The organism is Frankia sp. KB5 (assembly GCF_002099325.1).
Classification (GTDB): Bacteria; Actinomycetota; Actinomycetes; order Frankiales; family Frankiaceae; genus Frankia; species Frankia casuarinae.
Window position 1 is genome coordinate 1 of sequence record NZ_MRUJ01000067.1, and the last position, 52,950, is coordinate 52,950.

The 52,950-nt window shown below is 70.2% G+C and carries 50 protein-coding genes, 1 tRNA gene and 3 pseudogenes; 24 read left to right on the top strand and 30 right to left on the bottom strand.

Annotated features, from left to right (window positions below; translation table 11 throughout):
* Positions 1-276 precede the first annotated feature (276 nt).
* The 5 genes and pseudogenes from KBI5_RS07665 to KBI5_RS07685 form a co-directional block, all read right to left on the bottom strand.
* Positions 277-720, bottom strand: a pseudogene (locus KBI5_RS07665) (class I SAM-dependent methyltransferase); the annotation flags it as partial.
* Between the two features lie 82 nt (positions 721-802).
* The gene (locus KBI5_RS07670; RefSeq protein WP_023839825.1) at positions 803-1,813 is read right to left on the bottom strand and encodes a sugar phosphate isomerase/epimerase; all 1,011 of its coding nucleotides are present in this window, start codon (positions 1,811-1,813) and stop codon (positions 803-805) included.
* Positions 1,814-2,000: 187 nt separating this feature from the next.
* Positions 2,001-3,101 (bottom strand): Ppx/GppA phosphatase family protein, encoded by a 1,101-nt coding sequence (locus tag KBI5_RS07675; protein ID WP_347272477.1) that lies wholly within the window; start codon positions 3,099-3,101, stop codon positions 2,001-2,003.
* Complete coding sequence (locus tag KBI5_RS07680; protein ID WP_116289868.1) at positions 3,098-3,769, bottom strand: response regulator transcription factor; 672 nt, start codon at positions 3,767-3,769, stop codon at positions 3,098-3,100. The genes KBI5_RS07675 and KBI5_RS07680 overlap by 4 nt, the downstream gene beginning before the upstream one ends.
* A 126-nt stretch (positions 3,770-3,895) precedes the next feature.
* On the bottom strand, positions 3,896-5,095 hold the full coding sequence (locus KBI5_RS07685) for an ATP-binding protein (RefSeq protein WP_241882734.1): 1,200 nt from the start codon (positions 5,093-5,095) through the stop codon (positions 3,896-3,898).
* Between the two features lie 407 nt (positions 5,096-5,502).
* On the opposite strand from KBI5_RS07685, the gene phoU reads away from it, so the two are divergent.
* Positions 5,503-6,150, top strand: coding sequence for a phosphate signaling complex protein PhoU (phoU, locus tag KBI5_RS07690; protein ID WP_011434932.1), 648 nt, complete (start codon positions 5,503-5,505; stop codon positions 6,148-6,150).
* Positions 6,151-6,367: 217 nt separating this feature from the next.
* Here phoU and KBI5_RS07695 read toward each other — a convergent pair whose 3' ends face one another.
* On the bottom strand, positions 6,368-7,105 hold the full coding sequence (locus KBI5_RS07695) for a phosphoglyceromutase (protein WP_085014801.1): 738 nt from the start codon (positions 7,103-7,105) through the stop codon (positions 6,368-6,370).
* A 542-nt stretch (positions 7,106-7,647) separates the two neighbouring features.
* Between KBI5_RS07695 and KBI5_RS07700 the strand changes: the two genes are divergently transcribed.
* Positions 7,648-8,805: a folate-binding protein YgfZ gene (locus KBI5_RS07700; RefSeq protein ID WP_085014803.1), complete on the top strand. Its 1,158-nt coding sequence runs from the start codon at positions 7,648-7,650 to the stop codon at positions 8,803-8,805.
* 28 nt (positions 8,806-8,833) lie between these two features.
* On the opposite strand, the gene KBI5_RS07705 is transcribed toward KBI5_RS07700, so the two are convergent.
* The 5 genes from KBI5_RS07705 to KBI5_RS07725 form a co-directional block, all read right to left on the bottom strand.
* Complete coding sequence (locus KBI5_RS07705; RefSeq protein WP_011434929.1) at positions 8,834-10,183, bottom strand: transcriptional regulator; 1,350 nt, start codon at positions 10,181-10,183, stop codon at positions 8,834-8,836.
* 352 nt (positions 10,184-10,535) lie between these two features.
* Positions 10,536-11,693, bottom strand: coding sequence for an ABC transporter ATP-binding protein (locus tag KBI5_RS07710; RefSeq protein ID WP_011434928.1), 1,158 nt, complete (start codon positions 11,691-11,693; stop codon positions 10,536-10,538).
* Positions 11,694-11,718: 25 nt separating this feature from the next.
* Positions 11,719-13,077 (bottom strand): extracellular solute-binding protein, encoded by a 1,359-nt coding sequence (locus KBI5_RS07715; protein WP_085014805.1) that lies wholly within the window; start codon positions 13,075-13,077, stop codon positions 11,719-11,721.
* 12 nt (positions 13,078-13,089) lie between these two features.
* Entirely contained in the window at positions 13,090-14,055 is a 966-nt protein-coding gene (locus tag KBI5_RS07720) for a carbohydrate ABC transporter permease (RefSeq protein ID WP_085014806.1), read from the bottom strand.
* Positions 14,052-14,957: a sugar ABC transporter permease gene (locus tag KBI5_RS07725; RefSeq protein ID WP_085014809.1), complete on the bottom strand. Its 906-nt coding sequence runs from the start codon at positions 14,955-14,957 to the stop codon at positions 14,052-14,054. The genes KBI5_RS07720 and KBI5_RS07725 overlap by 4 nt, the downstream gene beginning before the upstream one ends.
* A gap of 279 nt (positions 14,958-15,236) precedes the next feature.
* Between KBI5_RS07725 and KBI5_RS07730 the strand changes: the two genes are divergently transcribed.
* The 4 genes from KBI5_RS07730 to KBI5_RS07745 all read left to right on the top strand — a co-directional run bounded on the left by KBI5_RS07730 (position 15,237) and on the right by KBI5_RS07745 (position 19,452).
* Complete coding sequence (locus tag KBI5_RS07730; RefSeq protein WP_241882730.1) at positions 15,237-16,466, top strand: DUF349 domain-containing protein; 1,230 nt, start codon at positions 15,237-15,239, stop codon at positions 16,464-16,466.
* 429 nt (positions 16,467-16,895) lie between these two features.
* Positions 16,896-17,684 carry a helix-turn-helix transcriptional regulator gene (locus KBI5_RS07735; protein ID WP_085014810.1) on the top strand — a complete coding sequence of 263 codons (789 nt, stop codon included), beginning with the start codon at positions 16,896-16,898 and terminating at the stop codon, positions 17,682-17,684.
* A gap of 169 nt (positions 17,685-17,853) precedes the next feature.
* A complete protein-coding gene (locus KBI5_RS07740) occupies positions 17,854-18,381 on the top strand; it encodes a hypothetical protein (protein WP_011434922.1) in 528 nt (175 codons plus the stop codon).
* A 117-nt stretch (positions 18,382-18,498) separates the two neighbouring features.
* The gene (locus tag KBI5_RS07745; protein ID WP_085014812.1) at positions 18,499-19,452 is read left to right on the top strand and encodes an aldo/keto reductase; all 954 of its coding nucleotides are present in this window, start codon (positions 18,499-18,501) and stop codon (positions 19,450-19,452) included.
* A 93-nt stretch (positions 19,453-19,545) separates the two neighbouring features.
* Here KBI5_RS07745 and KBI5_RS07750 read toward each other — a convergent pair.
* Positions 19,546-20,340, bottom strand: a pseudogene (locus tag KBI5_RS07750) (class I SAM-dependent methyltransferase); the annotation flags it as partial.
* A 246-nt stretch (positions 20,341-20,586) separates the two neighbouring features.
* Between KBI5_RS07750 and mshA the strand changes: the two are divergent.
* Complete coding sequence (gene mshA / locus KBI5_RS07755) at positions 20,587-21,894, top strand: D-inositol-3-phosphate glycosyltransferase (protein ID WP_085014814.1); 1,308 nt, start codon at positions 20,587-20,589, stop codon at positions 21,892-21,894.
* Positions 21,895-21,950: 56 nt separating this feature from the next.
* Positions 21,951-22,445, top strand: coding sequence for a YbjN domain-containing protein (locus KBI5_RS07760; protein ID WP_011434918.1), 495 nt, complete (start codon positions 21,951-21,953; stop codon positions 22,443-22,445).
* A gap of 157 nt (positions 22,446-22,602) precedes the next feature.
* Here KBI5_RS07760 and KBI5_RS07765 read toward each other — a convergent pair whose 3' ends face one another.
* Positions 22,603-22,965, bottom strand: a complete 363-nt coding sequence (locus KBI5_RS07765) for a DsrE family protein (RefSeq protein WP_035729484.1) — start codon at positions 22,963-22,965, stop codon at positions 22,603-22,605.
* A gap of 577 nt (positions 22,966-23,542) precedes the next feature.
* On the opposite strand from KBI5_RS07765, the gene KBI5_RS07775 reads away from it, so the two are divergent.
* A complete protein-coding gene (locus KBI5_RS07775) occupies positions 23,543-24,109 on the top strand; it encodes an FABP family protein (RefSeq protein WP_011434916.1) in 567 nt (188 codons plus the stop codon).
* A gap of 185 nt (positions 24,110-24,294) precedes the next feature.
* Complete coding sequence (locus tag KBI5_RS07780) at positions 24,295-24,546, top strand: hypothetical protein (RefSeq protein ID WP_347272478.1); 252 nt, start codon at positions 24,295-24,297, stop codon at positions 24,544-24,546.
* Positions 24,547-24,651: 105 nt separating this feature from the next.
* Here KBI5_RS07780 and KBI5_RS07785 read toward each other — a convergent pair whose 3' ends face one another.
* The 7 genes from KBI5_RS07785 to KBI5_RS07815 form a co-directional block, all read right to left on the bottom strand.
* Positions 24,652-24,951 carry a DUF1416 domain-containing protein gene (locus tag KBI5_RS07785; protein WP_011434914.1) on the bottom strand — a complete coding sequence of 100 codons (300 nt, stop codon included), beginning with the start codon at positions 24,949-24,951 and terminating at the stop codon, positions 24,652-24,654.
* A 3-nt stretch (positions 24,952-24,954) separates the two neighbouring features.
* Complete coding sequence (locus KBI5_RS07790; RefSeq protein ID WP_011434913.1) at positions 24,955-25,788, bottom strand: sulfurtransferase; 834 nt, start codon at positions 25,786-25,788, stop codon at positions 24,955-24,957.
* Complete coding sequence (locus KBI5_RS07795) at positions 25,785-26,204, bottom strand: DUF4395 domain-containing protein (protein WP_085014834.1); 420 nt, start codon at positions 26,202-26,204, stop codon at positions 25,785-25,787. The genes KBI5_RS07790 and KBI5_RS07795 overlap by 4 nt, the downstream gene beginning before the upstream one ends.
* 210 nt (positions 26,205-26,414) lie before the next feature.
* Positions 26,415-26,819, bottom strand: coding sequence for a thioredoxin family protein (locus tag KBI5_RS07800; protein WP_198537574.1), 405 nt, complete (start codon positions 26,817-26,819; stop codon positions 26,415-26,417).
* Positions 26,820-26,946: 127 nt separating this feature from the next.
* Positions 26,947-27,888 carry a hypothetical protein gene (locus KBI5_RS07805; protein WP_116289866.1) on the bottom strand — a complete coding sequence of 314 codons (942 nt, stop codon included), beginning with the start codon at positions 27,886-27,888 and terminating at the stop codon, positions 26,947-26,949.
* Between the two features lie 154 nt (positions 27,889-28,042).
* Entirely contained in the window at positions 28,043-28,297 is a 255-nt protein-coding gene (locus KBI5_RS07810) for a MoaD/ThiS family protein (protein WP_085014836.1), read from the bottom strand.
* A gap of 35 nt (positions 28,298-28,332) precedes the next feature.
* Positions 28,333-28,905, bottom strand: a complete 573-nt coding sequence (locus KBI5_RS07815) for a hypothetical protein (RefSeq protein WP_085014819.1) — start codon at positions 28,903-28,905, stop codon at positions 28,333-28,335.
* Between the two features lie 337 nt (positions 28,906-29,242).
* Between KBI5_RS07815 and KBI5_RS07820 the strand changes: the two genes are divergently transcribed.
* Positions 29,243-29,995: a response regulator transcription factor gene (locus tag KBI5_RS07820; protein ID WP_011434907.1), complete on the top strand. Its 753-nt coding sequence runs from the start codon at positions 29,243-29,245 to the stop codon at positions 29,993-29,995.
* 222 nt (positions 29,996-30,217) lie between these two features.
* The gene (gene mshD, locus KBI5_RS07825; RefSeq protein WP_023839839.1) at positions 30,218-31,252 is read left to right on the top strand and encodes a mycothiol synthase; all 1,035 of its coding nucleotides are present in this window, start codon (positions 30,218-30,220) and stop codon (positions 31,250-31,252) included.
* 29 nt (positions 31,253-31,281) lie between these two features.
* Here the strand turns inward: mshD and KBI5_RS07830 are convergent, their stop codons facing one another.
* Positions 31,282-31,641 carry an STAS domain-containing protein gene (locus KBI5_RS07830; RefSeq protein WP_035729468.1) on the bottom strand — a complete coding sequence of 120 codons (360 nt, stop codon included), beginning with the start codon at positions 31,639-31,641 and terminating at the stop codon, positions 31,282-31,284.
* 313 nt (positions 31,642-31,954) lie between these two features.
* Here KBI5_RS07830 and KBI5_RS07835 point away from each other — a divergent pair, with 313 nt between their 5' ends.
* From KBI5_RS07835 to KBI5_RS07855, 5 genes are all read left to right on the top strand, one after another.
* Entirely contained in the window at positions 31,955-32,455 is a 501-nt protein-coding gene (locus KBI5_RS07835; protein WP_011434904.1) for a hypothetical protein, read from the top strand.
* A 243-nt stretch (positions 32,456-32,698) separates the two neighbouring features.
* On the top strand, positions 32,699-34,084 hold the full coding sequence (gene selA / locus KBI5_RS07840; protein WP_241882735.1) for an L-seryl-tRNA(Sec) selenium transferase: 1,386 nt from the start codon (positions 32,699-32,701) through the stop codon (positions 34,082-34,084).
* 51 nt (positions 34,085-34,135) lie between these two features.
* Positions 34,136-34,315: a hypothetical protein gene (locus KBI5_RS07845; RefSeq protein WP_085014823.1), complete on the top strand. Its 180-nt coding sequence runs from the start codon at positions 34,136-34,138 to the stop codon at positions 34,313-34,315.
* 325 nt (positions 34,316-34,640) lie between these two features.
* A complete protein-coding gene (locus tag KBI5_RS07850; RefSeq protein WP_085014825.1) occupies positions 34,641-36,290 on the top strand; it encodes a tryptophan 7-halogenase in 1,650 nt (549 codons plus the stop codon).
* 185 nt (positions 36,291-36,475) lie between these two features.
* Positions 36,476-37,048, top strand: a complete 573-nt coding sequence (locus tag KBI5_RS07855; protein WP_108913486.1) for a VOC family protein — start codon at positions 36,476-36,478, stop codon at positions 37,046-37,048.
* 402 nt (positions 37,049-37,450) lie between these two features.
* Here KBI5_RS07855 and KBI5_RS07860 read toward each other — a convergent pair whose 3' ends face one another.
* A complete protein-coding gene (locus KBI5_RS07860; protein ID WP_085014838.1) occupies positions 37,451-37,903 on the bottom strand; it encodes a MarR family transcriptional regulator in 453 nt (150 codons plus the stop codon).
* A 270-nt stretch (positions 37,904-38,173) separates the two neighbouring features.
* Between KBI5_RS07860 and KBI5_RS07865 the strand changes: the two genes are divergently transcribed.
* Genes KBI5_RS07865 through KBI5_RS07875 form a run of 3 tightly spaced genes read left to right on the top strand, consistent with a single transcriptional unit; the run spans position 38,174 to position 41,080 of the window.
* Positions 38,174-39,244, top strand: a complete 1,071-nt coding sequence (locus KBI5_RS07865) for a 3-dehydroquinate synthase family protein (RefSeq protein ID WP_011434899.1) — start codon at positions 38,174-38,176, stop codon at positions 39,242-39,244.
* Between the two features lie 5 nt (positions 39,245-39,249).
* Positions 39,250-40,071, top strand: a complete 822-nt coding sequence (locus KBI5_RS07870) for a shikimate dehydrogenase (protein ID WP_011434898.1) — start codon at positions 39,250-39,252, stop codon at positions 40,069-40,071.
* A 16-nt stretch (positions 40,072-40,087) separates the two neighbouring features.
* Complete coding sequence (locus tag KBI5_RS07875; protein WP_085014827.1) at positions 40,088-41,080, top strand: ROK family protein; 993 nt, start codon at positions 40,088-40,090, stop codon at positions 41,078-41,080.
* Here KBI5_RS07875 and KBI5_RS07880 read toward each other — a convergent pair.
* The 3 genes from KBI5_RS07880 to KBI5_RS07890 all read right to left on the bottom strand — a co-directional run bounded on the left by KBI5_RS07880 (position 41,047) and on the right by KBI5_RS07890 (position 44,210).
* Positions 41,047-41,838 carry an HAD-IA family hydrolase gene (locus KBI5_RS07880; protein WP_116289867.1) on the bottom strand — a complete coding sequence of 264 codons (792 nt, stop codon included), beginning with the start codon at positions 41,836-41,838 and terminating at the stop codon, positions 41,047-41,049. The two genes, KBI5_RS07875 and KBI5_RS07880, sit on opposite strands and share 34 nt — an antisense overlap.
* Positions 41,839-41,916: 78 nt before the next feature.
* Complete coding sequence (locus KBI5_RS07885; RefSeq protein ID WP_023839848.1) at positions 41,917-43,047, bottom strand: Gfo/Idh/MocA family oxidoreductase; 1,131 nt, start codon at positions 43,045-43,047, stop codon at positions 41,917-41,919.
* Positions 43,044-44,210: a DegT/DnrJ/EryC1/StrS family aminotransferase gene (locus tag KBI5_RS07890; protein WP_023839849.1), complete on the bottom strand. Its 1,167-nt coding sequence runs from the start codon at positions 44,208-44,210 to the stop codon at positions 43,044-43,046. Before KBI5_RS07890 ends, KBI5_RS07885 begins: the two co-directional genes overlap by 4 nt.
* 325 nt (positions 44,211-44,535) lie before the next feature.
* Between KBI5_RS07890 and KBI5_RS07895 the strand changes: the two genes are divergently transcribed.
* On the top strand, positions 44,536-44,976 hold the full coding sequence (locus tag KBI5_RS07895; protein ID WP_011434893.1) for a type II 3-dehydroquinate dehydratase: 441 nt from the start codon (positions 44,536-44,538) through the stop codon (positions 44,974-44,976).
* A gap of 507 nt (positions 44,977-45,483) precedes the next feature.
* On the opposite strand, the gene KBI5_RS07900 is transcribed toward KBI5_RS07895, so the two are convergent.
* Positions 45,484-46,638 carry a malic enzyme-like protein gene (locus KBI5_RS07900; protein WP_347272479.1) on the bottom strand — a complete coding sequence of 385 codons (1,155 nt, stop codon included), beginning with the start codon at positions 46,636-46,638 and terminating at the stop codon, positions 45,484-45,486.
* Positions 46,639-46,855: 217 nt separating this feature from the next.
* Positions 46,856-47,203 carry a metalloregulator ArsR/SmtB family transcription factor gene (locus KBI5_RS07905; RefSeq protein WP_277870090.1) on the bottom strand — a complete coding sequence of 116 codons (348 nt, stop codon included), beginning with the start codon at positions 47,201-47,203 and terminating at the stop codon, positions 46,856-46,858.
* 341 nt (positions 47,204-47,544) lie between these two features.
* Here KBI5_RS07905 and KBI5_RS07910 point away from each other — a divergent pair, with 341 nt between their 5' ends.
* Positions 47,545-49,278 (top strand): SulP family inorganic anion transporter, encoded by a 1,734-nt coding sequence (locus KBI5_RS07910; protein ID WP_198537572.1) that lies wholly within the window; start codon positions 47,545-47,547, stop codon positions 49,276-49,278.
* Positions 49,279-49,440: 162 nt separating this feature from the next.
* On the opposite strand, the gene KBI5_RS07915 is transcribed toward KBI5_RS07910, so the two are convergent.
* Positions 49,441-49,513: transfer RNA gene (locus KBI5_RS07915), tRNA-Arg, on the bottom strand.
* Positions 49,514-49,731: 218 nt separating this feature from the next.
* The gene (locus KBI5_RS07920) at positions 49,732-49,956 is read right to left on the bottom strand and encodes a DUF3039 domain-containing protein (RefSeq protein ID WP_023839854.1); all 225 of its coding nucleotides are present in this window, start codon (positions 49,954-49,956) and stop codon (positions 49,732-49,734) included.
* A gap of 264 nt (positions 49,957-50,220) precedes the next feature.
* On the opposite strand from KBI5_RS07920, the gene KBI5_RS07925 reads away from it, so the two are divergent.
* The gene (locus KBI5_RS07925; RefSeq protein WP_023839855.1) at positions 50,221-50,913 is read left to right on the top strand and encodes a metal-dependent transcriptional regulator; all 693 of its coding nucleotides are present in this window, start codon (positions 50,221-50,223) and stop codon (positions 50,911-50,913) included.
* A 74-nt stretch (positions 50,914-50,987) separates the two neighbouring features.
* On the opposite strand, the gene KBI5_RS07930 is transcribed toward KBI5_RS07925, so the two are convergent.
* Entirely contained in the window at positions 50,988-52,394 is a 1,407-nt protein-coding gene (locus KBI5_RS07930; RefSeq protein ID WP_085014829.1) for a C40 family peptidase, read from the bottom strand.
* 264 nt (positions 52,395-52,658) lie between these two features.
* On the opposite strand from KBI5_RS07930, the pseudogene KBI5_RS07935 reads away from it, so the two are divergent.
* Positions 52,659-52,950 (top strand): annotated as a pseudogene (locus KBI5_RS07935) (ammonium transporter); the annotation flags it as partial.

The window sequence follows — 52,950 nt, forward strand, 5'->3', positions numbered from 1 at the left end:
CAGCCCCGCGCAGCTGGCCCGGTGGGCTCGTGGCCACTGGACGGTCGAGGCCATTCACCATGTCCGCGACCGGACCATGGACGAGGACCGCCACACCATCCRCACCAAGAACGCCGCCCTGAACTGGGCCATCRCCCGCGATACCACGATCAGCGCACTACGCCTGGYAGGCTACAAGAACATCAGACAGGCCCRCCGAGCCACCATCAGAGACCCTGGGCTCGTCCTCCAGATCATCGCCCTGACCAGCCAAAACAGACTTTGACGGAGCCCTGACACGGCGAGGGCTCCGCCGGGCCGCAGCACGCGGGCGGCCTCGGCCGCGGCGGTCAGTACCTGTACCCAGTGCCATGCCTGGGCATAGCAGACCAGGTCGACGACCTGGTCCCGGAAGGGCAACGCCTCCCCGTCCCCGCGCACCGCGGGCAGTCCGGGGCTGCGCTGGCGCAACCGCGCCAGCATGGTCGGCCCGGGTTCCACCGGTACCACCCGCGCGCCCCGGCCGATCAGCAGACGCGTGGCGATGCCGGTCCCGGCGCCGACGTCAAGCACGTCCGCGCCGCGCAGCGGCCGCCCGAGGAACCGCTCGACGTCACGGAAGATGTGGTCGGGATAGCTCGGCCTGGCCGCGGCGTAGGCATCCGCCAACGGGTCGAACAGCGAGCCGGTGGGAGTACGACCAGAAGGGATGGACACTGCGTCATGGTGGCACTCGACCATGGCGGCGAGCCACGGGAACGGTGTCAGCCCCGGAGGTGGGTCAGCCGGCGGTGGACCCGGATGCGGATCAGCCGTAGGTGGATCAGCCGTAGGTGGATCGGAGTCCTGCGGCGGACGGTGCGGCGAAGTGCAGACGGGTGAACGCCAGCGCCTCGGCGAGCTCGGCCTCGCGCTGGGCACGCGACTCGGCCCGCCTGGTATTGATCTCGACCACCACGGTGCCGTCGAAACCGCCGGCGGCCAGCAGTTCAAGCAGCTCCGCACAGGGCTGCGTGCCACGACCGGGGACGAGATGTTCGTCCTTGGCCGAGCCCAGACCATCGGCCATGTGCACGTGGACCAGCCGCTCGCCGAGAAGCTCGGCCATCTCGAGCGGGTCCGAGCGGGACACACTCGTGTGCGACAGGTCGAGGGTGACATGCGCGTAGTCGTCTTCGACCGGGGACCAGTCCGGGGCATAGGCGGAGACCTCCCGCCCCCGCGCCCGCAGCGGGAACATGTTCTCCACCGCGAAGCGGATGTCGGTCTCGCCGGCCATCCGCTCGATGCCCGTCACGAACTCGCGGGCATAGTCTCGCTGCCAGCGAAACGGCGGGTGGACGACGACCGTCGACGCGCCGAGCGTCTCGGCTACGGTACGGGCCCGCACCAGCTTCGCCCATGGATCCGTACCCCAGACCCGCTGGGTGAGCAGCAGGCACGGCGCATGAATGGCCAGAATCGGGATGCCGTGATAGTCCATCAGCCGCTTCAGCGCCTGCGGATCCTGGCTAACCGGATCGGTCCAGACCATGATCTCGACCCCGTCATACCCCAGCCGCGCCGCCATCTCGAAGGCCGAGGCGGTGGACTCGGGATAGGTCGAGGCCGTTGAGAGCGCCACGCGGGCACCCGGAGCGGTCGTGGCCAGCTCGGGCGCTCCGCGCGGGACAATGAGCGAGGAGCTACCGCCACCACCGGGCCCCGAACCGCCCGCGACCCCACCGGACGAGATCGGGGCGGGAGCCATCGCGGTCGGCGACACCGACCGCGCGTCGTCACGCCATGCCTGCAATCCGTCTCCCTGCCGCGCGAGCCGGGGGTTGGCCGTCACGACCGACCTCATCTCCCAGGCTAGGCCATCTCCGCGGCCCCGCCCGCACAGACATCCGCGGGATGACGGTCGGAACCTTCATATCGCCCGTGACAACGGCCACATCGGGCAATTACGCGCATCAAGAACACTTTCTGCAAGGTTCATCTCACCCTCTGCTAGGTGAAGGGAGTTCATCGCTCCGGCGTCAGGATGAGGTGAGCCAGTCCAGTCGGCGCAGGATCACCCCTTCACGCAGGGCCCAGGGGCAAATCTCCACCTCGTCGATGGCGAACAGATCGAGAGCCTCGTCCGCGACGACCGCCCCCGCGACCAACTGGGCCGCCCGGGAGGCGGAGACGCCCGGCAGCGCCGCGCGCTCCTCGACCGACATCCGGCACACCTTGGCCGTCACCTCCACGAGGTCGTCCCGGCGCAGCACCCTGCGGGTGTAGGGACCGCGGCTGTAGGACTCCGCACCGGCGATCCGAGCCAGCGACCGGAAGGTCTTCGACGTCGCCACCGCCCTCGTGTGCTCCCCCAGGGGATAGATGGTGCCCACGATCGGCGCGATCTGGGACCGGACGTAACGGCGCAGCTCGCTGAGCTCGGACCGCTTGGGCGGGTCGCTCGGGGCCAGCCAGTCCCGGGTCAGCCGGYTCGCGCCAAGTGGCAGGGATGCGACCACCTCGGGGTCCTCGTGCATGCCGGCGCCGATCTCCAGGGAACCACCGCCGATGTCCAACGCCAGCAACCGGCCGGCGCTCCAGCCGAACCACCGGCGGACGGCGAGGAAGGTCAACCTGGCCTCCTCCTCCCCGGGCAGGACGCCGATGGAGACCCCGGTGGCCTCGCCCACCCGGCGCAGGACCGCCTCTCCGTTGGTGGCGTCCCGCAACGCCGACGTGGCGAAGGCCGCCAGATCGTGGACCCCGAGCGCGTCGGCCTGCTGGCGCATGTCCAGGACGCAGGAGGTCAGGGCGCGCTCTCCAGCGGCGTCCAGCGCCCCGTCCGCGTCGAGCAGTTCCACCAGCCGCAACGGCACGCGCACGCTGGCGGCCGGCTGCGGCTGGCCGCCCCGGTGCGCGTCCACGACAAGCAGGTGGACGGTGTTCGAGCCGATGTCGATCACACCGAGACGCATTGGACCGGGATGTGGACCCGCCGGGAGCGGACTCACCACGGCCGCCTGCCGTCCCGGGGCGACGGCGGCGTCGGGCTGCGCCACGATCTTCGGAAACCACGCACCCGGACGCACGCCACCGAGCACCTCTTCACCGTTCCCTCCGGCCGCGACCGCCGGGGTCACGGCTCGAACTTGTATCCCAGTCCCCGGACGGTCACCAGGTGCCGCGGGTTGCCGGGTTCGTGCTCAATCTTTGTCCGCAGTCGTTTGACGTGGACATCCAGGGTCTTGGTGTCGCCGACGTAGTCCGACCCCCAGACCCGGTCGATCAGTTGGCCCCGGGTCAGCACCCGGCCCGCGTTGCGCAGGAACATCTCCAACAGCTCGAACTCCTTGAGCGGCAGGGTGACCGTGGTCCCGTCGACGGTGACGACATGGCGCTCAACGTCCATCCGGACCGGGCCGGCCTCCAACGTCGCGTCCCCTACCTCCTCGTTCTCCGACCGCCGCCGCAGCACCGCGCGGATCCGCGCCACCAGCTCCCGGGCGGAGAACGGCTTCGTGACGTAGTCGTCCGCTCCGAGTTCCAGCCCGARCACCTTGTCGATCTCGCTGTCCCGAGCGGTCAGCATGATGATCGGCACAGTGGAACGGGTTCGCAAGGTTCGGCACACTTCCGTGCCCGACAGCCCCGGCAGCATGAGGTCCAGCAGGACAAGATCAGCCCCCCGCCGATCGAACTCGGCCAACGCGCTGGGGCCGTCGGCGACGACCCCCACCTCGAAGCCCTCCCGTTCCAACATGAACGACAACGCGTCGGAGAAGGACTCCTCGTCCTCGACCACGAGCAGCCGGGTCACCTGTTCGCTCCCCTTGTTACGTTGGACGGACCGGCCGACCCGGACCGCTTCCTGTTACCGTCGATGGGACGGGTGGACCCGCCGCGTCTACCGGTCATGACCGATACCGTTCACCGTTCACGAACCGCCACCGAGTTCATCATCGCCATGATGTTCACCATCGCCATGATGTTCACCATCGCCCCGACCGCGGGCGTCGGCATCGGCCCCGACGACGTCGAAGCCATCCACCCCGTCATCCTCGCGGGTTTCGTCCGAGCCGTCCGTCATCGCATCGTCATCGTCGCCGGTGAACAGCGGCAACCGGAGCGTGAAGGTGGAACCCGCGCCCTCGGCGCTCCACACAGAGACCACGCCGCCGTGATTGGTCGCGATGTGCTTGACGATGGCGAGCCCCAGGCCGGTCCCACCGGTCGCGCGGGATCGCGCCGGATCCGCCCGATAGAAGCGTTCGAAGACCCGTTCCAGGTCCTTCTCCGCGATCCCGATGCCCTCGTCGGCGACGGAGATCTCCACGGTCTCACCGCTGCGCCGAACCCCGAGCACAACCCGGGTGCCACGCGGCGAGTAGCTGATCGCATTGTCGAGCAGGTTCGCGACGGCGGTCACGAGCTGGCCCTCATCCCCACACACCGGCAGGTCACCGTCGCCGATCACCGCAACCGAGATCGCCTGGGCCTGCGCTGCCAGCCGGGTGCGGTCGACCGCCTCGGTGAGCACCGCGGACGCCCGCATCGGCCGCAGGTTGGGCAGCGGATCGGCGCCCTGCAGCCGGGAGAGATCGATGATCTCCTGAACAAGACGGGCGAGCCGGGTCGATTCGTGGGTCATCCGGGAGGCGAACCGGCGGACTGCCACCGGGTCCTCGCAGRCCGCGGCGACCGCTTCGGCGAGGACGTGCAACGCACCGACCGGCGTCTTGAGCTCGTGGCTGATGTTCGCCACGAAGTCCCGACGGACGGCCTCGACCCGACGCGACTCGGTAATGTCATCCACGATGACGGCGACATGACCGGACGAGTCCAGCAGCCGGGCCCGGGCACGCACCGCCAGCCCCTCCTGGTCCGGTCGGGGACGGGTGAGGGGGGGCTCGGGGACGGGCGGCAGCTCAAGCTGCCGCTCCTGGTCACTGCCCGCGAGCCGGGTGGCCCGGACGAGATCGGCCAGCTCCGCCACCGCGATCTCGTCGGCGGCGACCACACCCATACGTCGCGCGACCATGTTCACCAGGACCACCCGGTCCGCGGCGTCGAGGACGAGCAGACCGGTCGGCAGGCCGGCGATCACCCGACGCACGAGCCTTGCCGGCAAGGTCATGCCGCCGGTGTCCCCGCCGGACGCCGAACCAGTAGTCAGGTCAGTCGTCGAACCGGCTGTTCCAGGCACCGCTGTCATCGTCCACCATCGTCCGCTCACCCTGTACGGCCTGCCGACCTGCACGAGCCGCGGATGCGGTGTGTACCGGTTGTCATGGCATCCGCCGACCTGTCACCCACTCGCCGCATGCTAGGTGTCCGCATGCCACCTAGGTATTGCTCTRCAAGCCTCCACCGCCGATCGTCGCTAGCTGTTCATCAGACCCATCGTCAATGTTCACCAGAGAGCGAGAGGTCCGCATCATCGTCAGAACCGGAGCGACGCAAGTACCCAGAAGCACCATGATCGAATCAATCCCTCAGGATCTCTGACCCYTCGATCCCCCACCGAATGAGAAGGAGCCGTCCGTGCGGGACGCCTTCACCGACGAACTCGACAGCATCAACCGGTCCCTGATCGAGATGACCAACCTGGTCGCCTCGGCCATGGCCCGGGCCACCACCGCTCTCCTCGACGCCGATCTCCAACTCGCCGAGAACGTCATCAGCGGAGACGAGACGGTCGACCTGCTGCGCAACGAGATCGAGGAGCGGGCCTTCGACGTGATGGCCCGCCAGGCCCCGGTCGCCACCGATCTGAGGATGATGGTGGCCACGCTGCGGATCGTCGCCGACCTGGAGCGGATGGGCGACCTCGCCCTGCACGTGGCGAAGGTCGCCCGCCGGCGCTACCCGGGCCGGGCGGTCCCGCCGGAGCTCCGGGCGACCCTGCTGGAGATGGGGCAGGTCGCGCAGCGCATCGTCGCGAAGGCCGGATCGGTGATCGCCAGCCGGGACACCGACCTCGCCAAGCAGCTGGAGGCCGACGACGACGCGATGGACGGGCTGCACCGCGCCCTGTTCCACATACTGATCGAGAAGCCCTGGCCGCACGGGATGGAGGCGGCGATCGACATCACTCTCTGCGGCCGCTACTACGAGCGGTACGCCGACCATGCGGTCTCGGTCGCCCGCCGGGTGCTCTACCTGGTCACCGGGGATTCCAGCGGCGCGTGAGGGCACCCGGGGAGATCCGCCCCCGGTCTCGCGCGGGCGTGGCCCCCACGCACGGCCCGACGGTTCCCCGCGTGCATCCCGCCGGCGCTACGGCGGCTGCCCGTGATGGCCCGCGATGATGGCACGGGCCGGTCGGGACTATATGACTCAGTCGGGACTATATGATTATAGTCCCGACTATTTTTAGCCTCGACTATCTTCTTGATTGCTTTTCTGACTACTTCTTGGTGCCCTGCGCGGCGACGGCGGCCGCGGCGAGCGCCGCGGCGTCGGGGTCGAGGTACCCCGAGCTCACCACACCCAGCTGGTCGTCCAGCTCGTAGCGCAGCGGGATGCCGGTGGGGATGTTGAGCCCGGCGATGTCGGTGTCGCTGATGTGATCGAGATGCTTCACCAGGGCGCGCAGCGAGTTGCCATGCGCCGCCACCAGGACGGTACGGCCGGTCCGCAGGTCCGGCACGATCGCGTCGTACCAGTAGGGCAGCATCCGGGCAACGACGTCGGCGAGGCACTCGGTCCGCGGGATGACGTCGGGGGCARGGTCGTCATAGCGCTCGTCCACCCCGCTGACCTGCTCCGGACCGATCTCCGGCGGCGGCGTGTCATAGGAGCGACGCCAGAGCTGGAACTGCTCCGCGCCGAACTTCTCCAGCGTCTCCGCCTTGTTCAGGCCCTGCAGGCCGCCGTAGTGCCGCTCGTTGAGCCGCCAGGTGCGGCGAACCGGAACCCAGGTGCGCCCGGCGGCATCCAGCGCCAGCCAGGCGGTGCGGATCGCCCTGGTCAGCAGGGACGTGTGCACCACGTCCGGCAGGACGCCGGACTCCCGCAGCAGCTCACCCCCGCGAGTGGCCTCCTTGGCACCCTTCTCGGAAAGATCAACGTCCACCCAGYCGGTGAACAGGTTTTCGCGGTTCCAAATGCTCTCACCGTGGCGGAGCAGGACGAGCGTCGGCATACCCGAGATCCTGCCCGCTCGGCGGCCCGCTCGGCCAGCATTGCCGGTTGTTGCCTGTGACTCCCCGGCTCGGGGCCGGTCGTGCCGGCGACCGGTTGTCACCCGGCGGCAGGACAGGAATCCGGCGGCACGACAGGAATTCATCCGGAACTGAACGACCCCCGGGCGCTCCGCCGCCGCGCGAAGCGGAGGCGGGCCGTCGGGACTTGCGACGGCGCCCGGGGGTCGGGTGTCTGCCTGGTTCTCGCCGGTGCCGGTGCCCATGGGCCACCCGGCTAGAGGTGAGGACCACGAGACCGGCTAGCGGACAGCCACCTCACGAGTCCTATGAGCATACAAAGCCTGGACCACCTCCCTTCTCGTGTACCCGTGACGCTACGCGGACCCAGGGGCGCATCGCAACGGCTTTTCCGCGCGCGTTGATGGGACGCTCCTGACACCGGCCGGTCGGAACAGCCAGGCCACCCGCGCGGGCCCGGGGCCACAGCCGAACCGTGCGCGGACCCGGCCGAGGCACGCCACGGGGACCTAGACTGAGTCCCATGACCGCAGGGTCCCTCACGACGCCCGCCTCGCTCTCCCCGTTGCTCGGTCTGCCGGGTGCGGTGGCCGGCACTGCCGAAGACGACGCGGTCGCCGCCCACTACGGCGATCCGCTACGGGAACAGCGCGCGGTGCGCGGCGGTGCCGCCGTCGTCGACAGATCACATCGGGACGTGCTGCGCGTCTCCGGCCCCGACCGGCTCTCCTGGCTGCACAGCGTCACCTCTCAGCATCTGTCCGCGCTGGGCGCGCTGCGGGGCACCGAGGCGCTGGTGCTCTCCCCGCACGGCCACGTCGAACACCATCTCGTCCTCGCCGACGACGGCACGTCCACCTGGGTGGACGTCGAGCCCGGCACCGGCGGCATCCTGCTGCGCTACCTGGAGTCGATGCGCTTCATGCTCCGAGTGGAGCCGGCGGACCTCGGCGCGGTGACGGCGGTGCTCAGCGTGCTCGGGCCAAGGGCCGCGCAGGTCGCGGCCGCGGCACTGGGCGGGCCGGGTGACGGCGCGCCCGGCCCGGGCCTGCCCGAACCACAGGCACCCGGCCCGGTCGGGGCGCCGATCACCGGTCCCTACCCGGTCGGCCGTACCGGGACGGGCACGCTGGTCCGGCGGATGCCCCACGGCGTCGACCTCCTCGTCGGCCGGGCCGACCTGACCGGCACCGTCGAGCGGCTGYGCGCCGCCGGGGCGGGTCTGGCCGGGCTGTCCGCCTTCGACGCCATGCGCATCGCCTCCCGACGGCCCCGGCTCGGCCGGGAGACCGACCATCGCACCATTCCGCACGAGGTGGGGTGGCTGGCGAGCGCCGTGCACCTGGACAAGGGCTGCTACCGCGGGCAGGAAACCGTCGCCCGGGTGCACAACCTCGGTCGCCCGCCGCGGCGGCTGGTGCTGCTGCATCTCGACGGCACGGTGGCGGCGCCCCGTTCCACCGTCACGGTCGGCGGGCGCGAGGTCGGGTTTGTCGGCAGCTCCGAGGTCCACGAGGAACTCGGCCCCATCGCCCTGGCGGTGATCAAGCGGTCCGTGCCGACGGATGCCTCCCTCGTCGTCGCCGATCCCGACGGCGCGCCGCTGGCCGCCGCGATCGATCCGGACGACGAGCCAGCCACGACGGCGCCGAAGCGTCCCGCCGGGCGGCTGCGTTCCTGATTCCCGGCCGGCTCGGGTTCCGGCCGGCTCAGACAGTCCGGGCGAGGATCTGATCGAGTTCCCGCACCGCCGGGTCGGTGCCGTGCCGCCGCAGCCGGCGGCGCAGCTCGTCGGCCCGGCGGGCGTTGCGCTTGGATCGCGTCGCCGCCAGCATCGGCAGGGCCTGGCGGGTCAGCTCGCACCCGTGATCGACGTTACCGAGATCCATCTGGACCGCGGCCCACCGAAGCAGGTAGGTGGCCCGGTCCCGGGCCCGGGAGTCTGGCTGGATCGCCAGGGAGCGTTCCAGCCACCGGTCCGCCTGCGCGAGGTGACCGAGATCGATGTAGCAGCTGCCGATCTGCGCCTGGTACTCGGCCTCGTCGAAGTAGGACGACCAGGCGGGCTCCTCAGGCCGCGCGGTGACCATCGCTTCCTCCGAGCAGGCCAGCGCCTGCGCGCAGGCGCTGGCCTCCCCGAGCGCGGCATGGGCACGGGCCCGCCGCATGTGCAGCATGGCGCCGACGCGACCGGACGCCCCCCCGGCGCTGGCCACGGCGGCCTCGGCCAGATCCACCGCCTCCCGCGGGCGGGCGAAGTCCACGCATTGCAGGGACATGTTCTTCAGCACGTTCGCACCGAGCATGCGGTCCCCGCCGGCGTGCGCGGCATGCAGCGCGGTGATCCAGTACCGCTGGGCGGCTGTCTGGAAGCCGGCGTCGAACGAGACCCATCCCGCGAACCGGGCGAGCTCCGCGGCCACCAGATGCAGGTGACGGCCCACGTGCTCGGTATAGGATCCGCGCGCCAGCAGGTCCGCCACCACGCCGAGCTCGGCGTCGACCAGCCGGCGCACGCTCTCCCCACCGAGCCGCTCATCCATGACCCGTAGCCCGGGGATGTTGTGCTCGATCCGGTTCACGATCTGGTCGTCGACCCGTCCCCCGTTCAGGGCCGCCGCCAGCCGGGCCGGTTCCATGCCGAGCCACTGCGTCGCGAGTTCCGCCACCCCGGTCCCAGTGATCGTCAGGAAGCCGCGGCGGTCGGAGAGCGCGTCCTCGACGACGTCCATGATCGAGGTTATGCTGCCACCCGGCGTCCACGGGTACTCGGTGCGCACCGCGTCGCCGGTCGGTAGCCACGCGGGCCAGGGGTGCGACTCCAGGCGATCGTTGGGCACGCCGAGCTCCGCGGCGAGCGCGAGCTGGGACACCCGGTCGGGCACGACCCCACGGTGCTCCCAGCGCCAGACCTTCTGCCGCTCGGCGGCCATGTTCGCCACCCCGAGGTCACGTGCGCGGCGGGCCACGACCCGCGCCAGACGCTGGTAGGACCACCCGCGCTGGGCTCGGATGAACGCAAGCGGATGAGTGCAGGCATGAGCGTTATCCGTCAGCATCGACGATCTCCTCGCAGTCGCATCTCCAGGGGCACTTCCGTGAGTACCTACTAACGCTATGTCGCGACATCTTGGTGCTCCAAGAGACGACTCCGGTGCGATGCGTGCACAGAGGTCACTCCCGGACCACTGGCGGGCCCTGATTGCACGCATGTCCGCCGAGCGTCCGAAAAAAGCGTGTTATATTTTTTTGACCGAATGCGACCACGTCGACCGGTCAGAAATTCTCCCGAGTCGGGCAGCCGGGGACAGGCCCACGGGGAGGGCCCCTCCGCGATTCACGCGGCGCCGATCCGACTGGACGCGCGGGGTGGGAGGGGGGACGGCTGCGGCGGATCGAGGCCGCGCCGCGTCAGATCCGGGCGCCGGCGGCGTCGAAGAAGGTCAGGGTGGACAGCGGTGCGCGCAGGGTGACCCGCATGCCCACGCCGGGCACCTCAGCGGCGTCGACCCTGACGGCGAGCACCCCGGCGGAGGTCCGGACGTACACCGTCCGCTCCGCCCCGAGCCGCTCGCTCACCACGACCTCACCGGTTACCCGCAGCGCGTCCGACGCCAGCGCCACCGGCGCCACCACGGCGTCCGCCGGTACCGATCCCGATCCAGTGGAAGCCGCCGCCACCAGGACCAGGTGCTCGGGCCGGACTCCGAATGCCGTCGCGCCGGCGGGGGCGGGCAGGGCGAATCCGTCCCCGTGCAGTTGGCCGTCATGCCAGCGTCCCTCCCGGACGTTCATCGGCGGGCTGCCGATGAACGCCGCGACGAAGCGCGTGGCGGGCCGGTCGTAGATCTCGTCGGGCGTCCCGATCTGCTGCAGCCGGCCGCCGCTGAGCACCGCGACCCGGTCACCGACCGCCATCGCCTCGGCCTGGTCGTGCGTGACGAACAGGGCGGTGGTGCCGAGCCGGCGCAGCAGGCCCACGATCTCGACCCGCAGATCGACCCGGAGCTGGGCGTCGAGCCCCGACATCGGCTCGTCCAACAGGATCACCCGGGCCCGGGTCGCGAGTGCCCGGCCGATCGCGACCCGCTGGCGCTGGCCCCCGGACATCTTCGCGGGCCGGCGAGCTGCCAGCTCACCGATGCCGAGCATGTCCAGCGTCTCACGGGCCCGGGCCACCGCCGCGGCCTTCGGCAGGCCGCGGCCGTGACGCAACGCCAGAGTGAGGTTCTCCAGCGCCGTCAGATGCGGGTAGAGCGCGAAATGCTGGAAGACCATGGACACGTCCCGGCGGTGGGGTGCGACGCCAAGCTGGCTGACCGCGCCGAAACGCAGATCACCCGACGTCGGCTCCTCGAGCCCGGCGCAGATCCGCAGCAGCGTCGACTTGCCCGAGCCGGACGGTCCGAGCAGCGCGACGATCTCCCCCGGCGCAACCGTCAGCGTGACGTCGCGCAGCGCATGGACCGGGCCGAACGACCGGCCCAGCCCGTCGATCTCGATCGGCACCCCCGCGGTGGCGGCCGTCACCACGGCGGGTCCGTCGGCCGGTTCCGTGATCCGGGTCATCGGTCTCTCCCGCGGCGTCCGCCGGTCAACGGGTGAGTTCCACAGCCTGGCTCTGGGCCGCGGCGAGGGCCCTGACCGGGTCCTCGCCCTTAAGGATGCGCTGCACCTGGTCCGAGATCGCGCTCGGGACCTCCCCGCCGCGGGCCCCGCTCCAAGCCGGCGCCTTCACCAGCGAGGGGATGAGCGCGTTGAACGGCTTGAGCTGCGGATAGGTCTCGTAGAACGACCCGAGCTGGCTGACGGCCTGAGTATCCACCGGGATGTAGCTCAACGCCTCCGTGCTCGCGGCCACGACGTCCGGCGAAAGCAGCGACACGACCAGTTCGGTCGCCATCTCCCGCTGGYAGCGGTCGGTGGACAGGACCGTCAGCGCGTTGCCGCCCGCGACCGGGTGCTGGGTCCCGCCGGGCAGAGTCGGGAACGGGACCGCGCCGGCCCGGAAACCCTTCGTCCCCTGCCCCGCGATGAACTTCAGCCCGCCGGCCACGGAGGCCACCGTCACGGCGGTCATCGCCGTCTGCCGGCGGATGCCGAACCGCAGCAGGCCCTGCTGGGTCGGATCGGCGGAGTGCGTGCCGTAGCTCGCGGCCTTCGCGAGGAACGCGGCGGCCTCGCGGGCCGCCGGGGTGTTCAGGGCGGGCCGACCGTTCGCGTCCTGGATCGGCGTCCCCTTGGAGCTGGCCAGGGTGTTGAGGATCCACTGCCCGAACTGCTGGCCGGTCGGCAGGTCGAGGGGCTGGATATTCTGACCCGAAGCCTTGATCTTGTCAGCGGCGGCGATCACCCCGTCGGTCGTGCCCAGCGTCGCCGGATCGACGCCGGCCTTCTGCAGCACGTCGAGGTTGTAGACCAGGGCCAGAGACGACACCTGCTGGGGAATGCCGATCTGCTTCCCGGCGACCTGCCCGAGGCCGACCAGCCGTTGGTCGTAGGACGCGCGCAGCAGGCGCGGGGAGAGCTCCTGGGCGCCGAGGTCCCGGGCGAAGGTCGGGAGCAGGTCGAAGCCGGCGACCGCCACGTCGACGGAACGGCCGGCCGAGCGGTCGGCGCTGATCTGCTGGACGAGGGAGGTGTAGTCCGGCGCACTCGTGTTGAGGTCCACGGTGAGGCCGGGATGCGCCTTCTCCAGATAGGCCTTGCCGGATTTCGCGACGTCGTTGAGCGTGCCGACGGCGGACATCCGCAGCGTCTTGACCTGGGCCACGCAGGCGGGCGACGCCTTGGCGCCCGCCACGTTGTCGACGCCGGCGTCGGCTGGACGGGCCGTGGGGCGCAGGCTCTCCGCGGGGTCTGCCGGGCTCGCGTCACCACCGCCGCCGCACGCGGTCAGGATGATCATCGCGGCGGCGACGGGCAGCGGCAGCATTCGGCGAATACGGATCACACGTTCTTCCTCTCAGGCACCGGCACCCGTACCGGTAATTCCGGCGGCGAGACGGCGTTGGGCGGCGACGAAGACGACGAGCGACGGCAGGCTGATGATCAGCGCGGCCGCGGCGAGCTCGGTGAAGTCCGGAATGACGGAGGAGGAGTCGGTCATCAGGCGCGCGAGCGCCAGCGGCGGGGTGGCGATGTCCGGCGACCGCGCGACCAGCAGCGGCCACAGGTACTCGTTGTACGACAACAGGAAGCTGAACACCGATACGGAGGCGATCGCGGGCGCGGCGAGCGGCACGATGATCGTCCACAGCGTCCGCCAGGTACCGAGCCCGTCCATCCGCGCGGCTTCCAGGACCGACCCCGGGATGGTGCTCATGTACTGCCGGAGCATGAAGATCATCGCCGCGTGTGTCATGAACGGCAGGACCAGGCCGACCCGGGTGTCAGCGAGTCCGAGCGCGGAAATGGTGACGTAGTTCGGCACGGCGGTGATCTGGGTCGGCACCAGCAGGGTGGCGAGCACCACCGCGAAGGCTGYCGTACGCCCGCGAAAGCGCAGACAGGCGAAGGCGTAGGCGRCCGGGATCGCCGTCACGAGCTGCAACGCGAGGATCGCCAGGCTCACCGCCACCCCCGTGAGCAGGGCAGGTCCGAGATCACCGGCGTACCAGGCGCGGTCGAACGAGCTCAGGTCGATGCTGGACGGGATCGGGTTCGACGTCAGCGCCAGCGCGGTCTGCCGCGGCCCAACGGCGGTCCGCACCATCCAGACGAAGGGCAGGACGGCCGCGACGATGCCGATCGTGAGCAGGACGAGACGCCCGATCGTCGGTCCGGTCGGTGACCGGCGGCGACCGCGCCGCGATGCCGGGATCGGCGCCGGCGCCGATCCCGGTTGCGGAGCCCRCCGACGCGAGGCTCGCCGCACGGCGTGGCCACGGGGCGTCGGCCCGGACGCCGGACTGGAGGTGTCGACGCTCACGCGGCGGCCTCCCGGGTGCGTCGGATGCGGCGCCCGAGCAGCCCACCAGCAGCACCCAGTGYCACGATCACGACAAACAGCATCAGGGCGATCATCGAGGCATATCCGATGCGGAACGATCCAGTGAATCCGACCTCGTAAATGTAGTAAATGATCGTCGTGCTGGAGTCCAGGGGGCCACCTTTCGTGAGCACCGCGACCGTTTCGAAGGTCTGCAGGGTCAGAATGGTGAYGAACATCCCCAGGAAGATCGTCGTCGGGGCGAGCAGCGGCAGGGTGATGTGACGCAGCCGGGCGAATCCGTGGATGCCGTCCACGTCCGCCGCCTCGTACACCGATCTCGGGATCGCCGTCAGCCCGGCGAGATAGACGACGAAGACGAAGCTCGTCAGCCGCCAACCACCGACGAGGGCCACCACCGGCAACGCGGTCGAGGTGTCGCCGAGCCAGTCGACCGGAGCCACCCCGAACAGCCCGACGACGGTGTTCGCGAGACCGTCGGGGCTGCTGTCGAACATGTAGGCAAACACGACCGCCATGGCCACAATATTCGCACTGACCGGAAGAAACAGCGCACATCGCACCAGCGCCCGGCCATGGGTCACCCGTTCGGCGGCCAGCGCGAGCGCCAGCCCGATCGCGATCGCGGGTACCACCGTGAGGGCGCAGTACAGCAGCGTGTTGCGCACGGCGCCGGCCAGGTCCGCGTCGGAGAGAGCGGTACGCAGGTTCGCCGTGCCGACCCAGTCGAAACGCGGTCCCGTCAGGGTCTTGTCCGTGCCCGCGATGAACGCCGACACCAATGCGGGCCCGATGACGAAAACACCGAGTCCCACGAACGCCGGYAGCAACAACACCCCGGCTCGCCAGCCCGCCCGGCTATCACCCGCCTCACGCGTCACAGWTATGCATCCTGGCCCCACCTGTGCCGGGATGCCGGTACGGGGGTGGCTCCCGCGGAGGAGCAGCCGGTGCCTGCACGTGCCGTCCGGTCCGTCCACATCCCCCGCGCCACCGCCAACGGCCCAGGCGGCACCGCCAACGACTCGGATCGACCCCCACGGCCCACGCGCCGCACCCGGTCGACGGCGAATCGTGGTGACCGATCCGTGGCGGCTGTCCCCTCAACGGCCAACGCCTGCAAGAATGACAGGAAACGTCAGTCGATCTTCGGGAACACCATGAGCGACCGCAGCGAGCCCGACCACGCCTCCGCCTGGGGGCGTGTCGCCGATGACGGCACGGTCTTCGTTCGCACGGCCAGCGGCGAACGTGCCGTCGGATCATGGCGGGCCGGCAGTCTCCGTGAGGGTCTGGCCCACTTCGAGCGCCGCTTCGACGATCTGTCCGCCGAGGTCGAGCTGCTCGAGCGGCGGCTGACGGTCAGCGGGGTCGATCCGGCCGGGATCGTCGGCAGCGCACGGCGGCTGCTCGATTCCCTCGACGAGGCCGCGGTCGTCGGTGATCTGGATGCGCTGCGCACGCGGCTGGAGGCCGTGGTCGCCGCCACTGAGGAACATCGCTCCGCGCTCGCTGCCGAGCGGGCCGAGCGGGCCGGCCGGATCGCCGCGGCCAAGGAGCAGCTGGTCGCCGAGGCCGAACGGCTCGGCCGCAGCTCGGAGTGGAAGACCGCCGGGGAGCGGTTCCGCGCGCTCGCCGAGGAGTTCCGCGCCGCCGGCTCGTTGGACAAGCGCACCGACTCGGCGCTGTGGCGGCGCATCGCCACGGCCCGGGACGAGTTCACCCGCCGCCGGACCGCGCACTTCGCCGCCCTCGACACGCAGCGGGCCCGTTCGAGGGAACGGAAGGAGGCGATCATCGCCGAGGCGGAGGCGCTGTCCGACTCCACCGACTGGGCCGGCACGGCCGCCCGCTACCGGGCGTTGCTCGCCGACTGGAAGGCCGCCGGTCGCGCGGCAAAGGATATCGACGACGCGTTGTGGAACCGCTTCCGTGCGGCGCAGGACGCCTTCTTCACCCGCCGCAACGAGGCCAATGCCGAGCGCGACGCCGAGTTGCGCGAAAACCAGGTCAAGAAGGAGAAACTGCTGGCCGAGGCGACGGCGTTGGATCCGGCCGATACCGACCGCTCGCTGCGTCGTCTCCGGGAGATCCAGGACCGCTGGGACGAGATCGGACGGGTCCCCCGGGAGGTCGCGGGCTCCCTGGAGCGGCAGATGGCGGCCATCGGCGACAAGCTGCGCGAGGCCTCCGACGCCCGCTGGGCCCAGCGCTCCCTCGCTTCCTCACCATTCGTGACGAAGCTGCGGGAATCCGTCGCGAAATTGGAGGCGAAGCTGGCCCGGGCCCAGGCCGCCGGACGCACCAAGGAGATCGCCGACACCGAGTCCGCCCTCGCCGCCCAGYGGGCCTGGCTGGCCCAAGCCGAGGGACAGTCCCACAACGACTGAGCCGCGCCGGCAGGCGCGGGCGCTTCGTATGGACCCGAAAACGGGGAACTGCGGCATCCGCCGTGGTCGAAGGGGCGAAGGTCCGCGGAGTACCAGGTGGTGCACCTCGGGGCGGACACGTCCAAAGAGCGCTAACTGACCGCTTGCCAGAGTTAGCAACCCGACGTATCGTCGACTGCGTTGGTGATGTGTTGTGGCGGCGCACTCGTTTCCGTGCCGACCGGAGCTTGCCGAGGCAGCATGGCCTCCCCTGAATCGCAGCGTCCACGGACGGCGGGCTCTCGGCGGACGGTCGTCCGCGGAGTCCGAGGAGTCCGCGGAGTCCTCGGCCGCGGGGTCCAGCCGTATGCCGAGGTTCACGGATGGCGGGGCGCCCGCCATGGGCGCGGCAACCCGCCTCGCCCTCCGGCGAAGGAGGCGTTCGACCCGGTGGCGGCCCTGAATGTGCGCGATCTCGGCGATTTCATCCGCGATCAGCGGCACAGCGCACAGATCTCCCTTCGTCAACTCGCCAAGCAGGCCGGGGTGAGCAACCCTTACCTCAGTCAGATCGAGCGAGGCCTCCGGCGGCCGTCCGCGGAGATTCTTCAGCAGATCGCGAAGGCGCTCCGCATCTCCGCCGAAGTGCTCTACGTGCAGGCCGGAATTCTGGAGGAACGGCAGGGCGAAGAGAACGTCATGGCTGCCGTGCTGGCGGACGAATCCCTGTCCGAACGACAGAAGCAGGTCGTGCTCGACATCTACGAGGCGTTCTGCCGGGAGAACGCCATCGCGGCGCGGGCCGGCCGCGGCCACCCGGACAGCGACGCCGAGGCCGGGCCGCGCGGGTTCGTCCCCGGCGAGCCCGCCGCCCCGACCGCGGGTCCGGCCGCCATCGGTGATTCGGCATCCGCACGGGGTCCGGCCGCCACCGCGGGAGCGACCTTCGCGGAGCCGACGACGAAACGGAGATCCGCCCGACAGGCGTCGGCGACATCCCGGGGCGGCACCACCACCGCGGCGCGGTCGGCCTCGTCGGACGGTACGGGTAAGCCGTCCCCGGGGACCGCCCCGGGCCGCACCAGGCGATCGAAGGCCACGGGAGGCGAACCGGCGGCGGCGACGAGGACCGAGAGCGGTCCGATCACCGGCRCTCCCCCCGCGTCCCTACCCACACCGRCARCACCGGCAGCACCGGCTCCGCAGCCGACCACCGACAACCCGGTCGATCAGACCTAGATCGACCGGCGGAGACCGCGACGAAAAGGAAAGCGGTACTCCGTTCCTGTACGGCCTATCACCATCCTGACCCTCACATCATTTACCCGACCTTTCACCCGTCGGCGACGAGGCGCTAACAGGAAATCTCTACACGAAATCAACGAATCTTCGAACCGAGGGAGACATCATGGCCACCACGCGCACGACGAACCGCCCCGCCAGCCGTCCCACCGCCCGCGTCAGCGCGCAGGCCCAGGAGGACACGGCCGAGGCGAGGGCCGAAGTCAGGGTTCCGCTGGCGGAGGTGCGCAAGCCGCTCTACGCGTCGGTGGGAGCGGCGGATCTCGCTGTGGCGAAGCTGCTCGCCCTGCCGACGACCACAAGCACCGAGGTTCGGAAGATCTCCGACCGGGTCGGCGCGCTGCCTACCCAGGCGGCGCGGGTTCCGACCCAGGTCGGGACGGCCGTGCGTGCGCTGCCGGCCACCGTCACCTCCCAGATCTCCGACCTGCAGGGACGCGCCACCTACCTCTACAACAGCTTCGCCACCCGGGGCGAGAAGCGGGTGGCGAGCATCCGGCGCAGCCCGGCCACGGAGGAGGCGGTGCAGCGCACCCGGACGGCAGTGAGCCAGACCCGCGCCGCGCGCACCTCGAGTCGCAAGGCGGCCGAGGCGGTCGGCCGGGCCGTGACCGAGGCCGCCCCCGAGAAGTAACGGCCCGCGAACATCGACACACCGGATCACCAACGGACGGTCATTGACCTGTTCCGGTCGACCACGGGTCCGGGGCCTGCTGTCCGGGGCCCGTGGTCCGATGTGTTGTATTAACTTATGCGCTATCGCCCGCTGGGATCCTCCGGACTACTGGTGTCTGTCGTCGGCCTCGGCTGCAACAATTTCGGCTCGCGCGTCGACCTCACCGGCACCCGTGCGGTCGTCGACGCGGCGCTCGACGCCGGGATCACGTTCTTCGACACCGCCGACACCTACGGGAACAAGGGCGGCTCGGAGACGCTTCTCGGGCACGTGCTGCGAGGCCGCCGCGACGATGTCGTCCTCGCCACAAAATTCGGCAACGACATGGGCGGCATGTACGGCCAGGACTTCAGCGCGCGGGCGTCCCGGCGGTACATCCGCAAGGCGGTCGAGGGTTCGCTGAGCCGGCTGCAGACCGACTACATCGACCTCTACCAGCTGCACACCCTGGACGCCTTCACGCCGATCGAGGAGACGCTCGAGGCCCTCGATGAGATCGTCAAGGAGGGCAAGGTCCGTTACATCGGTGCCTGCAACCTCGATGCCTGRCAGGTCGCCGACGCGGAGTGGACCGCCCGGGCATCCGGGACGACCCGCTTCATCTCCGCGCAGAACCACTACAACCTGCTGGAACGGGGCGTGGAGGCAGAGCTCGTGCCGGCCGCCCAGAAGTACGGCATCGGCGTCATCCCGTACTACCCGCTGGCGAACGGCCTGCTCACCGGCAAGTACCAGCGCGACGAGGTGCCGGCACCCGGCACCCGGCTGGCCGGCCGGCAGGACGAGCTGACCGACGAGGTCTTCGACCGGCTGGACGCCCTGGAAACCTTTGCGCGGGAGCGGGACCGGTCACTGCTGGACGTCACGATCGGCGGGCTGGCCGCCCAGCCCGGGGTCGCCTCGGTCATCGCCGGCGCGACCAGCCCGGTCCAGGTGCGCGCCAATGCCGTGGCCGGTCAGTGGCAGCCCCGCGCGGACGACCTCGCGGTGCTCGACAAGATCGCCGTGACCCGCCGTCCCGCCGACTGAACGCGGGACCGACGGATCCACGATCCGGGACGTCCCGTCAGATCTCCGCTGGGGCGTCCCGCACCGCACCGGCAGAACGCCCGAACCGCCCGCCGGGGGCCAGTCGATGGTCAGCTCGCCCAGCCGCCAGCGCCGCCGGTCGCCGCGGACCGGCCAGCCCTGGGCCCGCAGATCCGCCACGGCTGCGATCCACCGCTGGCGTGGGGAGAAGACGGCCCGCGGCGCGGCCCGCTCCCAGGCGCGGTCGAAGGCCGTGAACAGCCGGTGGACGTCATGGCCGGGCACGTTGTGCTCGATGAGCGCCTTGGGGAGCCGCTCGGCGAGCTCGGACGGACGGGCGAGGCTCGCCAGATGCGCGGAGAGGGTCAGCGTGGGCCCGGCCGGGCCCCGCGCGCCGGACGGCAGCCAGGCCGGCGCCGCTCCCGGGGCCGGAAGACCGAACCAGCAGGCGCGCCGACCCGTCTCATCGCAGGTTCCCTCGACGAGCATCCCGCCCGGGGCGAGCCGCGCCAGCATCGTCGCCCACGCGCCGGGGACCGCCGCCTCGGGATACTGCCGTAGCACGTTCAGGGCACGCACCAGCACCGGGCGCTCCCCTGGCGGCGGAAGCTCGAACCCGCCGCGGGTGAACCGCAGCCCGGGAGGTCTCGCGGCCGGAGCGGCCCGGGTGACCCGGTCCTGGTCGAGCTCCAGGCCGACGACGCGCACGCCCGGACGCACCGTTCGCAGCCGCTCGTAGAGCTCCACCGTGGTCACCGGAGACGCGCCGAAGCCGAGATCGACGACCAGGGGATCCGCCGCCCCACGCAGCAGCGCGGCGGCCGCGTCGAGCGTCCAGCGATCGATCCGTCGCAACCGGTTCGGCGCGGTGGTACCCCGGGTGGGCATCCCGAGGGCACGCGCCCGTCCGGCCGCGAGCCGCGGCTCCCGACGGGAGGAGTTCGTCACGGATCCACCCTGGCAGACCGGCAGACCAGCAGACCAGCGGACCAGGGACCGGCCGGGAGCCCGAAGGGGGGAGACCAACAGTTGACCCGACAACCGGCCGGGTAGAACGGTTGGAGACGTGTTCGTCCACAGCAGGGTTGGTCGTGTCGGGCAGGCGCCGGTGGCGTGCGGATGCGGAGGTGCTCGATGCGTCTGATCAGAAGTGGCGCCGCCCAGGTCCGCGGTGAGGCCGAACGGCGCGGGCGGCCCAGTCGGGTCGCGATGCTGTCCATGCACACCTCACCAATGGAACAGCCGGGAACGGGCGATGCCGGGGGGCTCAACGTCTACGTCGTCGAGCTGTCTCGGCAGCTCGCGGCGCTGGGGGTGGAGGTCGAGGTGTTCACCCGCGCGGTGAGCAGCAAGCTGCCGACCTCGGCCGAGCTGTTGCCGGGTGTGACGGTCCGCCACGTTGACGCCGGCCCGTTCGAGGAGATCCACCGGGAGGATCTTCCCGCCTGGCTGTGTGCGTTCACCGCGGCTCTGCTGCGCGCCGAGGCCGGGCACGAACCAGGGTGGTTCGATGTGATCCACTCGCACTACTGGCTGTCGGGCCAGGTCGGTCTCGCGGTGGCACAACGATGGGGTATCCCGCTCGTGCACACCTCCCATACGCTGGCGAAGATCAAGAACGGCGCGCTGGCCGTCGGAGACCGCCCGGAGCCGCCTGGCCGGCTATTCGGCGAACAGGAGGTCATCGGGGGGGCCACCCGGCTGCTCGCCTCCACGCCGGACGAGTACCGGCACCTGATCGATCTGTACGACGCGGCGTCGGACCGGGTCGACGTCGTCGCGCCCGGCGTCGACCTTGAGGTCTTCCGGCCAGGTGACATGGCGCAGTCCCGGGCCCGCGTCGGCGTGGATCCCGCCGACGACCTGCTGTTGTTCGTCGGTCGGATCCAACCGCTCAAGGCGCCCGATCTGCTGCTGCGCGCCGCTGCGGAACTGCTGCGGCGCGATCCCGCCCGCCGCTCGCGGCTCACCGTCGCCGTGGTCGGCGGCCCCAGCGGATCCGGTCTGGAACAACCCGACGCCCTGGTCAAGCTCGCGGCGTATCTCGGGATCTCCGATCGCGTCCGCTTCCAACCGCCGGCCCCGCAGCAGGAACTCGTCCACTGGTACCGCGCGGCCACCGCCGTCGTCGTCCCCAGTCACAGCGAGAGCTTCGGCCTCGTCGCGCTCGAGGCCCAGGCCTGCGGCACCCCGGTGGTCGCCGCGGCGGTCGGGGGCCTGCGCACCGCGGTCGCCGACGGTGTCTCCGGGCTGCTCGTCTCCGGTCGGACCCCCGCCGTCTATGCCGACGCGCTGGACCGGCTGCTGCGCCAACCACGATGGCGGGCCCGGCTCTCCGCCGGAGCGGTGGCCTGGGCCGGTGGGTTCGGCTGGTCGGCCACGGCCCATGGCGTGCTGCGCAGCTACCGGCACGCGCTGAGCCCCACCGCCKTCGCCGTCTGAGAGAGGATCTCCGCCGGAACCAGCATCGTCTACCAGCTACCGGGGAGGCCCCAGCCATGACGGCGCCCATCGACGCAGCGGAACGCAACCGGCTCGACGTGGTGATCGATGACACGCTTAAGGATCTCTGTCTCGCCTACGACCATGTCGACACCGGCTCGTTCCTCGTCACGCTGGAGGGCGAACACAAGCTGCGCACGATGACGTGGCTCGTCGTGCAGGACCACACCCTGCTCGTCGAGGCGTTTTTTATGCGCGCCCCGGCGGAGAACGCGGCGGGCACCTACGGATTCCTACTCGGCCGCAACGCGAAGACCTATGGGGTGCACTTCTCCATCGACCGGGTCGGTGACATCTTCCTCACCGGGCAGGTCCCGCTGCTGGCGGTCACCGCGGAGGAGATCGACCGCATCCTTGGCTGCGTCGGCTCCTACGCCGACGAGAACTTCGACCCGGCGATAGCGCTGGGATTCGCCTCCGCCATCGAGCGGGAGAAGGCGTGGCGGGCCAAGCTGGCCGCCGACGCCGGCTCGGCCACGAAGCCGGGATGAGACCCGGTCCCGAGGAGGACGCGGTGCTTCCCGGCGATTCACGCGTCCCCGTTGCACCCAGGCCGTTGCGTTCAGGCTGTTACATCCAGGCCGTTGCGTCCAGGCCGTTGCGTCCAGGCCGTTGCGTCCAGGCCGTTGCGTCCAGGCCGGGCGCTCCTCAGTAGACGAGGGCCTGCACGCCGTCCGCGAGAACCTCGTCGACGAACGCGGCGGCACCGGCGATGCGGACGCCGGGCAGGACGTCGTCCGGGCCGATGGAGCGCCGGGCCGCACACTGGGTGCACAGGGTGACGCGACCCCCGGCGAGGACGGCGGCGAGCAGATCGGGCAACGGCGCCGCCTCCGGCAGGCTGAACTCCTCCGCCCGGCCGGGCAGCGCGAACCAGGCGGACTCCCCGGTAAGCCAGAGCGAGACGTCTGTACCGGCGGCGACGGCGACCGCCGCGACCGTGAACGCCTGGGAACACCGTTCCGGCGCATCCGTCCCGGCGGTGACCTTGACGACGAGCGGGCGGGCCATCGTGCCAGTCTGCCAAATCGCACCCATCCCGTGCGTCCCGCCGAGGAACGAGTCCGACGACCCGTGCTTCCACTTGGCCAGCGCTCCGCCGCTCCCATCCGTCCTGCCTGCCCGCGGCTATGGAATCGTAATGAAATAAAAAATGCATGTTCGGGAGCATCTTGACAGGTAGGCGCATGGGGCCGGCTGGGTAGACGCCGCGTTCATGGTGATCCGTCTCATTTGCGCCGGACATACCCCCCAGCAGGCCGAGCAGTGGGCTGCGGGGCTGGACTGCTGGGCTGGCGGCACCGACGAGGACGGGACCGCCTTCGCCTGCCACGTGGCGGGACTGTGGAGCATGCGAGCGGCRCGGTCGGACAGCCTTGCCGCTCAGAACCGAGYCGCCCTGGCGCGCAGCTATGCCGCGTGGCGCCTGAGGTGACCAGGACCGGTACGGCCACGAGGAGTCCCGTGATCTCGTCGTCTAGGCTACAGACGTGCTGCACTACTTCTTCACCGGGCTTCTGGTGGCGATGTCCGTCCTGATCGCCTGGTTCTCCGGTTACGTGGTCTACAAGCTGTACGAGGGTCAGCGTTGAGCGCCGGGAAGCGGTCCGCGGCCGGATCGGCGCGGTCCGACACGGCGACGAGCACCGTTGATCTGCACGCCAGCCTGCTACCGCTGGCCTTCCTCGTCGGGACCTGGCGGGGCGAGGGGGTCGGCGGCTACGAGGGCCTGGACGGATTCCACTACGGCCAGGAGATCACCTTCGCCGCGGACGGCCGCCCGGCGCTGGGATACGTGTCGCACACCTGGTGGGCGGACGAGCCCCGGGACGGCCGCGAGCCCGGCAGCCCGCTGGCGACCGAGACCGGGTTCTGGCGGGTCCAGCCCGGAGAGGACGGAAAGCCGGTCGTCGAGGTGATGCTGGCCCACCCGTTCGGCATCGCCGAGATCTACGTCGGCACGGTGACCGGCACCCGTATCGATCTCGATCACAACGTCCTGATCCGCACCGCCACCGCCCGTGACGTCACCCGGTCGGTGCGGCTCTACGGCCTGGTCGAGGGCTGCGATCTCGCCTATGCGATCGACATGGAGGCCGAGGGCAAGCCGATGCAGTCACACCTGTCCGCGCGCCTGCACCGCGTGTCCGACTGAGCCGACTCCGCGGAGGCGTCTCCAGCTGCCCGTCTACCAAGAGGTGCCCGTCCACCAAGAGTCACACTTCATTCACGGTATGACGGAGCCTTTGCGGAAGACATCGCACGCGCAACGACAGACCACGAACGGAACACGCGAAAACGTGTTCGGGCCTTCCCGGGATGCGCTTTCATGATCGCATGATGGCAGAGTCCGACGTACTCTTCGCGGTCGTCCTTTTCGCCGCCGCCGGCCAGCGTGCGGTCGACCGGATCATCGCGCCGTTCCCCGATCGGGGCTCCGCAGTGGCGTTTGCCCGCGACAACGGTCTGCACTGTTTCTCGATCGGCCCGATGGCCTTCGCCGTACCGACCACGGTTCCGCCACCGGCGAGCACCGTTTCGGCCGTCGTGTCACCGGCGGGAAACAACCGCGGTGGCCAGGTCCGGGCATGAGCACGGGGGCAACGTGAGCACGGGGGCAACGTGAGCACGGGGGCAACGTGAGCACGGGGACAGCGGAAGAAACCCGCTGTCCCCGTCCGGCGAAGGAACGCGACGTCAGGCCGCGACCTCGACCTGGGTGTCGACCGGCTCACCCTGACGGGCGACGACCTTGCGCTCGCCGGTCGCGCCGGGGACAAGAGCCCGGACGGTCCACTGCCCCGGCCGCGCGAAGAAACGAAACTGACCCGTCGCGGACAACGGAACCTCGGCGGTGAAATCGCCGCCTTCGTCCAGCAGGCGGGCATAACCGGTCGAAACCGGCTCCCCGCCCTGCACCACGACCCCCTGGATCACGGTTTCCTTGGCCACGTCAATTCCCTCCACAGATGGTCCACCGCTGATGGCGCCGCACATGGCTCACGCGCCCTTCTCGATCGGCACGCCGACGAGCGAGCCGTACTCGGTCCACGAACCGTCGTAGTTTTTCACGTTCGGCAGGTCGAGCAACTCGTGCAGCGCGAACCAGGTGTGCGCCGAACGCTCGCCGATACGGCAGTAGGCGATGATGTCCCTGGACAGGTCGACCCCGGCCTCGGTGTAGAGGCCGGTCAGCTCGTCATTGCTCTTGAACGTGCCGTCCTCGTTCGCGGTCTTCGCCCACGGGATGTTCTTCGCCGTGGGGATGTGCCCGGCCCGCTGGGACTGCTCCTGCGGCAGGTGCGCGGGAGCGAGCAGCCTGCCGGAGAACTCGTCGGGCGACCGGACGTCCACCAGGGCCTTCTCACCGATCGCGGAGATGACCTCCTCACGGAAGGCCCGGATGTCGGTGCGCGGCTCCGGGGCGGTGTAGCTGGTGGGCTGGCGCGGGGTGGCCTCGGTGGTCAGCTCACGGCTGTCGAGCTCCCACTTCTTGCGACCACCGTCGAGCAGGCGGACGTCGGCGTGGCCGTAGAGGCTGAAGTACCAGTATGCGTATGCGGCGAACCAGTTGTTGTTCCCGCCGTAGAGCACGACGATGTCGTCGTTCGAGATCCCCTTCTCGGAGAGAAGCTTCTCGAACTGCTCCCTGTTGATGAAGTCACGAATGACCGGGTCCTGAAGCTCGGACTTCCAGTCGAGACGCACCGCCCCCGGGATGTGCCCCTTGTCGTACGCGGAGACGTCCTCGTCGACCTCGACCAGGACGACCTTCGGGTCGTTACGGTTCGCTTCGACCCACGAGGCGTCGACCAGCGCCTTCTCACGACTCATGTGCGTGCTCCTTTCACGGCTATCGAATGGAGAAAAAGATACAGCTGGCACCCGAGACAGAACTCGAACGCCGCATTGAGGAGGGCCGCCACGAAGGCCAGGGCCACCGCGACGTAACCGAGTGCCGGCATCCCCGCGAAGAATCCCACGAGACCCACGACGCCGAAGATCGCGCCGGCCAGCTGGGCGAACCGGGGCGGCGCGGCGTCCTCGGTGGCGGCCGGCGGCCCCAGCCTCGGCCGGATCAGGGAACGGAACACCAGCCCGTAGGGCGCGTGCCGGGCCCCGGCCACCGCCCCCACCCCGAACACCACGGTCTGCGCGAGCAGCAACCAGCGGCTGCCGGCGAGCAGTATCACGGCGAGCATGATCGTGGTGACGGCAGCGGCGAACCGCATCCCACGAGGATCTACCACGAGAGCCTTCTCCTGACTTCCGGCTTGGACTACCCGCTCGGACGTGGCGATGCACCGGGGCCAGCCGATCACGGCTGAGGAACATCAACCCACGATCAGGAAAGACAACACAGACAGCTGTGTACGCGGCACAGATCGACCGCGCGGCGCTTCACAAGCTGTATCTGGGACATGGTTCGTGTCACGGTAGCAGTGAACGTCACGTCTGTGTTAACCCGCCGACGATGAATCCGAAGGATCACCATCTGCCCGATTGATCCCACCGGAAACGATCTCTTCGAGAGTGGCGAACACCGCCGCACGCGTCGGCGGGGCACCGCTCGCGCGCCGCACCTCCCTGCCATGACCGTCAACGATCAGTACCGTCGGAGTCCGCCTGATCCCCAGCCGACGGACGAGGTCGAGATGCGCCTCCGCATCAACCTCGACATGGCGTACCCCGGRCACGACCTCGGCAACCCCTGCCAGCACCCGACGGGTAGACCGGCAGGGGGCGCAGAACGCCGTGGAGAACTGCAGCAGCGTCGCCCGCTCCCCCATCGTCTCGCCCAGCGACGCGAACTCGGCCCGCAGCCCGCCGTCTACCGGCCGGAACCGTCCGTCCCGGGCCCGCATGAGCACCCCCAGTCCGAGAGCAGCCACGGTCGCCACCGACAACACCCACATTCYGGTCACGGCTTCTACAGCATCCGACAGGCCCCGGCTCTTCCCGTCCAGGCCCCGCCGCGGCCCGACGATCGACTCACGCGGGCAGATGCCGGCCGACGAAATACACCAGTGGCGCCGCGGAGGCCAGCGGCAGGATGGCGGTGAGCAGGACGTCCGCGACCAGCGCCGAGGTGGCGACCGGGCCGACCCGCGGCTCGGCGTCGCGGGCCCGCGCCAGCACCAAATCGATGACGGCGGCCACGGCCGCTCCCGCCGCGGCGATCGCGACGGCGGCCCCCACCGCCAGGCGATCGGGGTCGAGGGCACCGAAGCCGGCCCCCAGCGCCGCGCCGACCAGAACGCCGACCGCCCCGGCCGGCACCACCGGAACGCCCGCCCATCCCACCAGCCGGCCCGCCACGACCGTGCCACCCGCGCCGAGAAGGCCGGCGATGACCAGCAGATCGGCCGGATGGTGCGCGCCGGACCCGACACGCAGCGCAAGGTAACCGGCGAAAAGCGCGCAGAAGATGATTCCACTCAGCGCCGCGGCGAGATCCGCACCGACCCGCACGGCAGGACCGGGCGGCGGACTCGAACCGTTGGCAGACACCGGGCTCGAACCATTGGCAGACACCGAGCCTGCCCCGGATACGGGAGCTGACCGGCGTCGGGCGAGCTGGTAGAGGATCATGACCGCCACGGCGATCCCGACGACGCCGGCCAACGATCCGTAGCTGGGCCGGTCCGAGGCCAACAGGACCACGTCACCGAGGACACCCCAGGCCGCCACGAGCAGGGTGGTACCGGTCGACGCCCGGAGTATCCGGACCCAGGCCCAGGCAAACGCGATCTGTTCGACGATGAGGACCGCCGCGAGGGCTCCCGTGCCGAGGGCTGCGGCCGCCATCACCAGGCCGGTAGCCACCAGGGCCGCCAACGGCAAAGCACCCGGCGCCCATCGGGCTGCGGGGATGGACGCAGCCTCGTCCGGGACGAGGACGCCATGGGGCGTGCCGGGATCGCCTGCKCTCACCGGGCCATGCTGTCATGTCCGGCTCGGGCGGCTCACGTCGCGCCGTCCCAGCCGGGCGCGACCCCGGGCCGGGCGGCGAGGACCTCCGCGTCAACGGTCTCCCCAGCGGCGATAGCCTCCGGACCGACGATCTCCGGACCGACGACGAACAGCGTCAYCCCCCGGCGAAGGGTGGGAGGGCCTCGACTACGCAACCGTCACGCAGGATGACCCCCGCCRGATCCCGCCGGCCCACGGGCTGGTCGTCGACGAGGTAGGAGCACCGTCGCAGCAGCGCCGGCAGGGTCCCGCCGTGGCGGGCCGCGACGACATCGAGCAGAGCGGCCAGCGTATCCGCGCCGATCTCCTCCTGGGACACCCCCGCGGCGTCCCTGGCGGCGGCCCAGTAGCGGACGGTCACCCGCGCGATCGACGCGGGCCGGCCCGCCCCTGCGGTCTCGTCCGTCACCGTCCTTCCGGCCCTTCGTCCGTCCTCGCGGCGGCGGYCCTCGCGGTCCTCGCGGTCCTCGCGGCGGCCAACGCGCGCGGATGTCTCAGCGTGAAATACCCGTCACGACAGCCGTGGACGATGAGCGGCGAGGTCGGTGCGACCGAACCAACTATCTTCACCGGAGAAGCGGGAATTGGTACGAACGCGTGGGGGCCGATACGCACCCGTAACAGGCGCCGTGCCACCATCCGGCCGGTGGGCCGCTCGGCCAGCCGATGGATCCGGCGCATCCGAGCGGTGTCCCGCACGAACCACCGGCTGGCCGCGCTCGCATTGGCTACCGCCTCCGGGGGATGCCGACGGCGATGGCTGTGGGCGGGCTCGCCCACCTGGATCAGCACGCCGTGCCGCGGCACGGCGGCACCGTCCACCGACCATCCCATCGACCATCCCGTGAGGCAGACCCGCTGGTAGCCGAGTCGACGGGCCGCGCCGGCAGCCACGCCGACGGCCGCACCGACATCCAGCACCTCGGGGTCACCGAAAGTGCACAGTCTGGTGGATCGGTCGTACGCTTGCAGATCCATGACCTGGACATCGGGATGTGGACGTAATCCGACCATCACTGTTTGCAGCGCCAGGCGTGACGTCGAACAGGAGAAGCCATGGGTGACCACTACAGCCAGATTGCGTGACGCACCGGACACCCGACCGCTCCAGCGATCATGACTCGTGGTCGGGATCTCACCATCCGCCGTAGGTAGTGGCCCGTAGACGGTAGGAGCCGAGTAGGACACTCCGCTATCCTCCCCACATACCGGCCTTCGTTTCATGCCCATGACGGTCGTGAGACGCCCAGCGCCGGGCATCGAGTTACTCACCGGGTCGACGCTGCCCCACCACACACCACCTGGAGGAGTCGTCTTGAGCGTCGTCCTTTTGCTCACCAACGCCCCCGGTCCGTCCGCCGAGTCGTTTCCGTCGCTTGGGCTTCTCACCCACACCGTACGGGTCGCCCCGCTCGAGGCGAGCGCGCTGCTGGACGCCCCGCCGGTGGATGTGATCGTGGTGGATGGCCGCCGGGAGCTTGTGATCGCCCGCGGTCTGTGCCGGCTGCTACGCACCACCGGGCTCACCACGCCGCTGCTGGCGCTGGTGACCGAGGGTGGGCTGGCGGCGGTGTCCGCGGACTGGGGGGTTGACGACGTCGTCCTCGATTCCGCGGGTCCCGCCGAGGTCGAGGCCCGGTTGCGGCTGGCCATCGGTCGGGTCGCCGCCGCCGGCGGCACGGCCGAAGCCGGTGTCATCCGGTCCGGCGACCTGTCGGTCGACGAGACCACCTACTCGGCCAAGTTGCGGGGCCGGCCGCTCGAGCTCACCTTCAAGGAGTTCGAGCTGCTGAAGTACCTCGCGCAACACCCGGGCCGGGTCTTCACCCGCGCCCAGCTGTTGCAGGAGGTCTGGGGTTACGACTACTACGGCGGCACCCGCACGGTGGACGTCCACGTCCGGCGGCTGCGAGCGAAGCTCGGCCCCGAGCACGAAGCGATGATCGGTACTGTTCGGCACGTCGGGTACAAGTTCGTCGCGCCGCCCATCGCACCGCTGCCGGAGAACACCCCCGGGGAGGTCGGCCGGATCGGCCGTGACGAGTCCCGGACCCCCGAGCGGGTCTGACGTCACCGCGGACACCCGTCCGCCGCGTGGCATCCCGGCACCCCGGCACCCCGGGCACCGCCAGTAGGACGGCATCGCCGGCGCGAGGCCGAATCCTGGCTCCAGGAGCCAGGATTCGGCCTCGCGTCCGGAGCCTCCCGACCGGGGCCTCGCTACCGGGCCTCGCGACCGGGGCCTCCCGACCGCACCGTCGAGGGCCGCCCAGCGTCATACGGTCGTCCGGTGACCTCGCTGAGCTGGCAGCAGACCCTGAGCGCCATGGACGTGGACGACATCGTGAGCCTCCTCGCCGCCGCGGAGCGGGCGGACGGCACCGGGCCGGTGTCCGAGGACGTCCGGCTGGCCCTCCGGCCCGGACTGCGGATCGGCGCCGGCCGGCACCTGCTGGCCGTGTCGGCCGCCGCGGACACGAGCGCCCCGAATGTCCCGGACACCCCTGGTGACCAGAACGCCGCGGACACGTCGACCATGCCGGGCCGCGTCCCCGCCGGGCGGATCATCGGCTACGCCCATCTGGGCGGCGTGGACCAGGCACGGCAGGCCGAGGTTGTCGTCCATCCCGACCACCGCGGACGCGGCGTCGGCACGGCCCTGGTTGGCGGACTGACCGAGGCCCTCGCGGCGCCGTCGTCCCGCCTCGACATCTGGGCCCACGGCGACCTGCCGGCCGCCGCGGCACTGGCTACCCGGCTCACGTTCACTCGCACGAGGGTGCTGCTCCAGCTTCGGCGACCGCTGGCGGCCGGGACGCCCCTGCCGGACCCCCGGCTGCCGGCCGGTGTGACGGTCCGCACCTTCGTCCCCGACCAGGACGACCGGGCCTGGCTGGCCGTCAATGCGGCCGCCTTCGCTGATCATCCGGAGCAGGGCCGGTGGACCCTGGACGATCTGGCCCGGCGCCGGGCCGAGCCGTGGTTCGACCCGCGTGGCTTCTTCCTCGCCGAGCACGACGGCGCACTCGTCGGCTTCCACTGGACGAAGGTGCACGAGACCGACCAGACGCCGCCACGGAACGCGCAGCCGGGGCCCATCGGCGAGGTCTACGTGGTGGGCGTGCTCCCGGGCGCGGGCGGCGCGGGACTCGGCCGGGCACTTACCCTGATCGGCCTGCGGCATCTGCAGGCCGAGGGGCTCGACTCGGTCCTGCTGTACGTGGACGAGGACAATGTCCGCGCCGTGCGGATGTACACCGGACTCGGCTTCATCACCTACGTCCGCGACGTCTCCTACCACTGGGAGAGGCCGTCCACGGGTTGATCCGGCCAGGGCCGGAAGGCCCCCGTGGCTCAGGCGCCCTGACGGGTCGCCAGGCCGCGCGCGGGGGCGGAGTCGCCGTGATCGACGTCTATCACGGCACTCAGGTTCGTGACATGCAGCAGGCGGTAGGCGTCCTCGTTGAGGTTACGCAGCACGAGACGGCCACCGGCCGAGCGCTGACGCTGGTGGGCGAACAGGATGACCGCCAACCCCTGCGAGTCGAGGAAGCTCACCTGCTCCAGATCCACGATGATCTCTTTTACTCCGGCGACCCGTGCGTCGAGCAGTGCCTCGCGCAGGGGATCCAGGGACGAATAGTCGATGTCGCCGGCCGGATGCACGACGATGGCATCACGGTCGGTCACCTCAACCCGCACGCTTGGCTCCATGGCTCCGCTTGCGACCGGACGGCGTGAGCGCCACGAGAAGCCGGCCGGGCTGCCTCCCGTGTCGCGCCGCGCCTTTGGGCAAGCGCGACCATGGCCCCGTACCCCGACCGAGGTACTTCCACACGCGRCCGACCTCGCCAGGGGCGACTTCTCATCGCGCGTCCGTCAGCACGCTTGTCCGCGCCCCGCCCGTCGTCATCCGCCCGTCGTCATCCGCCCGTCGTCATCCGCCCGTCGTCATCCGCCCGTCCGTCCCGCATGCTCCCCGCCGCGCGGGATGGGATGACGAGCTGCCCGATGAGAGCGTCTACGCATGGACATCGACCCGCCCCGGACCCCGCCCCGGACCCCGGATGACACTCCCCCGGACGTCATCACCTTCATCGGCCGGATCGACGGCACGGTCATCACCGTGGGAACGCAGCCCAGCGTCCCGCGGAGAACCCCGGTCGTCGTTCTCCGCACCCAGTCGGCCCTGCTCGACGTTCTCTGCGTCGCGCATCTCGTGCCGGACGAGGCGCACCGGCTCGCCGCTCTGTTGTCCAGCGCCGCGCTCTCCAGCGTGGGGCGCTCCGCGTCCCGGCCCTCCGGCGCTGCACCGCCGCCTGCCGACCTCGCCTGCGGGGTCCGCTCGCGGCACATCATCTCCGCTGAGGAAGGATCGAGCGCCGCGGAGCTCCGTCACGCGCTGGCTCTGCTACCGGCGGGGGCACGGCTCGTCGATTTCGTCTCCGACACCGACGTCGCCCTCATCTTCAGCGTCGACGATCCACCCTGGCCGACGATCAATCTGGGCGGGGGGCCGTCCGGGTGACCGAAGGTCCGAGGCCTGACCATGCGCCGCTTTGATCATCGAAAGGACGGCCAGAGCCGTGCGGGCAGCGGGCCGATCCTACAGGCACCCAGCAGGGGCAGACACCCGACAGGCCACGCCGCCGTCCCGGCCAGGTCCGGAATCCCACGAGGAGGAGCACTAGCTTCACCGAGAGTGATTGATCGTACAAGTCTGTTCGCATCCCCGGCCCAGGACAGCCCGACGACGCCGGTAGCGACACCGATGACGCTCGCCCGCGCCGCCACCGGACTGCGCCCAGTAATCAACGCTACCGGCKTCCTGCTCCACGGAGGGCTCGGCCGAGCTCCCCTGTCCGCGGCCGCCCGCGCGGCCCTCGACCTGGCAGCCGGCACGACCGACCTCGAGCTTGACCTCGGGACCGGACGGCGAGGACGACGAGGACGTACCGCCCTGGCCGCGTTGGCAGCCGCGGTGCCCGCGGCGGCGGGCGTGCACATCGTCAACAACAACGCGGCAGGGCTGATCCTCGCGGTGACGGCGCTGGCCGGGCGGCGGGAGATCGTGGTGAGCCGCGGGGAGCTGGTGGAGACGGCGGACGGGTTCCGGCTGCCCGAACTGCTGGTCTGCACCGGGGCTCGACTGCGGGAAGTCGGCACCACCAACCGCACGACGCTCGGGGACTACGCCGACGCGATCGGGCCGGAGACCGGGCTCGTGCTGCACGTGCATCCGTCCAGCTATCGGGTGGTGGGGCTGACTGACACCCCTGCGATCAACGATCTTGCCGCGCTCTGCGCCGATTTCGAGATCCCCCTCGTCGGTGACTGCGGCTCCGGGCTGCTACACCCCGAGCCGCTCCTCGCCGATGAACCCGACGTCACGACCTGGCTCGGCTTCGGCGTTAACGTGGTCACGACCAGCGCGGACAAGCTGCTCGGCGGGCCTCAGTGCGGCCTGCTGCTGGGACGCGCCGACCTGATCGACCGGATACGTCGGCATCCGATGGCCCGGGCAATGCGGGTCGGAAAGCTCACACTCGCCGCGCTGGAAGCCACCCTCAGCCATCCCGACTCCCCGGTCAGGCAGGCGTTGCACGCCCGACCGGAACGGCTGACAACGCGGGCCGAGACGCTCGCCGCGTGGCTACGGCGTTCGGGCATCGCAGCCTCGGCTGTGGCGAGTCGTGCGGTCGTTGACGGTGGCGGGGGTGGATCGTCGCCGCTGCCGAACGACGCCGCATTCCGTCGATCGGGCGGCCACCGGCGCGAGGGCGCACGAGACGAAGACGGCATGGCCCCGGCGGGCCCGGAGAGTGGTCTGACGATCAAAGGGTTCGGCGGCTTCGGCCCGGAGCTGCCAAGCGCCGCGGTGGCCCTGGACGCAGTCATCGCCGCCCCCCTGCGCCAGGGCGAGCCGTCCGTGTTGGGCCGGGTGGAGCAGGGATGCTGCCTGCTCGATCTGCGGACCGTTCCGGTGGAACTCGATCCCGTCCTCGCCGCCGCCGTGCTGGCTGCCGCGACCGAAGCCGGCGCGACCACGATCACCGACGCCCCGACCGAGCCGCACATCGCCGAGGATGCCGACGTCATGACGATCGAATCCATGGCCATCCCGCGCGCCACCGTGCCCGGCCGACGGGCGCCGTGAGCCTCGGCCGCCCCTACGACTCCCCGGCGTTCGCCGGCGTTCGCCGGCGCGGTGAGACGGCTGGGTTCGGTCGCCGCCGCGCTGACCCTGCTCTGCTACGGGCTCGTCCACMTGCTCGTCTGGCCCGGCGCACCCACGGGGACCCCGGATGAACGGTACCGGTGGAACGGGGAGTCCACGCTGCTCGACTCGTTCACGATCAGTGGACGGCCGATCCAGACCTCCACCTAACGCTAAAACGACGGAGAAATAAGCGATTCACGGTTCGCTCGGCGACGGCGGGGACCCGCATCGCTTCTTCGCACGTGGCGGGCCCRCTGACGGGCCCAGACATCAGGGCATTATAGAGCAAATGTTTCAAATCCGGCATATAACTCAAACTTCCGATTCAGGAATCTTGATTACCCATCGGCATCGATATACCGCTTACTGGGACCAGGGGCCGTAGAGGTGGTTCAGTACGTCGTTGTGTACTGGTTGTGCTGATTGTGATCCTTTAAGGAGTGCGGCGGATRCAGTCGGCCACCTCGGATAGYGGCGTCCAAGGAGTCACGCAATGAGCGGGTACGACTATTCGGTTGCCATCCTCGGTAGCGGCATCGCCGGCTCGACGCTGGYCAATATCCTCGCCCGACACGGTCACCGCGTGGTTCTGATTGACAGTGGCACGCATCCACGTTTCGCGCTCGGGGAGTCGACCATCGGTGAGACGACCTATCTGCTGAAGTTGCTCGCCCAGCGGTTCGACGTCCCCGAGCTCGGCCATGTGAGCAGCTTCGAGGGCGTCCGCTCCCACGTCACCTCGGCCTGCGGAGTGAAGCGCAACTTCGGATTCGTCTACCACCACGAGGGTGCGCTCCAGAACCCCGAAGAGGTCACTCAGTGCAGCGTTTCGGAGTTTCCGAACGGCCCGGAAATGCACATGCACCGCCAGGACATCGATGCTTACCTCTTCTATACGGCCGTCCGTTACGGAGCCGAACCGCGGCAACGCACGATGGTGGAAAAAGTCGACTTCGCCGACGACGCCGCGACGCTGACGACAGGGGCCGGCGAACGGATCCGCGTTCGCTACGTCGTCGACGCCTCAGGACGCAACTCCGTGTTGGCGAACCAGTTCGCCCTGCGAGAGGATCCCTGCCGGTTCCGGACGAACTCCCGCACCCTGTTCACCCACATGGTGGGGGTCACCCCCTTCGACGAGGTGACCCTCCCGAGCGGGCAGCCGTCGCTGTGGCACCAAGGCACCCTGCACCATCTGTTCGACGGCGGCTGGCTGTGGGTGATCCCGTTCGACAATCACCAGCGGGCCACCAACCCACTGTGCAGCGTCGGGCTCAACCTCGACTCGCGACGCTTCCCCAGGGATCCCTCGGTACCCGCCGAGCAGGAATGGAACGCTTATCTTGAGCGGTYCCCCAGTATCGCGCGCCAGTTCGCCGGTGCCCGGCCCGCCTGGGACTGGATCTCCACCGGTCGCACCCAGTACTCCAGCTCGCGGACGGTCGGTGACCGCTGGGCGATGATGTCCCACGCAGCCGGGGCGATCGACGCGCTGTTCTCCCGTGGCATGGCCAACACCATGCAGGTCATCTACGCCCTCGCACCAACCCTGATAGAGGCCCTCGCCGACGACGACTTCTCGGCGGAACGCTTCGGCCACATCGACACGCTCAACCAGACGATCCTGGACGTCAATGACAAGCTCGTACACGGCTCCTATGTCTCGTTCCGCGACTTCGACCTGTGGCGGGCGTGGTCGAAGGTGTGGTTCCTGGGCTGGAACATGGGCATCTCCCGGATCGTCGGAACCTACTTCGGCTATCTGGAAAAGGGCGATCCGGCGCTGTTCGACCGCCTGCTCGACGCGCCACATCTGGGCACTTTCTGCCCCGATCTGCCGGAATTCCAGCCCTTCTTCGACTCGCTCAGCGCCGTGATGGACGAGGTCGAGGCCGGCCGGCTGGCCCCGGCCGCCGCCGTCGAACGGCTCGCCACTCTGCTGGGCGGCGCCGACTTCCTCCCCGCTCCGCTCCGGCTGGGCGATGTGCTGCGCCGCTGGCACGACGGCTCCTTCGAAGCCCAGCGCCGCATGTACGAGTGGGGGCGCACGAGTTCCCCCGAGCCGCTCCGCCGCTGGTACGAGTACGACCTCGACGACCTGCTCACCCGCACGGGTGGGGTGCCCACTCCGGCAACCCTCTAAAGGTCGGGCCGCTGAGGGTCGGGGCCATCCCGCCTCCATCCGCGACGGGATCGTCCTGATCGACGGCACCCGCGGAACGGCGAGAACAGCCCGCAGAACGGCGAGAGCAGGGAGGACGGAGGACGGCGATACGATCGGCGCCCTCGCCCTCTGCCTGGGCCAGGGGCATGGAGGGAGCCGCGGTGATGGAGACAATCATCCAGAATCGGGAGGACTGGATCCGGACGACGCCGGATCCGGCGTCGTCGTCCGTCCGCACCACGCCCCATTCACCGGCCTGCGCCCTGCTGGCGGCAAGGGTCATCGAGGAGATGCTGGGCGAGCTGACGTTCCACCATCTCGGCATCCTCGTCGCGGACCTCGACGCTGCCCGGGAACGGTATGCCGTCTCCCTCGGGGTCGATGCGTGGGAGTCGCGGGTCGTCTCCGGCCCCGCCGTCTGGCGCGATCGACCGATCATGATCGAGGACGTCCGGATCGCGTTCGGCCGCTTCGGCAGCAGCCTGGTCGAGCTGGTGGAACCCGGCGAGCGGCCGTGGACAGGGCGGGAAATTCTCGACCAACGTGGCGAGGGGTTGTTCTCCATCGGCTACGAGGTCGACGACCTGCCGGCGTGCCTGCACCGGGCGGTCGCCGCGGGATGCCTGGTCGAGCAACTCCGGCCGGACGCTCGGAACCCGCGACGGGCCTATCTCGACGCGGGTTCCGGACTACTGATCGAACTCATCCCCGGGGGTGCCGGACAGAACGGTTGGTGATCACTGTCCGAAACCTGCCGTCCTCGCGGGCTTGTCCTGGCGGCCATCCAAATGTCATCATCAATCGAGGCCGCCCGGCACCCCCCGAGCCGGGCGGCCTCCCTGCAGGTACGGGCCTTCCGATGTTCCGCGGGCGCCGCTATGTTGCCGTGCGCATCTCCCCCGTCACTAGCAGCCAGCGTAAAGGCGAGAACCTCCAAACCGCCGGCGTCGAGAGATGAAGCATTAACAACACTCGTTGACAACATCCGTTGACAACACCCGTCACCCGTTCCTCGAACCAGAAAAGGCCAAGCCGTCAGGAGCCGTGAACGGCAATCCCGATGATCACACCGATGAGCGTCGTCGCGATGGCGACGAAGGTTGCAATCTTCCCCCGTCCGCTGCCCTGGTTCGGCCTGGTCACCGGTCCCGACCGGCAAGATGCTCCGCGACAAAGCGTTCCATGCCGGCGACGAAGGCACGCGCGTCCTCGGCGGGCCAGTCGTCGAGCATGCGCTGGAAGACGTCGGCCAGCCGACGCCGAGAGCGATCGATGGCGGCCCGGCYCTCGTCGGTGAGCGTCAGGCGGACCGCGCGGGCGTCATCGGGATCGGCCGAACGGCGCAGCAACCCGAGCGCCTCGAGACGATCACTGTGCCGGCTCACCACCGAACGGTCGATGCCGATCTCCATGCTCAGCTTGCGCGCCGTGGTCGGGCCCGTACGGGCCAGACCGTTGAGCACGGGGTAGACAGCCTCGTCGAGTCCGACGTCCGCCGAGGAGAGCAACTCCCCGAACAGACGCGTCCGGTTCGGCCGGGTCAGGAGAAGTCCGAGCGCTGTCGCGAGCCTCGCGCCGTCGTCTGAACCCACCACACGACCCTACTCTGCGTGCACCATGCACCAATTCGTGCGGGGTGCGGATCCACGCGGGGGCACCGACCCACGCGGGGCGTCGGTGGCGCGCGGGAGCGACGAAGACGCACGGAAGGAGGAAGTGCGATGGCTCACACCCGACCCGGCGGAAGGGTGCGACTGCCGGGCACGGCAGAATTGCCGGGGCGGCCCCGTGCAGAACCACCGCAAGGCACCAGGCAGGCGCCAGCACGCGACCGCGGATCCGGAAGGCACACCGTGACGGGCATGCTCACAGCACAGCGGACGAGTCCGATCGAGCAGATCACCGCCGATCATCGACGGGTCTCGGTGGACCTCGGCTCACGCAGCTATCCGATCGATATCGGTCCCGGGGTCCGCCGAATCCTGCCCGACATCGTCGCGCGGATCGGCGCCCGGCGGGCCGTCATCGTCTCGGCGCGGCCGCAGGACGCGGTTCCCGACCCGGGCGTGCCGGTACTGCGGCTGGCCGCACGGGACGGCGAGGCGGACAAGAACCTGTCGAACGTCGAGGCGCTCTGCGGCCGGTTCGCGGCTTTCGGGCTGACCCGGTCGGACGTCGTCATCTCCTGCGGCGGGGGAACCACCACGGACGTCGTCGGGCTCGCCGCGGCATTGTACCACCGCGGCGTGGCGGTGGTACACCTCCCGACATCCCTGCTCGCCCAGGTGGACGCGAGCGTCGGCGGGAAGACGGCGGTGAACCTGCCCGCCGGCAAGAACCTCCTCGGTGCCTACTGGCAACCCAGCGCCGTCCTCTGCGACACCGACCACCTGCGGACCCTGCCCCGGCGGGAGTGGATCAACGGCTACGGCGAGATCGCGCGGGCCCACTTCATCGGCACCGGGGACCTGCGCGGTCTGCCGGTGACGGAGCAGATCACCGCCAGCGTGGCGCTCAAGGCCGCTGTCGTCGCTCGGGACGAACGGGACTCAAGCCTGCGCCACATCCTCAACTACGGCCACACCCTGGGGCATGCCCTGGAGCGCGTCACCGACTTCGTGCTGCGCCACGGTGAGGCGGTGGCGATCGGCACCGTGTTCGCCGGCCGTCTCGCCGGGGAGCTCGGCCGGATCGGGGACGATCGGGTCCGCGAGCACCTGGACGTGGTCCGCGGCTACGGGCTGCCGACGGCCCTGCCCACCGAGGCGGACGCCGCCGAACTCGTCGCCGTGATGCGTCTGGACAAGAAGTCGACGAACACCGGCCTCACCTTCGTGCTCGACGGTGCGGACGGCCCACAGCTGGTGGGCGACATTCCGGAGGACCTGGTCATGAAGACGCTCGGCGACATGCCGCGCGGGCCGCTGGCCTGACGCCCGTGCCACCGGCCGCGCATGCTGTCACGGGCGCCACCCGTCTGTTCGCCGTCGTCGGGGATCCCGTCGAACAGGTACAGGCGCCGTCGTTACTCAATCCGCTGTTCGACGAACTCGGGCTTGACGCCGTCCTCGTACCGGTGCACGCCCGGCAGGCGGACTTCCCCGCCGTGCTCGATGGACTCCGGCGCATCGAGAACCTGGACGGCATCCTGATCACGATTCCGCACAAGGCCGCCGCCTGCGCCCTTGCCGACGAACGCAGTCCGGCGGCCGCGATCAGCGGGAGCGCCAACGCACTGCGCCGCGGCCCGTCCGGGCGCTGGCAGGCCGACAACTTCGACGGAGCGGGATTCGTCCGGGGACTGACGGCCGCCGGACGTCCGGTGGCCGGAACGCGGGTCTCGCTACTGGGCGCGGGCGGCGCCGGCAGCGCCATCGCGGCCGCGCTGCTCGACGCCGGCAGCACACGGCTGTCGATCTACGATCCGGATCGGGAGAAGCGCGACGGCCTGCTCGCCCGCCTCGACGAGCATTGGCCGGACCGCGCCGTCGGCGTCGCGACACCCCTGCTGCACGATGTCGATCTCGCGGTGAACGCCACGCCGCTCGGCCTGCGTCCGAACGATCCGCTCCCCTTCCCGCCGGATGGGCTCGCGGCGGGCTGCGTCGTGGCGGACATCATCATGAAACCGCCCGACACCCGCCTGCTGCGGGCCGCGGCCGCACTCGGCCTGCCGACCCATCCGGGCATCCACATGCTCGCCCACCAGATCGGCTTCTACCGCTCGTTCTTCGATCTCGTCCCGGCGGCACCCGCCTGACGACCTGCGAGGGCTCATGCGTGCACCATCCCCAACCGGCTGTCTGGGTATCGACGTGGGCGGCACCAAGGTCGCGCTGCGCATCGAGGCCGCACAGGCCGGGACGAACCCGATGGGAGGCGACGAGCAGATCGGCCCGAGCAGGCCGAGCGGACCGGAGGGTCCCGTCAGGCCGGTGGAGACAACCTTCCAGTGGTCGCCGTCGGCGACCGCCACCCAGGACATCGACGATCTCGCCGCACACGTTGCCGCGCTGACTGCCCGATGGGGCGGTCGGGTTGACGCCGTCGGCGTGGCGATGCCCGCGACCATCGACGCCGCCGGCCGGGTCACAACATGGCCGGGCCGGCCGGCCTGGACCGGGCTCGACCTCGGCGCCGCGCTGCGGGATCTGCTGCCGGGCAGCACCGTGGTCTGCGGCGACGACGGCGATCTGGCCGCGCTCGCAGAGGCGGACGCGGCCGGCTGTGAGAACGTGGTCTACCTGGGAGTCGGGACGGGCGTCGGCGGCGGGATCGTGCTCGGCGGCCGGTCCTGCCCGGGGCCCGGTCGCGGCTCCAGCGAGATCGGACATCTGATCATCTCGTCCGACGGGCCCAGCTGCGACTGCGGCCGCCGCGGATGTGTGCAGGCAACCGCGTCCGGGCCGGCCACCCTGCGCCGGGCCACCCAGCGGCGTGGTGCGGAGGTGACCTTCGCCGAACTGCGCGCAGCCTGGCTCGCGGCCGACGCCTGGGCGGTGCGGACGGTGGGCGAGAGTGCCGCGGCGATCGCCACGGCCGTCATCGGGCTGACCGAACTGCTGCATCCCGCGATGGCGGTGGTCGGCGGCGGGTTCGCGGCCGGCCTGCCTGGATTTCCGCGGGCGGTCGCCGAGCACGCCCAGACCCTTGCCCGTCCGGGACATCCGCCCGCGCCCGTCCGCCCAGCGTTGCTGGGCGGCCTGTCCTCCCTGTTCGGAGCGCTCCTGGCGGCTCAGTCGCCGGCGAGGATCGGCCGGCTGGCCTGAGCCGCGGGGACACCGGCGGTGCCGGCGGGTTCGACCGGGTGCGGCCGGAGAAGGGACAGCAACTCCGCGGGCCGGCGCAGCACCGCGTCCGGCCCGGCCGCGACCAGCTCGGCGCCGTCCGCCTCGCCCCACAGCGCGGCCACCGCCATCACGCCGGCCGCACGCGCGCTCTCCAGGTCGGCGACCGCGTCCCCGATCATCATCGCCTCATTCGGCGCCACGCCCAACAGCTCAAGTGCCCGGTTCACGATGTCCGGCGCCGGCTTGGGACGGGCGATCTCATCAGAGCCGATGACATAATCGAAGATCGGCAGAATGTCGAGCTCACCCAGCAGGTGCCGGGCCCGTGGACCCGCCTTGCCGGTGGCGACCGCGAGCCCGAGGCCGCGCTCGTGCAGGCTCCGCAGCAGCGCGGCGACCCCTTCGAAGAGCACCACCTGGTGGGCCAGCCGATAGCTCTCGCGGACGAACGGCTCCTCCATCTCCAGCGGCAAATTCATAATCCGCATGATGTCCGGGAAGTAGCGTCCCAGGTGCCGGTTGTACTGCTCGAACGGGGGCTCGCCGGGACCCACGACCTCGGCGTAGGCGATCGTGAACGCCTGCCGCATCACTCCGAAGCTGTCGACCAGCACCCCGTCGAGATCGAAGATGACCGCACGTTTCCGTGTTCCGGACGCCGCACCGGTCCCGATGGTCGTCCCCGCACCGGTCCCGGTGGTGGTCATGGCCGACCAGGGTYTCAGCTCAGTTCCCACGTGCCCCCCCGGGCTCGACGTTGGGTGCCGTTCGATATTCGTGACACAGGTCGTGACACAGGTCGTGGATGCGTGACCTCAGCGAGTCGCGTGCGCGAGCGGCGCGACGGACCGGTGCGAGCGCGCGGAGTCGTAGAACCTCTCGATGGCGGCGATCGTCGGGCGGACCTCCTCGATCGCCCGCCCCCGGGACGCGGGATCCGCCAGCAGCGCGGGCAGTTCATCGAGCTGGCGGCGGTACTCCGTTCCGATCGGTTCGTCGGGCACAGGCACCGCCACGGTCTCGCCGGCCCGGGTGCGGGTCAGAACCGAACGATCCTGCCGGTTTGGACCGAAACCGAACGTGCAGCGCAGCGACGCGGTGCCCGCGGCACCCTCGACGTTGATCAGGGTGACGTCCCGGGCCTCGTGCGAGGCCCAGCTCGCCCGCAACGACACCGAGACCCCGTTCTCGGTGACCAGGAAGCCACGTGCGGTGTCCTCGACGTCACCGCCGACGCCGACAGCCGGCCCGGTGCCATCGTCGTGACGCCAGGAGGCCGCCCAGGAGCCGTCGCTGACGAAGTCGTCCGAGATCGTCCCGACCACCTGCTGGAAACGGACGCTGCCCAGCAGCGGGGTGAGGGTGTCGAGCAGGTGCCAGCCGAGGTCTACCAGGGCTCCGCCGCCGGAGAGGTCCCGCCGGGTGAACCAGCCACCGGCGTCGGGAATGCCCCGGGCCCGGATCCAGGCGAGATCGACGTGCCGGATGGCACCGAGCCCGTCGGCGAGCTCGTAGAGCCGGCTGACATCCGCCCGGTACCGCGCGGCGCTCCCAGCGAGCAGGATGGTGTCGCCCGCGCGCTCGGCCGCCGCGAGCCGGTCGGCCTCGGCCGAGCTCAGGCACACCGGCTTCTCCAGGAAAACCGGAATACCGGCGCTCAGCAGCCGGGCTGCGATCTCGGCGTGCCGGTGGTTGGGCACCGCCACGACCGCGAGGTCGACCTGAGTCCGGTCGATCTCGTCGACGTCGGCGAGCACGGCCAGGCCCGGGTCGGCCCCGGCCGCCGCCCGGCGGGCCCCGGAATCGGAATCGACGGCCGTGACCACGACGAACTCCGGGTGTTCTCGCAGCCGGGGAAGCCAGATCGACCGGCCGGCCCAGCCCAGCCCCACCACGGCGACCCGCAGCGGAGTCCGCGTGGGGTTGCCGGTCTCGCCTCGGCTCACAGCTCGGCCAGGGTCTCGGCCACGATGGCCGCGACCTGGTGCATCTGTTCTTCGGTGCCGAGCAACGTCCGATGGTGCAGCCAGACGCCGTCCGCGCTGATCGCCTCGGTGTTCGGGCAGCGCTTCGCGATCTCGTCCACCGTTTCGTCCGGGGCACCGGTCTCCCAGAAGCCGTTGGACCGGTAGATCGCCCGGAACGCGGCGAAAGCGGGCAGCCCGCGGTCCACAAGGGCGTCGACGAACGCGTTGCGGCGCTCCTCACTGAACCCGGGCAACCGGAACATCGCCATGTAGTGCGGATTGCGGTCACACCGGTCGTCGCGGCCCTGCGGGACGACACCCGGGATGTCGGCAAGCGCGCCCGCCAGCACCGGCCAGCGCTCCTCACGCGTGTCAATCTGGCCGGCCAGGCGGCCGAGCTGGGCACGCAGGACCGCGGCGGAGAACTCGTTGAGCCGGAAATTCGACCCGGAGGTCTGGTGGAGGTACCGGCGGTCCGTGCGTGGCCGCCCGCAACTGTGCCGCAGGAAGCCGAGTTCGTACAGCTCGGCGTCGGGGAAGGTGACGGCGCCGCCCTCGCCGGCGGTCATGAGCTTGCCGTTCTGGAAGCTGAACGCCGCCACCGAGCCCAGCTCGCCGAGCTTCTTACCCTGCCACTGCGCACCGTGCGCGTGCGCCGCGTCCTGGATCAGCGGAACCCCGGCATCCGCGGACAGCTTCGCCAGGGCRTCCATGTCGCAGACCTGGCCCGCCATATGCACCGGCATGATCGCCCGAGTGCGCGGGGTCACCGCGGCCGCCGCGGCGGTGACCCCGATGCAGTACGTGCCCGGGTCGATGTCGACCGGCACGGCCACCGCGCCGAGGCGCTGGGCCGCCTGCGAGGAGGAGATGAAGGTGAACGCCGGCACGATGACCTCACTGCCGGGTCCGACCCCCAGGACCTGCAACGCGAGCTCCAACGCGTGCGTCCCGTTGGTTACGGCGAGGGCGTAGCCGGCCCCGTGGTAGGCAGCGAATTCCCGCTCGAAAGTGTCGACCTCACTGCCGCCCATGCGCCACCACTGGCCCTGTTCCAACGCCCGGATCAGACCACCGCGCTCCTCGTCGGAGTACTGCGGCCAGGCCGGCAACTCCGGCGCTGGCCGTGCTCTACCGATCATGATCCCCACCCTTTTCTTGCCCGTGACCGTATCGTTGTTCTTCGCGCCGGGATCGAGGTTCCGTCGGCGGTTCCATTATCGCGATCGGCGAAGGAATCTACGCGAGAGGATGCATGACGGACGGTACCTCGGTACCCCCGGGTTCCCCATCGCCCTCCGGACATGACACGCTAATATCAACGGACAGACTACAGATAGACTTGATAAGAACACCCCAGCTGGCCCTTTCTGCTTGCAGGTGTCCAGCAGGTGGCTTTGCTATAAATGTGGGGTTCCGGATCAGAAACGCCGACCATCGAGCCGGCCAGCATGTCTGTGAGGCGCCGTGACCACGCTACTTCTCCTGAATGGCCCCAATCTGGGCATACTCGGCCGACGCCAGCCGGAAGTCTACGGCACGGCGACACTGGCCGATATCGAGGCGGCCGTCGCGGCTCGGATCTCGGACCGCGGATGGAAACTTGTCTCCGTACAACGTGAATCCGAAGGTGAATTGATCCACACCATTCAGGATAATTACGACTCGATCGGTGCGATCGTCAATCCAGGTGCGCTGATGATGTACGGCTGGAGCCTTCGTGACGCTTTGGCCAATTATCCGAACCCGTGGATCGAGGTCCATCTCTCCAATGTCTGGGCTCGGGAGTCCTTCCGGCACGAATCCATTCTCTCGGCGCTCGCCCGGGGAGTGATCGTCGGCCTGGGGGCCCTCGGATACGAGCTTGCCGCTCAGGCACTGCTGGACCTCGTCCCCGCGCCGAGCTGAGACGTCCCGCCGGACCGGGAACGACTCTTCGGATAACTGGTCACGCGAAGTGGCGTTCGTATCCCCTTCCCGACGTGACCAGGCCACCCGCGACGTGGAACTCCCCAGCGCCGGGCCGGCCGGCGTCGGACGCACGAGCGCCCTCGGCCCGGTGTCATCTCCTCGGCCGTGTCGGTTCCTCGGCCGTGTCGGTCCGACTCGGGCTTCCCGGCAGGCCGAAGAAGCAGGGTGGCGCATTGCTGGAATATGGCCCTATGACCCTTTAGGATATTTTTGAGTGATATGCCGCAAAGATCGGACCGGGGCCGTCGTACTTCCGCATCCGCAATGCCGGCGGGAGAGTGCCGCCCATGACAACGCACCCCGTTCATCCCGTTCATGAGGAACGGTCCTCCCAACGGACGATCATCCGCCGGGATTCGCCGATGGGCCTGGCAGTGGCGAGCCCCACCACCCCCTACCAGGTGACCACCTCCAGGCGACCACCTCCGCCGGGAGCGCGGTGAGCTACTCCTGCGCGGTGAGGGCGTGGGTGGCTGCCGCGGCAACGGCGGGGGCTAGCCGTGGATGGTCGAGGGGAGGCAGCACGCTGCCGGGCGGCGTCTGACCGACGAGGGCGTGCACGGCGGCGAGGCGGGCAGCGGGGGTGACCGGGCGGCGAGTGGTGACGACCGCCCGCAGCAGTCCGGGCAGCGCGTGCAGCGGACGCGGGCCCGAGGTGGCGCGGGCCAGCGGAGGGGGCGTCTCCGGGCGGATCCGCAGGACGGGAACGCCCTTGGGCGGCGCCGCCAAGCCGATCAGGTCGACGATCAGATCGAGTTCGGGGGCAAGCAGGTGCAGCGGCTGGATGCCGTAGTCGACCGGATCGTAGAGGGTGATCTCGTGGAGGCCGACACCGATCAGTAAGCCGGCGAGATCGCCGCCCCGAGCCGGGTCCACGACGGCGACGCGGGCCCGCCCCGGCGCGATGTCACGCGCCCGGAGATGGTTGAGGACCGCGGCCGCGGCGGCGACGGCGAGACCGTCGTTGACGGTGTCGAGCAGCAGATGCGGGGCGGCGGACCGCAGCGCGGCGCGGGCGGCGTCGATGCGGCGGACATGCGTGTGGACCAGGACGGTGGCGGCGAATCCCGGAGCGATCATGCCGATCGCCGCGGCGAGCTCGGCGGCGGTACGGGCTGCGATCGGCATGGGGATGACGTCGAACCCGGTCGCCCGGTGCAGGTGGACCGCCTGGGACTCGACCGCTGGCAGGGCCGCCTCGGCGGCCAGCGGCTCAAAGTCCAAGACGGCGCTGCCGTCGGTGAGCAGCGCCACTCGGCGCGGCCGGCCGGTGAACCGGTCGGTGTGCGTCGGGTGCATGGCCAGGTGGCTGATGACGCGGCGGTCGGCGTCAGCGTCCAACAACGCAAGATCGTGACCGGTCGTGACCGACGCGCGGAGACACTGGGCGAGTTTGCCGGTCGACGCGACGGTGAAGACGGGATCCTCGGTCTGCAACAGGTCGGCACCCAGCCGCTCCCGCAGCGCCCGGACCAGCCAGGTCAATGTGGACCCGCTGTCGGCATCCAACGTGATCCGCCGGCCGCCCCCGGGATCCGGCTCGTCCGCGTAGCACGTCACGGGGCCGGGGGCTGCGGCGACGACCGCCTCGATGATCATCGTGGCCCGGTGCGGAACACGGACCGTGACGCTGTAGGCGGGGTTGACCCCGGCTGAACCGGCCGGACCGGCCGGACCAGGGGGCGTCACGCCGGCTCCACCCGTGCCCGACTCCGTCCGGTGCGCGCCGGTCCCCCAGCCGGCCCCTCGGCGGGGCTCCCCTCCGCGGGAGTCCCACCTGCGGGAGTCCCGGGCATCGGTCCACCACATTTCATGCTCATGAGGGGCTTGTCTCCGCTTCGCGCAACTCGGCCAACAGTCCGGCCTGCCCGGCCGCCATCTCGGTCAGAATCCGCCGGRCCGCGCGCATCAGCTCCGCCACGTCCCCGCCCGCGAGCGCGTACACCACCGTCGGGCCGTCCCGCGTCGCGGTCACGATCCCGGACCGGCGCAGCACCGCGAGCTGTTGGGAAAGGTTCGACGACTCCACCTCGATCGCGGCCAGGAGATCCCGCACCGGCATCGGCCCGTCCTGCAGCAACTCCAGCACCCTAATTCGCACCGGATGGCCAAGCATGCGAAAAAACTCCGCTTTAGCCTGGTACAGCGGAACCCGCCTCGTCACGAGCCACCTCCCGTCGACCCCACGCAGCTCCGGCCGAGGCCTACCGGCCGAGGTACCGGCCTGGCCGGAGTACCGGCGACCGCCCACCCAGAGATCACGCCGGCACGGTGAGTAGCGCCACGACCCGTTCGCGCCCGATGGCGACCTCCCCGCCAGTTACAGAATTTATCAACTGTTCGTTACCACACTTCGGAGTCGGGAAACAGCTCTTTATCGCACGGCACGGCTCTGCGGGGGCCGCTGTGTCCGAGATCTCGCCCACTCCATACTTTTTAGCATGTAAATTGAAGAAACCTTCAATTTTTCATCCCAGTATATGGGAGGATCGGATCCGCATCGAGATGACGACGGGGCAGGCCGAGGACCCCCGGCCCCACTGCCCCGCCCCCATAAGGACGGCCCCGTCACGCTGGCCCAGGCCACTCGGCCGGCTCCTGCCCGGCCGGGCCGATATCGAGAGCATGCGCCGCCAGCCAGGCCGTGACCTGCTCGCGGGGATGACCGTCGCGGTGGTCGCGCTGCCGCTCGCGCTGGGATTCGGGGTCTCCTCCGGCCTCGGCGCGGCCGCCGGACTGGTGACGGCGATCGTGGCGGGTGCTCTCGCGGCGGTCTTCGGCGGGTCGAACCTGCAGGTGTCCGGGCCGACCGGCGCGATGACCGTCGTGCTCGTGCCGATCGTGCACCGGCAYGGGCCGGCTGGTGTGCTGACCGTCGGGCTGCTCGCCGGGATGATCCTGCTCGCGCTCGCGGTCCTGCGGGTCGGCCGCTCCGTGCGATATGTGCCGGCGCCCGTGGTGGAGGGATTCACCGTCGGCATCGCCGCGGTGATCTTCCTTCAGCAGGTTCCCTCGGCCCTGGGGGTGCACGCCCGAAACGGTGACCGGGTGACCGGCGTGGCCTGGGCGGCCGTGGCCGACTTCGTCCACCGGCCGCACTGGCTCGCGCTGGCGCTCGCCGTCGGCGTCGCGGCGACGATGCTGGTCGGCGCCCGGCTGCGGCCCACGGTCCCGTTCTCGCTGCTCGCCGTGGCCCTCGCGACGGCCCTCGTCACGGCCCGCGAGTGGGACGTCACGACCCTCGGCGCAATCCCCGCCACCCTGCCCGGTCCCTCGCTCGGCTTCCTCGACATCACCGCGATCCCGACGCTCGCCACGGCCGCCGTCGCCGTGGCCGCGCTCGCAGCCTTGGAGAGCCTGCTCTCGGCCAGTGTGGCCGACGGGATGACCGTCGGCCAGAACCACGACCCCGACCGGGAGCTATTCGGCCAAGGGCTGGCCAACCTCGCCGTCCCGCTGTTCGGCGGGGTGCCCGCCACCGGCGCGATCGCCCGCACCGCGGTCAACGTCCGCTCGGGTGCCTCGTCCCGGCTCGCCGCCCTCGCGCACGCCGTGGTCCTCGCCGGGGTGATGCTCGCAGCCGCTCCCCTSGTCGCGCGCATCCCGCTCGCCGCGCTCGCCGGTGTTCTGCTCGCCACGGCGGTGCGGATGGTCGAGGTCTCCTCGTTGCGCACCCTCGGCCGTGCGTCACACTCCGATGCCCTGGTCATGGCGCTGACCGCCGGGGCGACCCTGGCGCTCGACCTCGTCATCGCCGTCGTCCTCGGCCTCGCGGTCGCCGGCGCCCTCGCCCTGCGCGCAATCGCCCGAACCGCGCGGGTCGAGGAGGTGCCGCTGGACCCCGGCGATCATCACGATTCCGAACACGCGCTACTCGCCGAGCACATCGTCGCCTACCGTATCGACGGCCCCCTGTTCTTCGCCGCCGCCCACCGCTTCCTGCTGGAGCTCACCGAGGTGGCCGACGTCGAGATCCTCATCCTCCGGCTGTCCCGGGTCAGCGCCGTCGACGGCACCGGCGCCCTCGTCCTGCGCGACGTCATCGACCGGCTCGAACACCGCGGCGTCAAGGTGTATGTGTCGGGGCTGCGACCCGAGCATGCCAAAGCGGTGGCCGCCGTCGGTCTGGTGGACCGGCTGCGCGGCCAGGGACGCCTGTTCGACTCCACCCCGTCGGCCATCCAGGCTGCCCGGGACCATCTCCACCACACCGGCGCCCTGGCTGCCGTCCCCACCTGAGCCCACGCGGCGTTAGCCCACGCGGCGTTAGCCCACGCGGCGTTAGCCCACGCGGCGCTAGCCCACGCGGCGCTAGCCGCGGTCGCGCGGCTCGCGACGCAGCCCGCCCCACAGGGGACTCTGGTCCCACCAGCCGGAGGCTGGCGATCGACATGACGGATGTGCCCCAGGCAGGAATCGGACCTGCGGCCTACCGCTTAGGAGGCGGTCGCTCTATCCACTGAGCTACTGGGGCCGGCGAGGGACACCGGGTCTGGCTCGTGCAACAGATCATACGGGGCCGCGGAGCAGCCGGCCCGAGGGGACACCATGGATTCCGATCGGCAAGGCATCCGCACACCGTCCACAGCCCGTCGGCACGCTCGATCTACCGCAACGACCGATTATTACCGAAGGCTAATGACCGCCATCGAGGACCGTGGCCGCCCGGCACTGTGTACCGGCACAGCGCGATCAGCCGAACTGCTCGGCCATCTCGACGAGTTCCTTGCATTTCGGACAGATCGGGAAACGCGAGGGGTCCCGCACCGGTTCGAACTTGTAGCCGCACAACGCCGTAACCCGGCCACCCTCGATGGACGCGCGAACGATCTCCTCACGACGAGCGTAGTGAGAGTGATCGTCACCTTCGTCCGTCTGGGTGTTCGATGTCTCGGGCGCGATCTGAGTYGTGCTCATGGCGTCGAGTCTAGTGCCGCGGGCGCCGATGCCGGCCCTGGGTGCAAGCCCGCGCGCGGGACGGGTGCCGCACGAGGACACGCCGCCGGACCGAGGCCATACCCGCCGAACCGAGGCCATGGAACACGTCGTGGAACACCGACCCCGGTCCGGGGGAAGGGGCCGACGGGACATCGAAACCGGCCAGCCGGCATGGTCTTCGGGGGGCAGATGGCTCTTGTGAGTCCCAGGCTGAGCGTACCCTGGAGAGGACGAAGGAGACCGGTGACTGGATTGATCGACAGTACCGAGATGTACCTCCGAACCCTGTACGAGCTGAGGGAGGAGGGCATCCCCCCGCTGCGCGCGCGTCTGGTGGAGCGCCTGCATGTCAGCGCGCCGGCCGCGAGCGAGTCGACGGCTCGTCTGGCCAACGAGGGGCTGGTGTGCCTCGCCGACGACCGGACCGTGCAGTTCACGGAGAAGGGCCTGCTGCGGGCCACCGCCGTCATGCGCAAGCACCGCTTGGCCGAGCTGCTGCTCACGAAGGTCATCGGGTTGGACTGGGCGCTGGTACACAACGAGGCCTGTCGGTGGGAGCATGTAATCTCCGACGAGGTCGAGGCGCGCCTCACCGTCCTGCTCGGCGATCCGAAGCGCTGCCCGTTCGGTAACGAGATCCCGCCTTCCCAGCAGCACCACACCACGGCACGGCCGGCTTCCGCCCCGGTGAGCCTACTGGCGTCGGCCGACCTCGCCTCGTCCGGCGGTGGCAGGCCGGTCACGGTGAGCTGGATCTCCGAGCGGTTGCAGACGGACGAAAGCATCATGCGCCGGCTTCAGGACGCCGCGATCGTCCCCGGTGCGCAGATCACGCCGGGCTCCCGCGGCAACCTGATCCACATCGTCACTCCCAACGGCCAGACCGACGCGGAGATCAGCCGTAGCACCGCGGCTCTCGTTTACGTCGACCGCTGAGTCGACCGCTGAGTCGTCGCCCACGGCACCGTCGCCGTCGCCATCCTGATCGCTTCCGCCAGCGGCCGATGGTGTCACGCTCCCGGCCGCACACCCCCCCGGAAGCTCGACCACCAGATCTTCTCCACCTTGACCACCTCCCCGGTCCGCGGAGCGTGGATCATCTTCCCGCCCCCGATGTAGATCCCGACATGATCAAGATCGGCATGGAAGAAGACGAGATCGCCGGGAATGAGGCCCGCCCGGTTCACGCGGCGCCCCTCATTCCATTGTGATCCGGTGTAGTGGCTCAGCGAGACCCCGGCCTTCCCCCAGACCCACTGCGTCAGGCCGGAGCAGTCGAAGGACTTCGGCCCCGCCGCAGCCCACACGTAGGGCTTGCCCAGCTGGGCGTATGCCTCCTGCACCGCGCGCGACGCGCCACCGCCGCCCGTCGGCGGGATGGGTGCCGGGGTAGTCGGGGCCGCGGCGAACGCCCGGCCCGCGGCCGCGACCGCGGCCGACTCCTTCCGATAACGGACCCGTTCGGCCGCGGCCTTCCTGGCCGCCGATGCCGCGGCGGCGGCCGCCGCCGCCCTGCGGGCCCGCGCGGCGGCGGCTTGGCGCTYCCTGGCCCGCCGCTCCAGCGATGCGTAGCGGGATTCGAGCCGCTGCAGCAGGCTGCGCTGCTCGGCGGCGGACGCCTCGATGGACCGCTTCCGTGCGGCGAGCCGCATGACGATCTTCCTCTTGCCCGCAAGTGCCACGTCAGCGCTCCGGCGTGCCTCGGTGAGATCCCGACGCGCGAGCCGCAGGCCAGTGTCCGCCACGCGTTGCCGGCGGGCCAGCGCATCGACCGCACCGGCCCGGTCGAGTACCTGTCGGGGGTCRCCGGTCAKCAGCAACGACAGTTGCCCGAATCCCCCGGCCCGATTCGCCGACACCGCCAACCCCCGGTGTTTGTCCGAGGCCTGCCGTACAGCGTCGTCAGCGCGGTCGACCCGCCCGGCCGCGGCAGCCGCGGCCCGCTCGGCCTCGACCAGCCGAATACGTTCGGCGTTGAACACCTCAGTGGCAATCGCCGTCTGACGAGTGGATTCGTCCAGCCGTACCCGGGTACCGTTGATCTCCGCCTGCAGGCTCTGCAGGCTCTGCAGGCTCTGCGGGCTCTCCGGGCTCTCCGGGCTCTCCGGGGCCGACCCGGAGGCCGGAGTCGTCGGCGCCGCCCAGGCGGATCCGGCAAACCCCCAGACAACCGGAGGTCCGGCGACGAGAATGCCGACCAGTCCGAGAACAATGGGCGCTCCGGCTTTCGGACGCCATCCGGTCGGATCGTTCCCGGTCGGCTGGGGATCGTCGGTCGGGCCGGCGGCGAGAGTCTGCCTTGCGACGTGTTTCGAAGTTCGCCGGCCGAACCCGGATGGCGGGACATCACGGGGACGGCGGGGCCCGGGGCGCGGTTCGCCGGCGCTATGCCAGCCCTCCGTGGGGACACTGCTCACACTGCCGGACGGTAACTCTATGCAGTTATACAGTCACGGAAGCACGCCGTGACGAGCGGAGAGTCTCCAAGCACCCACCGCCAGCCGATGAGATCGGGTCACAGGCCACCCAATTTAGCGATTTCACATGCCAGAAACAGCTAAGACACAGGTCGGGAACAGATCTTGCCGACTCTTCGGACCCGAGGATCCGGGACGAGCGCAGCGTGGCCGGGGACCGGGTGAGCGCAGTCCGCGCATCGCGCGGGGAATGACAGGAGAGACATGGACAAATTGAATTCGGGCGATACCGCGTGGATGCTCATCAGTTCCGCGATCGTGCTGTTCATGACGCCCGGACTGGCGTTCTTCTACGGTGGCATGGTCCGAGCGAAGAACGTGCTCGGAATGATCATGCAGAACTTCTTCTGCATCGGGATCGTCACGCTGATCTGGTCGGTCATCGGGTTCAGCGTCGCGTTCGGCGAGGGTAACGGCTTCTGGGGCGGATTCGACTTCTTCGCTCTCCAGGACCTCTCCGGCAGCGACGGCGCGATCCCGTACGTCGTGTTCGTCG

Excerpts from the sequence above, each read along its gene's own strand:
- KBI5_RS07705 (WP_011434929.1), bottom strand. The coding sequence starts at position 10,183 with ATGCTGACGGATAACGCTCATGCCTGCACTCATCCGCTTGCGTTCATC.
- KBI5_RS07710 (WP_011434928.1), bottom strand. The coding sequence starts at position 11,693 with ATGACCCGGATCACGGAACCGGCCGACGGACCCGCCGTGGTGACGGCC.
- KBI5_RS07740 (WP_011434922.1), top strand. The coding sequence starts at position 17,854 with ATGGCCACCACGCGCACGACGAACCGCCCCGCCAGCCGTCCCACCGCC.
- KBI5_RS07760 (WP_011434918.1), top strand. The coding sequence starts at position 21,951 with ATGACGGCGCCCATCGACGCAGCGGAACGCAACCGGCTCGACGTGGTG.
- KBI5_RS07765 (WP_035729484.1), bottom strand. The coding sequence starts at position 22,965 with ATGGCCCGCCCGCTCGTCGTCAAGGTCACCGCCGGGACGGATGCGCCG.
- KBI5_RS07780 (WP_347272478.1), top strand. The coding sequence starts at position 24,295 with ATGGCAGAGTCCGACGTACTCTTCGCGGTCGTCCTTTTCGCCGCCGCC.
- KBI5_RS07785 (WP_011434914.1), bottom strand. The coding sequence starts at position 24,951 with ATGTGCGGCGCCATCAGCGGTGGACCATCTGTGGAGGGAATTGACGTG.
- KBI5_RS07790 (WP_011434913.1), bottom strand. The coding sequence starts at position 25,788 with ATGAGTCGTGAGAAGGCGCTGGTCGACGCCTCGTGGGTCGAAGCGAAC.
- KBI5_RS07830 (WP_035729468.1), bottom strand. The coding sequence starts at position 31,641 with ATGGAGCCAAGCGTGCGGGTTGAGGTGACCGACCGTGATGCCATCGTC.
- KBI5_RS07835 (WP_011434904.1), top strand. The coding sequence starts at position 31,955 with ATGGACATCGACCCGCCCCGGACCCCGCCCCGGACCCCGGATGACACT.
- KBI5_RS07855 (WP_108913486.1), top strand. The coding sequence starts at position 36,476 with ATGGAGACAATCATCCAGAATCGGGAGGACTGGATCCGGACGACGCCG.
- KBI5_RS07865 (WP_011434899.1), top strand. The coding sequence starts at position 38,174 with ATGCTCACAGCACAGCGGACGAGTCCGATCGAGCAGATCACCGCCGAT.
- KBI5_RS07875 (WP_085014827.1), top strand. The coding sequence starts at position 40,088 with ATGCGTGCACCATCCCCAACCGGCTGTCTGGGTATCGACGTGGGCGGC.
- KBI5_RS07900 (WP_347272479.1), bottom strand. The coding sequence starts at position 46,638 with ATGATCATCGAGGCGGTCGTCGCCGCAGCCCCCGGCCCCGTGACGTGC.